The sequence below is a fragment of the Pseudoalteromonas sp. NH0006-46 genome (assembly GCF_057547735.1).
Genome location: NZ_BAAJML010000001.1, coordinates 576,505 through 634,175 on the forward strand (window position 1 = coordinate 576,505; position 57,671 = coordinate 634,175).

A 57,671-nucleotide genomic window follows, 5' to 3' on the forward strand; every position below is an offset into this window, starting at 1 on the left:
AACTTAAACAGTGGTGCCGATTTGCAATCTGTTTTGCGTTCTTACGAATTTCAATTACTCGAATTATTGGGTTACGGTGTTGATTTTAGTTTTGATACCAATGGTGAGCCAATAGATGAAGCGCTTACGTATAGTTATTTTCCTGAGCTTGGGTTTGTTATTCAAGAAGATACCCGCTCAGGCTTTAGCGGTGAACAGCTCCAAGCAATAGCAAATCATGACTTTAGTCGAAAAGATGTGTTATATATGGCAAAACAGTTAAGTCGCTATTTACTAAAACCTTTACTAGGTAATAAGCCATTAAAAAGTCGTGAATTATTTACGGCCTCTCAATAAACGTAATTTTACAGGTAAAATAATGAAAGATATTCTTTTGGGTGTAAACGTTGATCATATTGCAACGCTTCGCCAAGCACGAGGCACAACTTATCCCGACCCAGCGCATGCAGCGAGCGTTGCTGAGCACGCCGGTGCAGATGGCATTACCATTCATTTACGTGAAGACCGCCGTCACATTCAAGATCGTGACGTATATGTAATGGCAAAAACAATTCAAACGCGTATGAACCTCGAAACAGCAGTAACTGATGAAATGATTGCTATTGCTCTTGAGGTAATGCCTGAGTATGTTTGTTTGGTACCAGAAAAACGTGAGGAATTAACTACAGAAGGCGGTTTAGACGTTGCGGGTAACATAGACAAAATAAAAGCGGCAACTAAAACCCTTACCGATGCAGGCATCAAAGTCTCATTATTCATTGACGCGGATACTGCACAATTAGATGCTGCAAAAGCCTGTGGCGCACCTTATGTAGAAATACACACCGGTGCTTACGCAGATGCTACAAACGATAGTGACTTAAGCAAAGAGCTTGAGCACATTCGTCAAGGTGTACAATACGCAGCAAGTTTAGGTCTAATTGTGAACGCAGGGCATGGTTTAAACTACCATAATGTAAAACCAATAGCCGCAATGCCAGAAATTTATGAGTTAAATATAGGCCACGCTATTATTGCGCGTGCCGCCATTGACGGCTTAGATAAAGCAGTACGAGATATGAAGCGCTTGATGCTTGAAGCGCGTGTTTAATAGCAAACTTTACTTTTAAGACGAAGCTGACACTAGCTGATTTTGAGTCAGTATTCAAAAATAAAAAAGACGCGATTACGATGCGTCTTTTTTATTTTTACCATTCATTTTTGCGTCAACCAATAGGTTTTCAAGCTCATCTTGTAGCTCAAAAAGTTCAGGCTCTATATTTTCGAGCACGCACTCATTTTTAAGTGAAGTTTCAATAGTTTCAGCTAACGATTTTAATTTTGGTACACCAGTGTAGCAGCACGCACCATGGAATTTATGCACAATGCTGAGTACTTGTTCACAATCTTCATCATCAATAGCTTTAGTAAGTAAATTCAGCGTTTCTGGTACGCTTAAAAGCAGCATATTTAGCATCTCAAGCGCCAATTCGTTTTTTCCACCAGCCCGTTGTAATGCGAGCGGCCAATCTATTCGGCTACTCTCAAAAGGCGCTGGGCTTTGGGGTATTTCATTTTTGCTTTTGTCACGGTTTATTGGCGTTTGCGGGCTGTGGTCGCTAATAATTTGTTTAAGCGTATCTTCGTCAATAGGTTTGGTTAAATACCCTTTAAAGCCATCTTTCAGTAGTTGTTCTTTTTCGCTATGCAATGCATGTGCGGTTACCGCAATAATAGGCGTGTCTTCATTAAGCGACGACTCTTGAATAAGTTTACACGCGGTTATGCCGTCCATTATTGGCATTTGAATGTCCATAAAAATAACATCGTACTTATGGCTTTTACTTAAACTATAAGCCTGTGAACCATTATGAGCGGTATCAATGACCTCAACTTGCTCATCAAGCAGTGTACATATCAGTTTTAAATTAGCGTCGTTATCATCAACAACTAACACTTTGAGTGGCAATAACTTTTGTTCGCTTTGCTCTATATTATGGACAGGGTGATCGAGCCTATATGGCGCAGCAAGCACCTCGCATAGCTTACGATGATTAAGCGGCTTACTTAAACAGGCATCTGCACCGCTGCCAATAAACGCCTCACGCATATTATGTGAAACGGTATTAAGCATTAAATATAAATAATCGGTCGAGTCTCTTACTGTTTTTACATAGCCTTTTAACAATTGCATGTGATCAACCGATGCCATGTGGCCAATTAAACAAATATCAAATTTAGTTTGGGTATTTTCTATGGCTGACAAAAAGCTGGCTTCGTTAAAGCATGGCGTTACGTTTGCTTGCCACTCTGTCAACAACGACAGTACTGCATGATGCGTATGCTCGTGTGGCTCTAAGTATAAAATACGTTTACCAATGAGTGATTTACTTGGCAGATCATTGGTAAATATGTGATTAGGGAGTCTAAAAACGCTATTAAATGTAAAGCATGTTCCGTTACCAGGCGCTGAGTTTAACGATATGCGCCCATTCATCGCTTCAACAATATGTTTGGTGATAATAAGGCCGAGGCCGGTACCCCCAAATTTACGCGTAATGCTCGAATCTGCTTGGCCAAAAGGAGTAAACAATGAATCTTGTTTATCCATTGGTATACCCACACCAGTGTCTGTTACCGACACTAAAACAGAGGCACTTTCTTCATCAAGTAAGCGGTAGCTAATATCTACTTTTATAGAACCTTGTTCGGTAAATTTAATTGCGTTACTTAGTAAATTAATAAGTACTTGTTTAAAGCGAGTGGGATCCCCGGTTAAATCGTCAGGGACTTGCGGGTTTATATAAATAGAGAGCTCAAGCTGTTTTTCATGGGCGCTTGGAGCAAGCAGTGTCATGACTTCGTTTACAGCATCGCGCAATTGAAATTGAATAGACTCAAGTTCCATCGCACCAGCTTCTAGTTTAGAAAAATCTAAAATATCGCTGATAATGGTCATTAAGCTATTAGCCGACAACATGATTGTATCGAGGTAATCTTTTTGGTGCTTGTTCAGTGGTGTTTTATAAAGCTGGCGAGTAAACCCCATTACACCATTGAGTGGCGTACGTAACTCGTGACTCATTTTTGCTAAAAAGTCAGACTTAACACGGTTAGCATCCTGCGCTTCTTTTTTTGCCATTGTGAGCTGAATATTCTGCGTTTCATACTGTTCAAGCGTTTCACGGTAATCACTGGTTGCTTGGTCAATATTTTTTTGCATTTCGTCTTTTTGCATCACCATGGTATCGGCTATCGTGTTTAGCCCTTCACGAAGAATATCAAATTCACCTAACATGGTATCGGTAAGGCCTGTACTTCTTTTTCCTTCAACGAGCTTGTCGGTTGCAAGTACTAACTTATTCAAAGGGGTCATAAACATACGGCTAAGTTTAAATGCCATAATTGCCGCCAATACCAAAGATAAAATAATAACAATGCCACTAACGAGTAAGGCGCGTTGTTGACCAATCACGGCTTTATCTTTGTTTAGCTGTAAAATAACCGTGCCCAATGTTGTTTGAAAAGCAGAAGAATCCCACTGAGTGTTAGGGGAAGAGTGCCCAATAATGGGGGTATAAAACGTGATGATATCTTTTGAGGACTCTATTTTAGTGACTTTAAGTGATTCAAGAGACGTTTGATTAATTAATTCATCAAATGAGCGGTGGTAATTACTCGTCATCAACAGCTCGTTGTTAGTGTCAAATATAGCAATTGATTTAATAGACGGTGAGTGGCGATTATGTGTAAAACTGATTAAACGATTAAGTAATACTTTATTTTTATCAAGAAGTGGCTGCTCTAGGGCAATAGCTAAGGGCTCTGAAATAGTTGCACCTTGTTGATATAAAATTTCATCAAGCTCAATGTAACGATTTACTGTAAAATAACCACCAAGCAGCAATCCAATGATCACCGTAGGGATCAGGGTCAAAGTTAAAACAGAATCACGTAAGCCTAATTTGGTCATAGTGGGAGCATTATTATCATTATTAGTATGTTTTGAGTATATACGTTTCGATGCTTATTCTCAAAGCTTCCCCTAGGTGTGATTAGTAACGAGTTTTAACCTAAATAAATGTAAGGTAATGCCACATGGCACAAATTTTTAAAGCGAAAAAAAAACCTCTTCAACAAAAGTCAGTGGTGCTCGATATAACAAATATGGATCACCAAGGCCGTGGCATAGCAAAATATAACAATAAAGTATGCTTTGTTGCAGGTGCATTACCAGGTGAGCAAGTAAAAGCAACGCTTGTTGATGATAAAGCGCGTTACAGTAGTGCTGTTACACACAAAGTGATTAAAGAAAGTAAAGCAAGAGTCGCGCCTTTTTGTGAGCATTATAATCACTGTGGTGGCTGTCAATTACAGCACTTAGATGTGAATCAACAAGTAGTTGAAAAGCAAACCGCGGTTGAGCAGCTTTTCGAAAAATTTGCCAAGCAAGCAAATTTAAACTGGCAAACTCCATTATTAAGTAAACCAACACATTATAGGCGAAGTGCACGAATAGCGGTTATGTTTGATAAGGCTGCTAAAAAAATGCGTATAGGTTACAGAGCGAGCGCTTCTAAAAATGTTGTTAGTATCAATAAGTGTGCAGTTTTGACTGATGCCTATGAAGCTGTTTTTACACTTTTTGATGAATTAATTAATCACAATAAGTCATTACACAGTATAAGCCACCTGCAATTATGCCAAAGTGAAACGCATAACTTTGTGGTTATTCGTCACACTAAAGCAATTAATGATGAAGTAAAGGCAGTGGTTAAAAACGCCTGTATGCCTTACAAATACTCAGTTATTTGGCAAAGCGAAAGCGAAGTAATTGACCACGCTAATATTACTATGCCCTATTATTACTTGGATGAATTTAAACTAAAATTTGAGTTCGGTTTAGGTAATTTTATTCAAGTTAATGCGCAAGTTAATCAAGCTATGTTAAAACAATCGGTAGATTGGCTTGGTTTAAGTGGCGATGAAAATATATTAGATTTATTTTGTGGTATTGGTAACTTTTCGCTCGTGCTGGCAAAACAAGCAAAAACGGTAATTGGTATAGAAGGGGTTGCTTCTGCGGTTGCAATGGCCGCGCAAAATGCGCAAACTAACTCTATCAGTAATGCGCAGTTTCATTGTTATGATTTAACGCAAAAAATACAAAATGCGCAATGGTTTAATAAAAACCTAGATGTGTTGGTACTAGACCCTTCACGTACTGGTGCAATGGCTATATTAGAGCAATTACCTTTAAAGCAATTTAAAACAATTTTATACGTCTCTTGTGACCCTGTTACCTTAGCCCGTGACAGCGCTATTATTTTGCAAGCAGGCTTTGAGCTCAACAAAATTGGGCTAATGAATATGTTCCCTCATACTGGGCATATTGAAACTATGGCGTTATTTCAACGGAGGTAAAGCGCATTATGGTAGCGACACGTCAATCACATCAACAAGATGAAACGGGTGATCTTTTTACACGGTTAAAAGCACTCGACCTGTCTACAGAAAAGATTCAGTTGCTTAATAAGGCGCAAGCGCTTTGTGTTAAAAGTGATAACCAAGCTTGGCAAAATACAGCCATCGAAATGGTAGAAATTTTAGTCGAGCTAAACCTTGATGCCGAATCGTTAGCCACGGCCTACTTAACGCCTTATTTTTTAAATGACGTTGTGTCCCTTGAAACCGTTCAAGAGCAGCTCGGTAGTAATATATCGTTGCTGTTAACGGGCGTTTCTCAAATGGCGACTATCAGTACTTTGTCGCATCAAGGCAAAGGCACTGTTCAAGTTGATAATATTCGTAAAATGTTATTAACCATGGTTGAAGATGTGCGGGCTGTGGTAATAAAGCTTGCCGAGCAGGTTTGTCATTTACGAAACGTGAAAGACGCCGGTGAAGAGGAGCGGGTTATTGCCGCCAAAGAAACCGCGGATATTTTTGCTCCTTTAGCAAACCGACTTGGAATTGGCCAATTAAAGTGGGAGCTTGAAGATTTATCGTTTAGGTATTTACGCCCAGATACTTACAAAAAAATAGCCAAGCAACTTGATGATAAACGACTTGCCCGCGAAGCCTACATGGAAGACATGGTAGAGCAAGTTAAAAGCCGTTTAAGTGAAGCAGGTATAGAAGCTGATGTATATGGCCGGCCTAAGCATATTTACAGTATTTACAAAAAAATGGCGCAAAAAAACTACGAGTTTGATCAACTTTTTGATATTCGTGCCATGCGTATTGTGGTTGACCGCTTGCAAGATTGCTACGGTGCGCTGGGTATAGTGCATACCAACTGGCGCCATTTAAATAAAGAATTTGATGATTATGTTGCAACGCCTAAGCAAAATGGTTACCAGTCAATTCATACCGTTGTTTTTGGCCCTGAGGGTAAAACCGTAGAAATACAAATTCGTACACAAGACATGCATCAAGATGCAGAACTAGGCGTAGCTGCTCATTGGATGTACAAAGAAGGGGCCTTACCCGGACGTGGTTCGGGTTACGAGCAAAAAATTAGCTGGCTACGTAAATTACTGCAATGGCAAGAAGAAGTAGTTGATGGCGGCGATTTAGCTGAAGAGCTAAAAAACCAAGTTGTTGAAGACCGAGTGTATGTATTCACCCCGCGTGGCGATATTTTTGACCTACCATTAGGGGCCACGCCGCTCGATTTTGCGTACTACATCCATTCTAATGTGGGACACCGTTGTATTGGCGCAAAAGTATTTGGCAAAATAGTGCCGTTTACGCATCAATTAACGACGGGCGATCAGGTCGAAATTCTCACACAAAAGCAGGCTAACCCGAGTAGAGATTGGTTAAATCCGTCATTGGGCTACATTAAATCGTCTCGTGCGCGGGCCAAAATACACCATTGGTTCAAGCAACTTGATCGTGATAAAAATTTAAGTGCGGGTAAAGAAATTCTTGATAATGAGCTACAAAAGCTTGATTTAACATACAAAGATTTAGCTCCAGCAATTAAGCGATTTAACTTTAAAGAGCTTGATGACTTAATGGTTGCGATAGGGGCGGGGGATGTGCGCCTTAACCAAATGCTTAATTTTGTTACTGACCGCACAGAAGACGAACCCGTTATTCGTTTTAAAGCACCAAGCAAAGTAACGGGCGATAAAAACGGCATAGTGGTTGATGGCGTGGGCAGTTTAATGAGTCATGTAGCTAAATGTTGCCGACCAGTGCCCGGCGATGAAATTATTGGTTATATTACGCAAGGCCGTGGTATCGGCGTTCACCGTGATGATTGTGATGCATTTAATAACTTGAAAAAACAGCATCCAGAGCGTGTTGTAGAAGTTAGCTGGTCTGAAGATATAAATGGATCATACGCGCTTAGTATAAAAATTGAAGCAAGCGACAGATCTGGACTCATTCGCGATATAAGTTCTGTACTTGCTAACGAAAAAGTAAACGTAATTAATATGAACGTTAATACTGTGGGTGCTGACCAGTTAGCGGTATTTACCATGCAAATAGAAGTACACGATTTATCGGGTACAAACCGAGTGCTCTCTAAATTGCACCAAATTGAAGGTGTTCACCACGCTAAGCGAGGGCAGTAGCTTTGGCTAACCATTCAGCATTAACAGAACTTTTGAGTATTATGCAAACACTCAGAGATCCCAATGGCGGCTGCCCGTGGGATCTTAAACAAGACTTTAAATCAATTGTGCCGCATACACTTGAAGAAGCCTATGAAGTTGCCGACTGCATCGAATCGGGTAATTTAAATGAGCTTAAAAATGAGCTTGGTGACTTACTGTTTCAAATTGTGTTTTATGCCCAATTAGCGCAAGAACAAAGCTTGTTTGATTTTAACGATGTAATAGAACAATTAAATGCAAAGTTAACACGTCGTCATCCTCATGTTTTTGGCGACAAAAAAGCGCTCAATGATGAGCAATTATCACTGCAGTGGCAAGCTATTAAAGCCCAGGAGCGAAGCGAAAAAGCATTAACCAATACATCATTGTTGTGGCAAGATATTCCAGCAAATATGCCAAGTCTTAGCAAGGCTAAAAAAATTCAACAGCGAGTAGCTTCAATGGGTTTTGACTGGCCGACTTATCATGGTGCGCTTGATAAAGTAAGCGAAGAAGTACTTGAAGTTAAAGAAGCAATAACGCACGATCCTTTATCGGATCACACAGCAGAAGAACTTGGCGATTTACTATTTGCCACCGTTAATGTGGCTCGCCACGTCAAACGTGACCCAGAGCAGCTCCTCAGAAATGCAAACGATAAGTTTTCTGCCCGATTTGAAAAGGTACAAGCATATTTGCAAGCGCAAGGTAAAAGCCTAGAGACAGCAAGCCTTGAAGAAATGGATAATGCGTGGGAAGCAATTAAAAAACATAAATAAAATAGCGCACGTTTTTTAATCGCCCATTCGCTAATTTTAGCTGGATTGCTAAAGCGTGTTTTGGTACAATTTCGCCCCGTCTTGATGATATGCCCATAGCCACTTTTTTGGGTGTTATATTCCTTTTAATTCCTGATATTCTAGGGTTCGCATGAGTACAAAATTTATCTTCGTTACTGGCGGGGTTGTTTCTTCGTTGGGTAAAGGTATTGCAGCAGCATCGTTGGCGGCTATTTTAGAAGCCCGTGGCTTAAATGTTACTATTTTAAAGCTGGATCCTTACATCAACGTTGACCCAGGCACAATGAGCCCAATTCAACACGGTGAAGTATACGTTACAGAAGACGGCGCAGAGACTGATCTTGATCTAGGTCACTACGAACGTTTTATTCGCACCAAAATGACTAGCCGAAATAACTTCACGCAAGGCCGCGTATATGAAGACGTATTACGTCGCGAGCGTCGTGGTGAATACCTAGGCGCCACTATTCAGGTTATTCCTCATATCACTAACGATATTAAACAGCGTGTTTACGAAGGCGCTGAGGGGCACGATATTGCCATTGTTGAAATTGGTGGCACGGTAGGTGATATTGAATCACAACCGTTTATTGAAGCAATTCGTCAAATGGGCACAGAGATCGGTCGCGAACGCGCACTCTTTATTCACCTAACGTTAGTGCCTTTCTTAGGCCCTGCGGGCGAAGTGAAAACAAAACCAACACAGCACTCAGTTAAAGAGCTTCGTTCTGTTGGTATTCAGCCAGATATTCTTATTTGTCGCTCAGATCGTAAGTTACCTAATAACGAGCGTGCAAAAATTGCATTGTTTACTAATGTTGAAGAAAAAGCGGTAATTTCACTACCCGATGTAGACAGTATTTACAAAATTCCAGCATTGTTAAAATCACAAGAGCTAGACAATTTTGTATGTCGTCGTTTTCACTTAGACGCGCCTGAAGCTGACTTAGTTGAGTGGGAACAAGTACTATACCAAGAGTCTAACCCTACGGGCGAAGTGACCATTGGTATGGTTGGTAAATACATTGAATTACCCGATGCGTATAAGTCGGTTAACGAAGCATTAAAACATGCGGGTCTTAAAAACCGTTTAACAATCAACATCGAATATGTAGATTCACAAGACCTAGAAAGCAAAGGCGTAGAATTACTTTCTCACCTTGATGCTATTTTAGTTCCAGGCGGTTTTGGTGGTCGTGGTGTTGAAGGTAAAATTTTAGCAGCTAAATACGCTCGTGAAAATAAAGTGCCTTACTTAGGCATTTGTTTAGGTATGCAAGTAGCGCTTATTGAGTATGCACGTAATGTAGCAGGCTTAGCTGATGCAAACTCTACTGAGTTTAATGCCAAATCAGCAGCGCCGGTTGTTGGCTTAATCACCGAGTGGTTAGACGCCGAAGGCAAAGTAGAAGTTCGTGACGAAAAATCGGATCTTGGTGGCACAATGCGTTTAGGCGCACAAAAATGTTACTTAACACCAGGCTCTAAAGTGCACGAAGTTTACGGTAGCGACGAAATTGTAGAACGCCACCGCCATCGTTACGAAGTAAATAACAACTTTGTAGAGCAGCTAGAAAAAGCGGGTTTAACATTCTCTGGTTTATCTGAAGATAAAAAACTGGTAGAAATTATTGAAAACAAAGATCACCCTTGGTTTATTGCCGCGCAGTTCCACCCGGAATTCACGTCAACACCACGTGATGGTCATCCGCTATTTGAAGGGTTTGTAGCAGCAGCGCATATCCACCAAAAAGCGTCATCGTAACTTATAAAAAGCCGTGCATGTATTGTACGGCTTTTTTGTTTTTAAGACTGACTAAGCTATATCAAACATAGTAAAGTTAACAAAACTCACCATTTTGGGAATATAGAGGAAACAAGATGTCAAATATCGTAAAAGTAATTGGTCGCGAAATCATGGACTCGCGTGGTAACCCAACTGTTGAAGCAGACGTACATTTAGCTGATGGTTCTTGGGGTCGTGCGGCAGCACCTTCAGGCGCATCTACTGGTACTCGCGAAGCATTAGAGTTACGTGATGGTGACAAAGCACGTTACTTAGGTAAAGGCGTATTGAACGCGGTTGGTTACATCAATAAAGAAATTGCTGATGCGTTAGCTGGCCAAGATGCACTTAACCAAAGTGCAGTTGATAAAGTAATGCTAGATTTAGACGGCACTGAAAACAAAGAAAAATTAGGTGCAAATGCAATCTTAGCAGTATCACTAGCGACAGCTAAAGCCGCAGCTCAGTCTAAAAAAGTAGAACTATACGAGCACATTGCTGATTTAAACGGCACACCGGGTGTTTATTCTATGCCACTGCCAATGATGAACATCATCAATGGTGGTGAACACGCAGATAACTCTGTAGATATTCAAGAGTTTATGATCCAACCTGTTGGCGCTGCAAACTTCCGCGAAGGCCTACGTATGGGCGCAGAGGTTTTCCACAGCCTTGCAAAAGTACTTAAAGCAGACGGCCACTCAACAGCTGTTGGCGATGAAGGTGGCTTTGCGCCAAACCTTGCATCTAACGAAGCGGCACTTGCAGCAATTAAAGTTGCGGTAGCAAACGCAGGTTACGAGCTAGGTAAAGATATTACTTTAGCGATGGATTGTGCAGCCTCTGAGTTTTACGACAAAGAAGCAAACATTTACGACCTTAAGGGTGAAGGCAAAAAATTCACGTCTGAAGAATTTAACTTCTTCTTGCAAGAGCTTACTCAGCAATACCCAATTGTGTCTATTGAAGATGGCTTAGATGAGTCTGATTGGGATGGCTTTGCTCACCAAACTAAATTAATGGGCGATAAAATCCAATTAGTAGGTGATGATTTATTCGTAACTAACACTAAGATTTTAAAGCGTGGTATCGACAACGGTATTGCTAACTCAATCTTAATTAAGTTTAACCAAATCGGTTCACTAACTGAAACGTTAGCGGCTATTAAAATGGCGAAAGACGCTGGTTTTACTGTTGTTATCTCTCACCGTTCAGGTGAAACAGAAGATGCAACAATTGCTGATTTAGCAGTAGGTACTGCTGCGGGCCAAATTAAAACAGGTTCATTAAGTCGTTCTGACCGTGTAGCTAAGTACAACCAATTGCTTCGTATTGAAGAGCAATTAGGCGCTAAAGCACCGTACAATGGTTTAAAAGAAGTTAAAGGTCAGTAATTCTTTTTTAGAAACTGATTTTAAATTTTAAGCTATAAAATCCTCGCCAATGCGGGGATTTTTTATATTGCTTGTAGTTTTTTTTTGTTAGTATGAGCTTCAATTTACAGGGAATTGTAGTGCTAAAACGTTTCATTTTTTCTGCAGCGCTTTCCTTATCAATGCATATACAACTTAATGGCTATAATTAAAATGGATATTCATGTCAACGATTACAGTTACTTAATAGTAATATTGCCTATAGCGTTAACAATGGCTTATTTATTAAAAAAAGCGACATCAAAAACAAACATTAAGCATGATGTTATGCTTAATTTTATTTTAACGATGTTATTTTTTCCTGCAGGGTTTGTACATTTTATTTGGTGTATTTATACATCAATTAAAAAGCGGGATCGCAACGCTCAATAATTCGAATTGAGGGGGTAACTCCCCTTTTTAGGAGTTTTAAATAATGTATTTTCACTCATCTTTTTATTACATTCTCGTTTTACCATTTTTGCTTATTTTTTCAGGCTTGATTTTTTTTCTAAATAAAAATTCTAATACTAAAAGTAGTATAGGTTTGAGTTTGGTTTTGACATTTGTGAATATTCTTTTAGGTCTATTTCATTTGTTTTACGTTATTAACAAAGTGCTCAACGAAGTCCCTGATAATAAACTGCTCACAAAGTGAATTGCTGCTTTAAAATGTCACCTGTAAAACAGGTTTTTAGATAAAAGCCACGGGGCAGGGTTTTTATTATTTGCCCGTTTGGGCCAATAGCATCGGTCACAATTTTGCTATTCGCGGCTTTTGGACGAATTTGCATTGCATCGCCTAAATGGCCTGATATTTCATCAACCCTACCAAGCGCAATCAACTCCATTTGTTCTTCCCAATCTCGCTGTAGTTTTGCATCTTGCTCGGGCGTGGGTTGCCATAAAAAGCCGCTGCCTATGGTTCTATTAAACGGTGCGATATCACGCTCGCTTAAAACTGGAAGCCATAAAACATGGTTAAGCTTTTTACGAACCGCACTAGTGTGCCATGTCATGCCGGTTACATTTATTAGTGGCGTTACAGATACAAAGGTGGTTTCAAGAGGTTTGCCTTTATAAGAAATAGGCAGCGTTTTAAGTTCAATACCCAAATCTTCAAAGTCGGGGAGGGGTTTAGAACCCGCGGTTGCACCTAATACGTATTCAATTAATTGCCCCGTCCAGCCTTTTTCTCTTAATAAGTCGTCAGGGGTTTTAAAGTTATATTGTTCAGCAAGCTGCCCAAGCGTAAGGCCAGCAATACTGTTTACACGTTGAGTAAGATCATTAATTGAAAGTGGTTTAGTTGGGCGCATAATATTAATTTTAGTTGAATAAATACCACTGCCATGATAGCAAAACAGCTAAGCCGTGGATATCTTTAGGTTTGTGTGTTTTTTGTTCGCTGTTGTGGTGTGTTAATTTTGTACATAGTTAAAATTATGGATAACTCGTTAAGTTACTGACTAACTTGGTTTTTTTTAGTTTGTAAGTTTTGTTCGTATTGGTCGTTTTAAAAGTTAATGGGATAAATACAACTATATGAACATGTTTATCCACAGAATCTGTGGAGAACAACACGTTTTAGATCTTATATTGTGGATTTGTTTGCAAAATGAACGTGTTTTTTAAAAGTTATGCACAAACTGTGAGTAACTAGAGTAAAACAATAACTGCAATAGCTTTTGCACATTTTTTTAAAATTTATTGATCTCATCTGTATGTTTTATCTACTGGGTTAAAGCATAAACGTCATTCACCCGTAGGCTTGTCTATAATAGTGTTTGCCGTATTGCGACTAATGTGGAACAATCATTAAAAATCGACTTACAAATGAGGCACTAAGGTGATTGATGCCGAAGGTTTTCGTGCCAATGTCGGAATTGTAATTTGCAATAATCAGGGACAAGTATTTTGGGCCAGACGCTACGGTCAGCACTCTTGGCAATTTCCCCAAGGCGGTGTTGATGATGGTGAAACACCAGAACAAACTATGTACCGTGAATTACACGAAGAGGTCGGACTGCGACCAGAAGATGTAGAAATTGTCGCAAGTTCAAAACATTGGTTACGCTATAAATTACCCAAACGATTAATTCGTCGCGACTCAAGTCCGGTGTGTATTGGGCAAAAACAAAAATGGTTTTTACTGAAACTTCGTTGTAAAGATGAAGATGTAAACTTACTTAAAACTCATCACCCAGAGTTTGATGATTGGCGTTGGGTGAGTTACTGGTACCCTGTTAGGCAGGTTGTGTCGTTTAAACGGGATGTTTACCGACGTGTAATGAAGGAGTTTGCTCCTTTTGCTATGCCCTTTAATAAAAGAGAACACCATAAAGACCATTGGCGAAGTAAAAGGTAATAACTTTATAATAAAATAAAGGAGCAGGACATGCTGGCAACACTAAGATCTATTGCTGAGTCTGTATCGCAACAAGCGAATTTAGACACTGCTTTAGTGTGCTTTGTGCAAATGGTGAAAGACGCCATGAAAACCCAGTGCTGCTCTATTTATTTTGCCGACTACAGCCAAGACAATTTTGTATTAATGGCTACCGAAGGGTTAAACCCTGATGCGGTAGGCAAGTTTAGAATTGGCTTTACAGAAGGTTTAGTGGGGTTAGTTGCCCAACGCGAAGAACCCATTAATATAGCTTTTGCTAAATCGCATCCGCGCTTTAAGCTCTCTCCTGAGGTAAACGAAGAAGGCTATAATGCTTTTTTATCGGTACCTGTGGTTCATCAAAAAAAAGTACTGGGCGTTATTGTTGTTCAACAAAAAATGGCCCGTGTATTTAGCCAAGATGAAGAGTCGTTTTTAATAACGCTTTCTGCTCAACTTGCTTCACAATTGGCTCATGCCGAAATTAAAGAAGTACTTCGTCAAGACGAGTCATCTCATCAAACCTCTGTTTTAAAGGGTGTATCTAGTGCGCCGGGTATAGGTATAGGTACCGCATTTGTACTTTTACCAAAACTTGACTTTAAATCAATTGAGCTCCAAAAAAATAGTGATGTGACTGAGCAGCGTCGCCTGTTTACGCAAGCAGTGGCGGCTACACGTAAAGAGTTTAATACGCTTTCGATGACGTTGAGTGACTCTATTCCTCAAGAGGCATTAGCCGTATTTGATGTGTATCAACAGTTATTAGATGCTAAAAGTTTAGGTCACAATGTAGAGGTTCAGTTACTCGAGGGATGGTGTGCAAAAAGCGCACTTAAAATTGTGATTGAGCGTCTAATTTCGCAATTTAATGCGATGCAAGACCCATACATAAAAGAGCGTGCTGTTGATGTGAAAGACATTGGTTTACGCGTATTACATCACTTAGTTAACACTGAACACGCAGTAAAAGATTATCCAGCAGATACCATATTAATTGCAAATACATTAACCCCCGCGATGCTTGCTGAAGTACCAAAAGGGCATTTAGCAGGCGTTGTTAGTGTTAATGGTTCTGCCAATAGTCATGCATCTATTTTAACTCGCGCAATGGGGATCCCCGCTATTTGGGGGATAGAAGATTTACCATTACTTCAATTTGATGGTAAACCAATGATATTAGATGCGTTTGCAGGGCGTTTGTATATCTCACCCTCGCAAATGTTATTAGACGAGTACGCAGACTTACAACATCAAGATAACCTGTTAAATAATCGTTTTTTAGCAGAGCAAGAGTACGAGTCTATTACCTTAGATGGCGAACACGTCAGTTTATTGTTAAACGCAGGGCTAGAATTAAAAACAGACCAAAACAACGCACATGTGTGTGACGGCGTCGGTTTATACCGTACTGAAGCGTGGTTTATGCAAAAAGGCCAGTTTCCTTCTCAGTTAGAGCAAGAAAATTGGTATCGAGAAGTGCTCACCAGTTATTACCCAAACCCCGTCGTAATGCGTACGCTCGACATTGGCGGCGATAAAGTGCTCGACTACTTTAATATAACCGAAGAAAACCCATTTTTAGGTTGGCGTGGTATACGTATTAGCCTTGATCATCCCGAGTTATTTTTAGACCAACTCAAAGCAATGCTTAAGGCAAATATCGGTTTAGGCAATTTAAAAATAATGTTGCCGATGATCAGCGGCACAGAAGAAGTAGATGAAGCATTGGGGTTATTTGAACAAGCTTACTTTGAACTAAACGAAAACTTCCCTGAGCAGCAAATAGATCGCCCCGATATTGGTATTATGCTTGAGGTGCCTTCCAGTGTGTTTATGTTACCTGAATGGTCTAAAAAGGTAGATTTTTGTTCAGTAGGCAGTAACGATTTAACACAATATTTATTGGCGGTAGATAGAGCCAACGCGCGTGTTGCTGAGCTTTTTAATCCTTACCACCCCGGGGTGCTTAGGGTTTTAAGTAAAATAGCCGATGAGTGTGAAAATTATGAATTACCCTTCAGCTTATGTGGTGAACTAGGGGGGGACCCGGAGGGAGCCATATTGCTAATAGCCATGGGATATAGACGACTGAGTATGAACTTATCGTCTTTAAATAAAGTGAAATGGGTGCTTAGGCGTTTAAGCGTTGCCGACATGGAACAGTTATTAAGCGAGTGCTTAGCACAATCAACAGCTAAACAAGTTTTGCGTTTAACGCGTAATTTTATGCTAGAGCACAATTTAGGTGACCTATTTTATACCCCAAAGTAAAAGGTGCTTACTTAATTAATTTTAATACGCAGATGCTATTCGTTTTATAATCCTTTACCATATAAGCCTTCAAAAGGCATTTGAGATAACTATGTATGACTTAGGTTTGTTGGTCGCATGTTGCGCACTACTGGGCTGTATTGTCGGTTTTTTAGCAGGATTATTAGGTATTGGCGGTGGGTTAATAATTGTGCCTGCACTGAGCACATTGCTGATTTTATTTAATGTTACATCTGCAGAACATGTTGTGGTTATTTCGATTGCGACCTCTTTGGCCTCTATTTTATTTACTTCTACGTCTTCAGCATTGGCTCATCATAAAAATGATAATGTGCCTTGGCATGTTGCACCTTGGGTTATGACAGGTGTAGCAATAGGGGCTTTAATTAGTGGGTTTGCAGCAAGCTTAATACCAGAGCAGTTACTACGCAGTGTATTTGCAGTGAGTGTTGTATTTATTGCAGCCAGAATGGCGCTATCATCACGTAATAAACCCTCATCCACTAAGTCGCTCCCACCAGGGCCTATTTTAGGGTGTATTTCCGCTATTATGGGCGGTTTATCAGGGTTGATTGGGATTGGTGGTGGAGCGTTAATTGTACCTATGCTCAATTACTTCTCCATTGATATAAGAAAAGCCATTGGGTGTGCTGCCGTCTCGGGCATTGTAATCGCTTTATTTGGCTCTATTGGCTACATTAGTGCGGGTTGGAAGGTGACCGACTTAGCACATGGTTTTGCAGGGTTTGTATATTTACCTGCGTTATTTGGTATTGTTATTACATCGTGGTTTGTGGCGCCTTACGGGGCTAAAGCAACTCATTATTTACCTGTTAATACAATAAAGAAAGTTTTCGCGGTACTGCTTGTTGTTATCGCAATTAAAATGGTTTTTAGCTAAAGGTTTATTTTTATGGCACTTGAGTTTCCTCAAATCGATCCAATTATTTTTTCGATTGGACCACTGAGCGTACGTTGGTACGGATTGATGTATTTAATTGGTTTTGCATTTGCGATGTGGTTTGCAAATCGTCAAGCGGCAAAGCCTAATTCTGGCTGGACCAAAGAGCAGGTAAGCGATCTATTATTTTATGGCATGCTAGGGGTAATACTTGGTGGTCGTATCGGCTATGTATTGTTTTACCAATTTAGTTATTTTTTAGAAAATCCGCTGTATTTATTCCGCATCGATCAGGGCGGCATGTCGTTTCATGGTGGTACGCTGGGTGTAATTACAGCCGTTGCCATTTTTTCGTGGACACGTAAAAAGTCACTTCTACAAGTTGGCGATTTTGTAGCGCCACTAGTGCCAGTGGGATTATTAGCAGGGCGTATAGGTAACTTTATAAATGGCGAATTATGGGGGCGTGTATCAGACGTTCCTTGGGCTATGGTATTTCCAACCGGTGGGCCGCTTGCTCGCCACCCGTCGCAGTTATACGAAGCTTTTTTTGAAGGGCTTGTTTTATTTTTAATTATGCTATGGTTTATTAAAAAACCACGCCCAGCTGGCAGTGTTGGCGGCGTATTTTTACTAGGTTACGGGGTGTTTAGGTTTGGTATTGAATACTTCCGCCAACCAGACGCGCAACTAGGCTTATTTGCCGACTTTATCTCTATGGGTCAAATACTGTCACTCCCTATGATTATAGGTGGTTTAGGTTTATTAATTTGGGCATATAAAAACCCGCAGCAAGTAACAGTAGCAAAGGCATAATAGAAGCATGAAACAATATTTAAAATTATGTCAGCGTATCGTTGACGAAGGTCAATGGGTAGAAAACAAACGCACAGGCACACGTTGCTTAACCGTTATAAACGCCGATTTAGAGTACGATGTAGCAAACAATCAGTTTCCTATGATCACCACGCGTAAAAGTTACTATAAAGCGGCCATTGCAGAGTTGCTTGGCTATTTACGAGGCTACGATAGTGCAGAGCAGTTTCGTAATATTGGCTGTAAAACATGGGATGCTAATGCCAACGATAACCAAGCCTGGCTTAATAATCCAAACCGTAAAGGTGAGGATGACATGGGGCGCGTTTACGGTGTTCAAGGGCGAGGTTGGCAACGCCCTGATGGTTCAACACTCGATCAGCTAGCAAAAGTAATTAACAATTTAAAAAATGGCATTGATGATCGCGGCGAAATAATTACGTTTTATAACCCAGGTGAATTTGAACTGGGTTGTTTAAGACCTTGTATGCATACACATACGTTTTCACTATTAGGTGATACGCTTTACTTAACATCTTATCAGCGTAGTTGTGATGTCCCGCTGGGGCTAAACTTTAATCAAATTCAATGCTTTGTGTTGCTTGCTCTGGTCGCTCAAATTACCGGCCATAAACCGGGTAAGGCATATCATAAAATAGCTAATGCTCATATTTACGAAAATCAGCTCGAGTTAATGCGCGATGTACAGCTTAAACGCGAACCATTTGAATCGCCCAAGCTTACAATTAACCCAAAGATTAAGTCACTAGAAGACATAGAAACCTGGGTTACCCGAGACGACTTTGAAGTAACCGGCTATCAATGCCACGACGCAATTCAATATCCATTTTCAGTATAATAACCGATTAAGGAAAACAACATGAAAGCAGTGATCCCAGTAGCGGGCCTTGGTACACGCATGCTACCAGCCACTAAAGCAATTCCTAAAGAGATGCTTCCTGTAGTAGACCGTCCTTTAATACAATATGTAGTTAACGAAGCGGTATGTGCAGGTATAAAAGAAATTGTACTTGTAACGCACTCAAGTAAAAACTCTATCGAAAACCATTTTGATACCAGCTTTGAATTAGAGGCAACGCTTGAAAAGCGTGTTAAGCGGCAATTACTTGCCGAAGTACAAGCCATTTGCCCTAAAGACGTAACAATAATTCACGTACGCCAAGGTGAAGCAAAAGGGCTAGGCCATGCCATTAACTGTGCAGCCCCAATTATTGGTAACGAACCATTTGTGGTTATTTTACCCGATGTGATCATAGACGACGTTGAAAGCGATCTTAAAAAAGACAACCTCGCCGAGATGATCGCTCATTTTGAACAAACAAAACACAGCCAGATAATGGTAGAGCCTGTACCAATGCAGGAAGTTGATAAGTTTGGAGTAGTGGATTTAGGTGGCACCGAAATAGCGCAAGGTGAAAGCTCGCCTATTGTTAGCATGGTAGAAAAGCCACCGGTTGACGAGGCACCTTCAAACCTAGCCGTGGTTGGGCGTTATGTGTTGAGTGAAAATATTTGGCCGCTACTTGCAAAAACTCCACAGGGTGCTGGCGATGAAATTCAGCTTACCGATGCTATTGCCATGCTTATGCAAAGTGAAAAAGTAGATGCGTACGCAATGAAAGGCCGAAGCCACGATTGTGGTAGTAAAATTGGTTATTTAAAAGCAACCATTGAGTTTGCACTTCGTCGTGATGAATTTGCCGATGAGCTAAAAACATTTATTAAAACACTCATATAACCGTTTACATTAAATCAGCAAAAGGCGCCTAATTTGGCGCCTTTTTTATTGTTTTTTGCATAATTTGTTTTTTTAATGTAAAAATTAGAATAGTTTTGATTACTTTACAGACATAATGTAATTTATGTTGTAATGTTTATTTTAAGTGGCATTAAAATTGTATTGAAAAGTGTTCTCATGGAGGAGTCAAAAAAACATAAGCCTATTGAATTAAATACGTTTATGTACATAAAGGGCTAGGGTATGGCTCGAAAACTTAAAGTAAGGTTAAACGCTTTCTAAAGAGGATGTTTAACTGAAATGTAAGTGTGATTACACTGCTTTCAGGACAGCGAATAAATGTTAATAAATAATAAAAACATAACAGGATTACTTTTAAGCCTGCTAATACTGCTATTTGGTACAGCATGCTCGATTACACCTGAAATAAAATCAGTCCCCACACCTGAAAAGCAAACCAATTCGCCCGAGTATGTACCTATTACTGCATTAGAGCTTGCTCAGTTAAAAGATGCAGCATTGCAATGGCAGCAAGCCAGAGCAGGTATAGAGCGTATTTTAAAGCTAGAAAAAGAAATTACCTACCTTGTTAATCACATAGATATTATTAATAGTAAAGCAATAGCTCAGTCTAATCAGCCTACAAGCAACTCGTACAGCACGCGAACAATTCACAATCAGCAAGCTGCAAGGTCACGTAGCCAAAATGTTAACCAATACAGAAACAAAAAGCAGACAGTTAAGCTTAATACAACAAGGCATATTTTTGCTTTGCAAGTAGCATCGGTTGATTCAGAAAAAGACATAGCAAAAGCGTGGAAAGAGCTAAATACTAAAGCCGCACCTTTATTCAGAAAAAAAATACTAACCAATGTTGAAACCGCAAAAATAAATAAAAAAACGTTTTATAGGCTTAAATTAGGGTCTTACCAAAACCTAAAAAATGCCAAAGCAGACTGTGAAGTATTTAAAGTATACAAGCTCGACTGCATAGTCAGTAACTACACAGATAAACCAGTAAAGCTGTAGTTAAAATAGAAACTTGCTAAAAAATTATTTATCCATAAAATACCTCACCATAGTCAAAAGGATGGTAGGTAAAAAGTATGGTTATTAAAAAGGAATTTATTAATACATTTTTTTGTATTGGGTTTGTGTTGTACCTAACTGCGTGCAGTTCACCAAAAATAGTACAACCAAGTTTAGCGACATCAAATACCGTTCTTATTTCAAATACTGACTTACAAGCACTTAAGCAATCGGCTAAAGAGTGGAAAACAGTTGAGCCCAAAGTTAACGATTTGCTTGAACTAGAAGGCCAGCTTTCAAAGCTGACGACTCGCTTAAAAGCCATTGACGAAATCAATGTGGCCCAGGAAAACACCGCTTTAACACCCCCTGCAACAGAAAGTATTTTAAAAAGTGATCAGGCTTTTTTTGCTATTCAGGTAGCAGCATTTGATAGTGAAGCTAAATTAAATACCGAACTGGCTAATTTAAAACGTAAAATACCTGCGTTTTTTAACACTAATTTAGCGGTCAATATTGAAACTAAAGTAATAAAAACCAATACATTTTATCGCTTAAAGTTAGGCGCATATAAAACAAGTAAACAGGCAACAACCGATTGCGAAGCATTAAAACAGCAAAAAGTGAGTTGTTTTGTCACCTATTACACGCAGCAAAAACCACAAACAACCCTCTAGGCATAATAATTGCTTAGTCTCTTGTATGATCACAAGAGGATGGCAACTATGCGCCTTTTACTACCCTTATTATTAATTAACTTGGCTGGGTGCAGTTTAATTCCTGAACCCGAGCCGAGTGTGAGCACGTATGCCCCAAAAGCAGCGATGGCGCCTTTTACAGTAAGTGACTACGTGCACAACTTAACTGTGCAATTAAGTCATTTAAAGGGCCCATTAAGCATCAATACTCGCATAGGGGTTAGTAGCTTTTACTTTGCAGATGCGCTCGATTCTAAGCTAATGACGCAACAAGCGTCGGGCTTAAGCCAACAAATACAAGAAAGTATACTCACTAAAATGACGCAAATGGGTTATCACACGGTCGAATACCGCTTAGCTAATAATCTACACTTATCTCATAACGCCGATAGTGCGTTAACGCGTAATTTAGAACAGCTACGAGAACGCCAAAATATTGACCTTATAATTACAGGCACCGTCACACGCCAACAGCATGCATACATTGTCAATGCGCGCATGGTTAACATTAGCAACAAACAAGTTTTATCTGCTGGCAGTACCGAGATCCCAATCAATGTAATGTGGGGTAATGAAAAAATTCAGCAGCGCGATGGTTTACTTTATCGCAGTGAATATTAACGAGGAGCACACAATGAGAAACTTATTAATCACGCTATGTTTGCCATTAGGGTTTGGCTGTTCGCAAATAACGAACACAACTAGCACCGACTCAGCGGTTGCGCAAAGTAACCAAGCACCGCTGCTGGCTTCAAGCCAACGTAAAGTAAGTGCTCCGGTGAATCATGATAATGTGTTTCAGTCGGGGTTAGCTCAGCAAACCAACTACACTAAATCGACGCCGCCAATGCATAAAAATATAAACCATTATGTACGCGGAATAATGCAAGACATGGTCGAAAACTTACAATACGTTAATGACAAAACACCGCTAGCGGTATCAAGCTTTGTATTTTTAGACGACGATTACAGTAATGGCAGTTTATTAGGGAATCAAATTGCAGAAAGCTTTATGCACGAGCTCCATAATTTTGGTGTACCGGTCATTGATTTTAAAACCACCGATTATGTTCGTGTAACGCAAACCGGCGACTTTGTATTTAGCCGCGACTACCTAGAGCTCGACCCAGAGCAAAACTTTCAATACGTATTGGCTGGCACATTAGTAAGCCATCAAGGCGGAGTTTTAGTAAATGCACGAATTGTTGGCTTAACCAGTAAGGCTGTTGTTGGTTCGGCACAAGGGTTTTTACCCCAATCAGTGATTGATGCATTAAATGGCAACTACCGTACCGATGGCATTATGCTAAAACAAGCGAGTGAGTGAGGTGAGTATGGGCTTTACATTAAACACCAATTTACACACGCTTTTGCTAGTAGGGCTAGTCGTTGCTCTATCTGGTTGCTCGCTAACACACCACCATGTACATGATTCAAATACACACACAGCAACGCAAGCAAGTAACGACTACATGCTAAATGGTGATTACGATGCACAAACACACAAGCAAACTGTGCAGCTAGACAATGATTACGATGCGTCAAAACCTTTTAAGCCCCTAAAGCACCATAAAACGCTTGTTAATTACGTAGAGCAAATGGCATTAGACTTAGTTGACACACTCGAGTACGACGCAGAGGCCGATACACAGGTTAATATTGCTGTTAGCACATTGGTAAACCTTGACTCGTCACTCAATAAAAGTAACCAGTTGGGTAACCAAATATCAGAAACACTAATACATCAGCTACAAAAGTTTGGTTACAGTGTGGTTGATTTTAAAACCACCAATACAATAGACGTAAACAGACGTGGTGACTTTGTGTTTTCTCGAAATATTAAAAAGCTAAGTGAAGAGCACATGGCAAGCCATGTATTAGCAGGCACTTTAATTTACAGACAAAATGGCGTAGTGATAAATACACGCGTTATAAATGTTAACACCAAACAGATTGTGGCCAGCAGCCGAGAGCTTATTCCGCATTATGTGCTAAGCAAAGAAGACATATATTTATCAAGTAATTAACTCAAATTCCTATTGATTTAAACCTTGATATTGAAAATCAGATGCCGTTATAATTTAACTCTAGCACACCGCTGTGGCCTCTTAGTTAAATGGATATAACGGCCCCCTCCTAAGGGGCAGTTGCAAGTTCGATTCTTGCAGGGGCTACCAATAAAATCAATGGGTTACATTTTTTCTTTTCTTTAAGTTCTATATTGCGTTCACGTAGCACTACAAGTTTCAATCGCAATTATAATTGCCTAGGCGTCTTTAACCGATCCTTAAACGTTTGAGAATACTGCAAATTTTCAAATAAATCAGTTTATTAACATTATAATTTACGCTACATGTTTTTGTTAAACTTAATCTGTAAGTTGTTGATACTCAATATTCGAAATGTAAAAAGCACTTTTTAATACTTGTATTGCTTCATTTTGAAGAGGGTCGGAGTTGTTATTAGCAACATTTAATAACTGTTCTTTTAGTGATTGTGTAGGAGTTATTAGCCCGCTTTGTAGGCCTTGCAAAATAGTGTGACGCGTCTCTAAGTCTTGGTTTAAATTTATATATTCATATGCAAAGCTTTCACGCTCTCGAGGATTGCTAAACCTCAACCAATGACTAACTATAATATCTTGGCTTAATGAACCGTTGATCTCTAATAGTGCATTTAAGTGTGACAAAATTTGTTCTCTTTCATAGTCGTTAACTACGTAAGGTTTTATTAGATTTAGTGCGTCTAACGACACACTTGCTGATTGTGCAGTGCTTGTTGCAATGTTAACTAATGCGCTATGAATTTCAGGATTCTCCACGGTACGCTCCATATTAGACGCTAACAATAAAAATTGAGTAGTTGATTGGGCATCATCAAATTGGCTCATCTGAATTGCGTTAGTTAGTAGTGCTTTGCTGCCCATTTTTTCTGGTAGTTCGTGCAAAATAGAAATTAAATAATGAAATTCTTGAGATTCAAAATCTAGTGTATGCATGTGCTCAAGTAGTTCGTCTAATGTTGAGGGGGATCTTGAAAGCAGGCGTTTAAATTCTGTAATGGTACTATTAGTATCAGCATTGTTTGAGTTTTGTTTTTCATATGCACTTAGAACTTCATTAAACATCGTGACTAAATCATCGCTTTGGTTAACTTGGCTGCTAAAAGAAGTTTGCTGATTATTTTTTCCATGGCTTGGTGAAGTAAAACTAAGAGTTGGATTTGAGTTGATTGCTATAACGTTGTTTTTGTATGTTGTATCTGCACGTTGATGTTCAAAGTTCGTGGGACTTTTTGAGCTTAAAGGGGGGATTTCTGTGTTTGCAAAACTAATGTATGCTGTATAAAAACCACAGCCAAAAGCAATTACTATTAAGATGAGTAGGGTAATCAGCCTTTGTAATTTCATAAAGCGTCTCGTTTATTTACTTGTTGCATTCTTGCTACCTAAGCCTGTCTTTTAATTATAAAGTTAGCGCTATGGAGGCTAACTTTATAATTGTCTGTTTTATTAAAAAAACTTTAAATTTTTAGTGGCGACTTTTGCATTTCCATCTGTATTTATGTAAACACCGGTCTTAAGGTAAAGTTTTTTGTCTTTCCAGTCAGTGTTATTTCTTAAATCGATCGAGCTCCCTGTTTTTACTTCAGAAAAGTTACCGTCACCGTCTTCATCGTAAATATCTTTACGAGGTAAATTAATATAAGAATTATTAACTTTTAATCTTAGTTTTCCATTAAATAAACCGAGCCTGTAAGTTTTAAATGTTTCGTCGTAGTTCCCTACATAAATATGGGTAAAGCAATCAGTGCCAGAACAGTTCATTGTTCTGCGAAGTGATAAATAAATGCCTTCTGGTGAATTGTTATAAGCGTCTTTTTGTTCGCCTGCTGCGGCCCACTTTAACGCGGCTAGTGGACCTTTTTGCCCACTTTCATCCACGTGTACTTGCGCGAAAATAGCCTTGCCTAGGTTAGATGATTTAGACACAAATTTTGAGTTAATACGGATGTAACGGCTTTCTGATGTGTTTTCGCTTATTTTAAACTCCCTCTCTTCACGAAGCTCTGATCGGTTACTTTCACCCGATTCATAAAAGTAAATAACAGAGCCATCTGAGGTAGTATAAAAGTGGTCATTTTTTGAGTTGCTGTTTTTAATTTGACTTTGTGAGTAGCAAGTTGTTGAGCTAGGGCCAACTTGTAACTTTGCTTTTCGTACTTCTGTTCGTTGGTTGCCAGATACATAGCCAGGGGCATGAGTACCACTTGGTGCATTGCCACTATAGTTGCATGATGCTAATGCTTGGCCAGATGATGCACCAGCAAGAAGTAGAGCAATTGCTGACACTTTGGATAAAGTTGTTGTGTATTTTTGTTGCATTGTGCTTTCCAAATATTGGTAAATGTTTTTATTTATTTTGGTAAGGTTAAAAATCAAAATCTTACTATCCAACAATTTAATATTTAATTTACAAATTGGCAATATCTATTTGTGTTTATTTTAGGGTCGGTTTCGGTGGTTTTTTAGGCGTTCGTTATTTCAGAGGTTGTTTTAATGAGTAGTCGAATATAAATAAAGTTTATTTATTAGAATAAATTAAAAGCTTACAATACTTTAATATAAATAACTGAGGCAGCTAAGTCTTTAATAATAATATGGTTAGCGTGTTTGTTGTTTAAATTGCTTTAATAATAAAAAAGCGAGTAAATCTAAACTTACTCGCTTTACAATTTAATAGCTGATAATTAATAATTAACCATCACTGGTAATTTTATCAATTAATTCACTTAGTACTGTTTCAGCTTGGCTGGTTTCTACTTGGCAGGTGCCTGCATTTAAGTGTCCGCCGCCTCCGTATTTAAGGCATAACTCACCTACGTTTGTATTTGAGCTGCGGTTAGTAATTGACTTACCAATTGCATACACTACGTTTTGCTTTTTAAGCCCCCACATTTTATGAATTGAAATATTGCAGTCGGGGTACATGGCGTAAATTACAAAGCGGTTGGTGGCGTAAATGGTTTCTTCTTGGGTTAGATCTAGCACTACTAGGTTTTTATGTACTGTTGCACATTGTGTTATTTGTGCTTTTGCTTTTTCGTTGTGTTCGTTATACAGCGCTACTCGCTCGGCTACATCTTCCATTTTTAATATGTCGTCAATGCTTTGATCTTTACAGGCATCGATTAGTTTCATCATTAATTGGTAGTTTGAAATTTTAAATTCGCGGAAGCGGCCCAGGCCTGTGCGGGCATCCATTATAAAGTTCATTAACACCCAGTCGGTTGGATTGAGTATTTCGTCTTTTGAAAACTGTGCAGCATCGCCTTTGTCTACAGCGTCCATCATGTCTACTGAAATATTAGGAAATTTTTCAGCGCCGCCGTAGTAGTCGTATACTACACGCGCAGCAGAAGGCGCTTTAGGATCAATAACGTGATTTTTAATGTCGCTTGCGTTACGAACGGTTTCACTTAGGTGGTGGTCAAATGCTATGTGACAACCCGCTACATAGGGGAGGTTAGTAGTAATATCGTTAGCGGTAATGTCTATTTTTCCATCTTGCATGTCTTTTGGGTGAACAAACAAAATATCGTCAATTAGATCTAAATCTTTAAGTAGTACGGCACATACAAGGCCATCAAAATCGCTACGGGTGACTAGTCTAAATTTATTATTGGGCATAGCTATTCCATCTTTTTAATTAAATTACGTATTGAGTGTAACAGCTAAACTATTTTTTGAGATACCAGTGCTTAAAAATTATATAAATAAAAAAGCCAAAACAGACGTTTTGGCTTTTTGATAGCAAGTGTTTATTTTTTGTAAGTTATGCGCCTGGGCCACATTCCATACAGTGGTTAATGATATCTGGGCCAAACTTAAGCTTGGCGTTTAAATCGCGAAGTGCGGTGCGTAAACCCTCTTCTATAACCGGGTGGTAATAAGGCATATTAAGCATTTGTGGTACGGTCATTTTGTTTTGTACTGCCCATGCAAGTAGGTGTGCTATGTGCTCTGCTTGTGGGCCAATAAATTCTGCGCCTAAAAATAAGCCGGTGCCTTGCTCTGCGTATACACGCATGTGGCCCTTATTTTTTAGCATTACACGGCTCCTGCCTTGATTTTCAAAGCTTACTTCGCCTACTTCAAAACAGCCACATGAACCTAAACGGTCTGTTATTTGGGTAAAGCTTTCACCTACCATGGCTATTTGTGGGTCGCTGAATACTGCGGCAATTTTGGCCCTGCGTAGGCCAATACGTACATCTGGAAAACGCCCTGCATTTTGCCCTGCAATGGTTCCCTGATCAGACGCCTCGTGAAGTAGCGGGATCATGTTGCTGGCATCGCCGGCTATAAATATGTTTGATTCGCCACATTGCATTGTGTGCGGATCGGCATGCGGTACACCGCGCTCGTCAAGCTCTATGCCTGTATTTTCGAGGCCTAGCTTGTCTACATTGGGGACTCGGCCTGTTGCAGCAAGTACATAGTCAAACTGTTCAGTGTGTTTTTCACCTTGTTTGTCGGTGTAGGTAAGCTGTGCTTTGTCGCCTACTTGCATCATGTCTGATACGTTTGAGTCGGTATCAACAAAAAACTCTTTTGCAAAAACTGTATTTGCATAGTCTTTTACTATGGGGTCGGTTAGGGGGCCAATAGCACCACCAACGCCAAATAATTTTACATTAACGCCTAAGCGACTAAGTGCTTGACCTATTTCAAGGCCAATTACGCCCGGGCCAAATACGGCAACAGATTCTGGTAGGTCGTCCCAATCGAATACGTCGTCGTTAATGATTAATTTGTCACCAAAATTATTAAATACACCAGGATATGAAGGGCGAGAGCCTGTGGCTATAACAAAACGCTTGGCTGTAATAATAGTATGGTCGTCAATTTGTACACGGTTGGCATCTAAAAATTTAGCGTAACCTTTAATTTTGTCTTCGTCTGGAAGTTCATCTACGGCTTCAACTACGAATCCTGCAAAACGATCGCGTTCACTTTTAACGCGTGACATAACTGCTTTGCCGTCTATTACAGGCTTTGAGCTATGCACACCAAATGCAGGTGCCATTTCTATAGAGTGTGCAGCTTCCGCTGCCGCTATCAATAATTTACTCGGCATGCAGCCAACGCGTGCGCAGGTTGTGCCATAGGGACCTGATTCGATCATAAGTACGTTAGGGGTAAACTGTTTAGCGTTTCGGTATGCACTGAGTCCTGCGGTACCTGCGCCAATAACTACTACGTCGGTTTGCAATTGTTTCATCGTCTTTTTCCTTTAGTAAATAGGGGCGCTTGGCCCCTATTTAAAATTACTTATTAAGCAAAGTATTTTTCTAGGTCGTCTGAGCCACCAATATGTTTTCCACCAATAAATACTTGTGGAACGGTGTCGCGGCCAGAGATTGCTTTGAGGCTTGTTAATGATGCACCTGCACCCATAGTAATTTCTTCGTAGGCAAATCCTTTTTCTGTAAGAAGCTCTTTTGCTTTTTTACAGAATGGACAACCAGGTTTAGTGAAAACGCTTACTGGCTCTGGTTTAGCTTGTTTAGGGTTGATGTAATCAAGCATGGTGTCAGCGTCAGACACTTCAAACGGGTCGCCTGGTAGATCTGGTTCGATGAACATTTTTTCAATTACGCCATCTTTTACCAGCATAGAGTATCTCCAGCTGCGCTTACCAAAGCCTAAATCGTTTTTGTCTACTAACATGCCCATGCCGTCTGTAAACTCGCCGTTGCCGTCTGGTAGTAAAGTAATGTTTTGCGCTTCTTGGTGTTCAGCCCATGCATTCATTACGAATGTATCGTTTACTGATAAACACACAATTTCGTCTACGCCATTTTGTTTAAATACGCCAGCTAACTCGTTGTAGCGAGGAAGGTGAGTAGATGAACATGTTGGGGTAAATGCGCCTGGCAGTGAAAATACAGCGACTGTTCTGCCTTTAAAAATTTCGTCTGTTGTTACCGATTTCCATTCGTCGTTTTGACGTGTTGCAAATGTAACGTTAGGGATTGTTTGACCTTCAATATTCTTTAACATGGTTTAGTTCCTCTTGATTTGTTGAAGCCATTATGGCGAAAATTTAAATATAGTTCTAATCGTTTGTTTGTATTAAACTGATAGTCAAAAGCTATCAGGTTGGAGCTGAACATGAACTTAAAAGATTTTGAATACGTTAAAGCTATAGCGCAACATAAACATTTTCGTAAAGCAGCCGATGCGTGCTTTGTTAGCCAGCCAACACTGAGTGGGCAGGTTAAAAAGCTTGAGCAAACCTTGGGTGTTTCTTTATTTGACCGCTCAACTAAACAAGTTACCCTAACGGCTAAAGGAGCACGTTTACTAGCGCAAATAGAGGTTATTTTAGAGCAAACCCAAATACTCAAAGAGCTTGCTTCTACCTCTAACGACCCATTACAAGGTAAGTTAACAATTGGTATTATTCCAACTATCGCACCGTATTTATTGCCTACGTTGTTAACTTCGATGAAAGAGGCGTTTGTAGACAGCCAATTTTCGTTTATCGAAATGCAAACAGCGACCATATTAGATGCGCTTAATAATGGTGAGCTTGATTTTGCAATTTTAGCCGACGTACCAGAACTTAAGCACTACCATACTATCCCACTTTATAAAGAAGACTTTTTAGTTGCTGTTTCACAAGACAACGCGTTGGCTAAGCATAAAAAAGTAGCGCTAAGCGATCTTCAAGGATGCAGCTTATTAATGTTAAGTGATGGTCATTGTTTTAAAGATCAAGCCCAAAAGTTTTGTTTTTCAGCAGGGGTTGATGTGTCTAATCAATATAAAGGCAATAGCCTAGAAACGTTACTTGCATTAGTGGCGATGGATGATGGGGTTACTTTTGTGCCAAAGTTAGCTTGTACAAAGCGAACAGGCATTGATTATATGCCTATATTTCCCAACCAACAGCGTAATGTTGTATTTGCATGCAGAAAGCATTATCCGCATTTGGCAGGGGTTGAGCAATTAGGTGAGTGGTTGTCGGCTCACCCTAATTTAAAAACACAGCTTGATAAAAAACTTTAGAGTTCTTGGCTTATTACTTCAACTACATCGTTGATTTGTACGCCGGGCAAAGGTTGGTCGTCAATGCTAACTGCAACCGCAGTTTGTTGATATAACTGCTCTACGCGTATTTTATTAAGTGTTGTAGTGGTATGAGGCATTACATTACCTGCAGCATCAGTTAGGTAGTTATGGTGTGCAATACTTAGCATTTGTCCTTTTTTTAGGCCATGTGCTTTACCTAAGTTAATCACTATTTTGCTGTTTTCCATATGCATTATTTTACCTTGTGTTGGAAAACAGGCTAGCACAGCTTGTAAATCATAACTCAAGGTTTGATTTATATCTTGTATGCTTTGGCCGTAAGGCGATTGCCAAAATCTATCACTGTTTACATCAATAATAGCGGTTTTTTCAAACGGCCAAATACCTTGGCCTTGATAGCTATTAGTCCAAAGTTGCTCGTAGGTTGTGCCATTAAAAAGGCTAAACTCTATTTTGTAATTGCGTTGGTAGCTGTCGTCCTGCCAAAAAGCATAATCGCTATTGAGTTTATCGCTTGTTGATAGGTCTGTAATTTGGCTAAGTAACACGTACTGAGCGTTAGTACGGGATGCTATTTCTTCTAACTGTATTTTTGAATAGTCGTACTGTTGTGAAAAGTAATTATCTACATTTACAGGCATGTTGTAATAAGCAACGGGTAGGGCGCTCATTTTTGATTTTTGTAAGGTGGTGAATATTCGCTTGCTAATTGCTTTGTTTACGTCAAATATTTGACCCATTCTGGCTTGCTCTCGATGAGCTAGCTGACTTTGTGTTACGGCAACAAATTTGTTAAAGCTGCTTTGCGGGCATTGCTCTGTTTGCGCAAATATATCTAAACGCAGGGTAATGGCAAATTTATCGTCGTATTTATTTTCACTTACAAGCTCAATTTTTTGAATTTCGCCATGGCTACTAATTTTTAACTGATCTTGCATTAACACGCCGTCTACCAAGGTTTGTACAGAGCTGACACGTGCCCCAGAAAAAACCAGCGCTTGAGTGATGGCATCTTTTATAGCTGCTGATTTGGCCGTGCTTATGTCGTCGTTTTGAATAAGTGCATGCCCGGTAGATTCATACCACTGCGCATTTGTAAAAGCCGAAAACGTAAATAACGCAGTTGCGCTTAGTCCTGCAAATGCCTTTAATAAAAACGATTTCATACTTTTACTCCAAATATACGTTAGCTTTATTATCAAAGCAGCAAGGACTGTACCAATGTTGTTTATCGACGAAGATAACACTATTAATGGCATTAAATGTGCATAAATCAAAATAATTAATATATTAGGGCATAAAACTATGCGAGCAATTTCATTACTGATCACATTAGGGTGTTTAACTTTAAGTGGATGCAGCAGCGTGTTTGATAAGCACGTAGAATACAAATACGTTGAACCTAATAATTACCCCGTGTTAAAAGCGGTAGGTTACGCGCCTATTAGTTTACAAAAAGGAGCGAGTGCTTCTCAAAAACAGCTTATGGCTATCAAAGCCTCTAAGCTAGAAGCCTACCGAGAGCTCACTGAACAAGTTTATGGGCAAAAGGTGACCGCAGGTATGAGTGTTGAAAACGCAGTAGCAAAAGACGATTACTTACAAAGCAAAGTGCAAGGCGTAATTAAAGGTGCGCAAATTATTAAAACTTATGCGGTAGACGATACTTATGTTACGGAGCTTGAACTCAATATGAAGCGTGTGCACGACCTATATATTGGTGAAATAAAACCACGTGAAGTTAAAAAAGTGACTTATTACTAAGACCTGTTGATTTTTGCGGATTAAAACTTTTCAAACTAGAGGTTATTTAGCCACTGCACGAGATATGTAAGCTAGTAGGATAACTGCTCCTGCGTTATTCTACTGGCTATATCAATTAGCTTAATTAAGTCATCTATTTTAAAGCTATTAACGCGTTTTGCCCCGCAAAATGATTAAGTATTATTGAGGATTGGTATTACATCCATGTAGGCAATAAAGAGTAAATAACCTCTAGATATACCCCTTCGAGCAGCGACTGCTGACTATTAATGCTGCGTTATCGTCAATTTATTGGGAGTCCCACACTATGTGGGCTCCGCCTTACATAAAACCCAAACAAGCTGCTGAAAATTAACCCACCAGAGTACAACACGCACTAATGTAGTTGATTTACATTTGCTAAGTAATTTTGAGATTCTATATATTAAACAACAGGTAGGTAATGTTTTAAAGGCGGCGCTATTAAGCTGAATAGTTTCTGATTTAAGCTTTTAAGTTTCGCACCAGTTGGCCGTTAGTGTTAACTTCACCGCCAGACTGGTTGTATGTAGTGGATGACGGGGCTCCAATTAAAATACTTTTTAATTGTTTAACGCTTAGCTGAGCTTGATGCGCTGCATGTGCGTTTACTTCATTTTGTTTTTGGCATTTCTCTAACTTACTACGAACTTGAGAAATAAGCTCTGGGAGCTCTTCTGATTGTTCGTCGTTTTTAGCAAGTAACTTATTAAGCTCTTGGTCGAGGGTATTTAGCTTGGTTAATAAAGACATTTTTTGTTGGGTAATTTCTTTTAAACCTTCACCTCTTCTTGAGGCAATAGCTGTTAGCTCGTCGTTTAATAAAACATCGAGAGAGTCTAAACACTTATCTTGCTCGTTTAGCTTAACAATAATTAAGCTATTATGATCAGCCATATACATCAAACTCAAAGTCAGCTAGATTTTTTGCAAGCTTTTCACTGTCAATTTGATACTTACCTTCAGTGATTGCTTTTTTAAGCTCAGCAACTTTGTCACTATCAAACCCAGACGACTGTTGTGCTTTTTCTTGCAAAGTTTTTAACTGCTGTGCTTGTGGTGTTAAGCTCACAGAATCGCTGGCAGCTTTAGGTGTAGCCGATTGAGCCGCTTGTGTATTTGCATTATCTCTTTGCAAATCAACCTTTTGTTGTTTAGCGTTAGCTAAAGCGCTTGGTTGTTGATTACCTGAATTGACTTGATTAACCATAATAAAAATCCATAATTTACCCAACTAATACCAGTATATCGGCATATCTTTAGTAAACTTTAATATTATTTTTAATTAAATATTTACTTGTACAGACTCTACACCATCTACACGCGCATTTAAAACTTTACCTGTTTTTTTGTTCTCTACACGTATTTGATCGCCCAATGTACCATCTTCAAGCGCAACGCCAGTTGTTTTTATTCGTAACCCTTTGATACTTGCATAAATGTTAATTGCATCACCTTTGCACACCATGCATATCTGATTCAGCAATATTGGCATACCTTCGCGAATGTTGCGTTTACTTCTGCTTCCAATAAGTACTTTTGGTTCGTCTAGATATTGTACTCTTACAAAGTGTGTTGGTTTCATTTCAATGGTTAGATGATCGCTGGTTATTACTTCACCTCGCGCAATATTATCAGTAGTAACAACAACTGGCGCCATTTTTTGCACCTTAATATGAACGTATTGCGCCCAGCTTTGCAGATCGTCGCATTTAATTTGTATTGTAATTTGCCTGTTAAACGGGGGTTCACTCGATGAAATAATAGTAGGTGTTGTTGAACAAGCACGATCGGGTATGCGGCTGTCCAACGGTAATGCACTAAGTTGTATTTGCTTACTGTCGCGTTCTCCAATTTGTTCAGCGATGTAATTTACAGCCATTTCTTGTAGTAATGCTTTACTAAATACCTGAGCAGATACAGGGAATGCAAAACCTAGGCTAGCAACAAAATAAAAAACACTGTATCTTTTGATTTTTTTTAACAAACTCATAATGTTTCGACTATGCTTATGGTTTCAAACAGGGTATAAATATTTTGCGTCAAAATTAAGACGCACCCACGATGTTGTGTAGCTTTGTATATATAGGAAGCAATTATCGTTCCGTATTATTTGTTTTCTAAAGGAGATTTTAATGGCAGGCATTTTAGACTCAGTAAACCAGCGTACTCAGCTGGTTGGCCAGAACCGCCTAGAATTACTATTATTTAAACTCAGAGGGCGCCAGCGTTTTGGGATCAATGTATTTAAGGTAAGAGAAGTTCTTCAATGTCCTCCGCTTACTAGTATGCCAAAGTCGAACACTTACATTCGTGGTGTTGCACATATTCGTGGACAAACTATTTCGGTTATTGATTTATCAATGGCTGTAGGTGGACGCCCAATAGACAATATTCAAGACAGCTTTATTATTATCGCCGAATACAATCGCTCTGTGCAGGGCTTTTTAGTTGGTGGTGTAGAACGTATTGTTAATATGAACTGGGAAAAAATAATGCCGCCGCCATCGGGTGCGGGTCGTTATTCTTACTTGACTGCTGTTACAGAAATTGAAAACGAACTTGTTGAAATACTCGACGTTGAAAAAATCCTAAATGAAATTTGCCCTGTTAACACCGAAGTAAGCGCAGAAGTTGCTGAAAGTGGCGATATTCAGAAAGACTTGGGTGAGCGAATAGTATTTATAGCTGATGATAGTGCGGTTGCACGTAATCAGGTAAAACGTGCGCTAGAGCCGCTTGGTGTGCAAACGGAACTTGCCAAAAATGGTAAAGAAGCACTCGTAAGACTCAAAGAAATTGCCGAGCTTGATTGCCAAACCGATATTACAGAACGTGTGGCGCTGCTTATATCTGATGTTGAAATGCCTGAAATGGATGGCTATACACTAACGGCAGAAATAAAAGCAGACCCTAAACTTGCACCTTTACATGTTATTTTGCATACGTCACTCAGTGGTGTATTTAACCAAGCAATGATTGAAAAGGTAGGGGCAGACGATTTTATTGCTAAATTTAACCCAGATGAATTAGCCACTGCGGTTAAAAAATGGGTTCATTGTGAATAATCAAAACAGGTGCTACTAATTTGAATAACAAAGACTTGCAGCAAAATGAATACGATCAATTTCGTTCATTTTTAGAACAGCAATGTGGTATTGTTCTTGGTGAAAATAAGCAATACTTGGTTAAAAGCAGGCTTGCACCATTAATGGCTCGTTTTGATGTAGGGTCGTTATCTGAACTTGTTAGCAAAACACTAGGGCCACATGAAAGGCAATTACGAGCGGCTGTTGTTGATGCGATGACTACCAACGAAACTTTGTGGTTTAGAGATCAATACCCGTTTGAGCTTCTACAAAACCGCTTGTTTCCTGAGTTTAAAGAGTTAAGGCGACCGGTAAAAATTTGGTCTGCGGCCAGCTCGTCTGGGCAAGAGCCTTACTCTATTTCTATGTCGGTTGCGGAGTTTCAGGCTAAACAGCCTGGTGTATTAAAAATGGGTGCTCAAATAATTGGTACTGATATTTCTAATACCATGCTAGATATGTGCAAAAATGGCGAGTACGACGCGCTAGCTTTGGCACGAGGCTTATCGGCTGAGCGCCGTAAAAAGTTTTTTACAGACAGCGGCAATGGCATGGCAAAAGTAAACGATACATTGAAAAAGCAAGTGAGCTTTAGGCACTTAAATTTACTCGATTCGTATGCGTTGATGGGTAAATTCGATATTATTTTTTGCCGTAATGTACTTATTTATTTTTCTCCTGAAGTAAAAGCTAAAATTATTAAACAATTTGCGCAAGCACTTAACCCTAAAGGTTATTTATTTTTAGGGGCTTCGGAGTCAATGGCCGGATTAAGTGACGAATTTGATATGGTTAGATGCAACCCTGGCATTATTTACCAAAAGAAGTAAACCCTCTTTCTTTCCTTTAAAACGACACACTATGTGTCGTTTTTCATTTTAAATCATTCGATTACAAAAAATATAATCACTCAATTATAAATGGCTTATTTATTGCTTTATACAAACTATGTCAATTTTTTGGAGATGGTTATGGCTATCAGTTTTGATAAAGCTTTAGGTGTGCATCAGCATACTATGTTGATCCGTTCACAACGAGCAGAAGTGCTAGCGAGTAATATTGCTAATGCTGATACGCCGGGCTACAAAGCAAAAGATATTAATTTTGCCTCAGCATTAAAAGCGGCAAAATCACACCAGCAAAGCGGCAATACAATGGTAACTACTAATGAAAAACACATTGGTGGTGGTACCCGAAGTGTGGGTGGTGATGAATTATTTCGTACGCCAAATCAAACAGATACAGGTGATGGTAACTCAGTGGATGTGCAAGTGGAACGGAACTTGTATACACAGAATGCTATGGAGTATCAGGCCAGCTTACAATTTTTAAGCGGCAAGTTTAAAGGCCTGAATAAAGCCCTCGGTAGTCAAGGATAATAATTATGAGTTTATATAACGTTTTTGATATTGCTGGTTCTGGTATGAGCGCACAAAATGTGCGTTTGAATACCACTGCTAGTAATATTTCGAATGCCAATACAATTAGTTCTTCTCAAGACAAAACGTACCGAGCGCGACAACCTGTATTTGCTGCAGAGCTTACCAAAGCTTCTGAGTCGGCAAGTAACAATCAGGGCTCTTCTGTTGGTGTTAAAGTGCTGGGCATTGTTGAAAGCAGTGCACCATTACAAATTGAATACAACCCTAATCACCCGAGTGCGGATGAAAATGGTTATATTTACAAACCCAACGTTAATGTTGTAGAGGAGATGGCGAACATGATTTCTGCTTCTCGCTCTTATGAAACAAACGTGCAAGTTGCAGATGCAGCTAAGCAAATGTTAAGTAAAACTCTGCTGCTAGGTCAGCGTTAACCGAGGGTAGGTTATGAGTAACGATATTAGTACATCTTCATCCTATTTAGACTCTTTACGGTGGCAAGATACAACGCCCACTTCAAATGAAGAAAAGAGCGATGCGTTAACTCAAGAAGACTTCTTCTCGTTGTTAACCCAGCAATTATCGTTTCAAGATCCGAGCAAGCCTGCGGATAACGATCAAATGATTGCGCAAATGACCAACTTCACGATGGCTGAAGGTATCTCAAACCTTAATAGTAATTTTGAGTCACTTGCAGCTTCGATGACATCTAACTCCGCTTTACAAGCGTCAACATTAGTTGGAAAGCAAGCATTACTAGAGTCAGATTCTTTAGATTTAAATGCAACTGGTGAAGCCAAAGGGTCAGTGGTTGCAGAAAGCCCAGTAGAGAGTTTAACGCTTCGTATTACGGATGAATCTGGACAACTTGTAAGAAGTATTGAACTAGGATCGCAATCGGCTGGTGCAGTACGTTTTGCTTGGGATGGTAAAAACGAAGCGGGTGAACGTTTACCGGAGGGTGAATACAATATAGTGGCTGAAGGCAGCACTAACGGTGAATTTTCAAGCCTTCCTATAGCTACGTTTAAAAATATTGAAAGTGTAAATATAAATGGTGCTAATGGCATCATTATTAACACTAAAGAAGGTGCGGTTAGGCTGACTGATGTCGCAGAGATCGCGTAATAGAGTTTAATAATATTTTGCCTGTTTGCAGGCTGTATTTAATAGGTTAGAGGTCAATTATGAGCTTCAATATTGCATTAACAGGCATAGCTGCCGCACAAAAAGATTTAGACGTTACCGCAAATAATATTGCGAACGTTAATACAACCGGTTTTAAAGAGTCACGTGCTGAGTTTGCAGATGTATATGCCTCTTCAGTGTTTAGTTCTGGTAGAACTAAAAATGGTGACGGTGTTCAAACTACTATGGTTGCCCAGCAATTTCACCAAGGTTCGCTGCAATTTACTAATAACTCATTGGATTTAGCCATTACAGGTGAAGGCTACTTTGCAATGAGCCAAGACCTGGGTGCGCAAGATTTTACCTTTACAAGAGCAGGGGCTTTTAAGTTAGATAAAGATAACTTTATCGTTGATGCTAAAGGTAACTTTTTACAAGGTTTCCCTGTAGATGAGGCTACCGGCGATACGACCTCTGTTAGTTTAAGTACTTCGTCGGCACTGCAAATCCCTGATTCGTCTGGATCACCTCGTGCAACGGCAACGGTATACAGCTCATTTAATTTAGATTCACGTGCAGATGCGCCTTCGTTGCCATTTGATCCAACAGAAAGTGCTTCGTATAACTCATCAACTTCAACCACTGTTTACGATTCACTGGGTGAGGCACATGTTTTACAATATTTTTTTGTAAAAAATGATCCGACGACAAACCCTAATGAGTGGGATATACATGCAACGCTCGATGGTTTAGTTGTTGATCCAGCAACGGGCGCTGAGCAAACTACTGCGCCATATACACCTTTAACCACCCTAGGTTTTAGTTCAAGCGGTTTACCTGAAACAACAAATGGGGTTGCTAATACAAACCCAAGCAGTTTCGATGAGTTAGTTTTACCTGCGGGTGCTGGGACTGGTTTATCTTCGTTACTGACTAACGGCGCATCATTTCCTGATACGGGCGTAGAGCTTAATTGGCGAGATGAGGCTGCAACTACAAATAAGCAGCCAACTCAGTACGCAAGTCGATTTGAAGTTAAAGCGCTAGACCAAGATGGCGCTACGGTTGGTCGTTTAGCGGGTATTGATATTGGTACCGACGGAAAAATAGTGGCTTCATACAGTAATGGCGACACATCTTTCTTAGGTCAGGTAGCGATGGTTCGTTTTTCTAATTCACAGGGGTTATCGCAAGTTGGTGATACCTCTTGGAAAAAGAGCTTAACGTCAGGAGAGCCAATTGCAGGTGAACCAGGCTCGGGTACATTAGGTTCAATAAATTCATCAGCACTAGAGCAATCTAATGTGAACTTAACGAATGAGTTGGTTGACCTAATTAGTGCTCAGCGTAACTTCCAGGCTAACTCTCGTGCGCTTGAGGTTAACTCAACACTGCAACAGGCAATTTTACAGATTCGTTAATTTAATACTTAACATCATTTTTAAGGGCTGCTTTTTAAAGTGGCCCTTTTTATTTTTACTTTATTTAGTTTGTTTTATAACCATTTTACATCATTTTCTATTGTGGCATCTATTTTGCATTTCCTGTGTATAGAGATTTTTGAAACGAGTCGATGCTATGGACAAAATGGTCTACATTGCGGCCTCAGGCGCTAAACAAAGCCTACAGGGGCTGGCCCTCAAAGCCAATAATTTGGCGAATGCGAATACCACTGGATTTAAGTCAGACTTTGCACAAGCTCGCTCTATGCAGGCTTTTGGCGAAGGGTTGCCGTCGCGTGTTTTTTCTATGCAAGAGCGTCCGGGTTCTAATATGACCTCTGGCGGCATAGTCGAAACAGGCAGAGACCTAGATATTGCAATGAGCGATAACGCGTGGTTAAGCGTGCAGGATGCCTCAGGCAATGAAGCTTACACCAATGTGGGTACATTAAATATTACCGCTGAAGGTATGTTAATGACCAGCCATGGTCGTCAAGTAATTGGCGAAGGCGGGCCTGTCATTTTACCAGTACCGATCGAAAAAATTGAATTTAGTGAAGACGGCGCAATTCAAGTTCGTCCGCAGGGGGCGCCTGCTACGTTTTTAGAAGAAGTTGACCGTTTGAAGGTGGTTGAAGCTAATAGTTTTCAACTAGAAAAAGGGAACGATGGTTTATTTAGGCCTAAGGCAGGAGAGGTTGTTGATACTTCTGCCAATGTTAAAGTATTAAGCGGAACCTTAGAAATGTCTAATGTGAACCCTGTTCACGAAATGGTCGATATGATCAGCCATCAACGTCAATTTGAGTTACAAGTAAAACTGATGAAAACAGCTGAAGATCTTGATAGATCACAAGATCAGCTGATGCGCATAGTTTAACTTTAAATGAGGACACGATTATGAATCCAGCATTGTGGATCAGTAAAACGGGGCTAGACGCTCAACAAACCGATATTTCGGTTATATCAAACAATTTAGCGAATGCCAGTACGGTCGGTTATAAAAAAAGCCGCGCTATTTTTGAAGATTTACTCTATCAAAATATTAACCAGCCCGGAGGCCGCTCGTCACAAGACACTGAAATGCCATCTGGTTTAATGTTAGGTGCCGGTGCAAAAGTCGTGGCTAACCAAAAAAACTTTTCTCAAGGTAACATGCTAACTACTGAGAATTCATTGGATTGGATGATCTCAGGGCCTGGCTTTTTTGAAGTATTACAACCCGATGGCAATATTGCTTATTCTCGTAATGGGCAGTTTACTACCGATGGCGATGGTCGAATTGTAACGTCTGGGTCTGGTTATGTTGTGCAACCAGAGATGAACGTTCCCGATGATGCGCAATCAATCACTATTTCACAAGATGGTGAAGTATCTGTGCGTATTTCAGGCCAAGCCGACAACGTTGTTATTGGCCAGCTTACAATTAGTGATTTTATCAATCCATCGGGTCTTGAGCCTGTAGGGCAAAACCTTTACACCGAAACGGCTGTAAGTGGCGCGCCTGTGCAAGGTAACCCGGGTGTAGAAGGCTTAGGCACAATTATTCAGGGTTCACTTGAAACATCAAATGTAAATGTAACAGAAGAGTTGGTTAACCTGATTGAAACGCAGCGAATCTATGAAATGAACTCAAAAGTTATTTCGGCGGTTGATGAAATGATGAGTTACATTAATCAGCAATTATAAGGTGTAGGGGGAATTATGCGTCATTATATGTTATTTGCGGTAGGTACATTATTTTTAAGTGGCTGTGTCTCAACACAAAATAGTGATGTTGTTCAAGATGACCCCTATTATGCGCCAATGTATCCTGAACCAAGTATGGAGCCGGTAGTTGCAACGGGTTCGTTATTTAATACTAATGTATCAAACGACTTATACGCAGACCGAAAAGCACTGCGTACTGGCGATATTATTACTGTTAATCTACAAGAGTCTACTCAAGCAACAAAAGCTGCTAAAACAGAAACTGATAAGCAATCTGATGCTAGCCTAGACCCTGTAATAGGGCTTGGTGGTTTACCCGTTAACATTGGTGGCGATAGTATTCAGTTTGGTATTGGTAGCGATGCCTCTTTTACGGGTGATTCTAAATCAAATCAATCCAACAGCTTATTTGGCAATATTTCGGTCAATGTTATGCGTGTTCTACCTAACGGTAACTTAGTGATTCGCGGCGAAAAGTGGTTAACGTTAAACACTGGCGAAGAATTTATTCGTTTGGAAGGTTTGGTACGCCCGCAAGATGTGAGTTCTGATAATACAGTTGAGTCAAACCGAATAGCCAATGCACGTATTCAGTACTCTGGCAAAGGGCAAACACAAGAAGCGCAAAGTGCAGGTTGGTTAACACGTTTTTTCAGCAGTTCGATTTTTCCTTTTTAGAGGGCATTCATTATGAATGTATTAAAGTTAATTTGTTTAATCACGCTAATAGGTTGCCATTTTTCGGCAAATGCAGAGCGTATTAAAGATATTTCTATGGTCGAAGGGGTTAGATCGAACCAGTTGGTAGGTTATGGCTTAGTAGTCGGTTTACCGGGTACTGGTGAGCAAAGCCGGTTTACTCAACAAAGCTTTAAAGGCATGTTGAGCAATTTTGGAATTTCGCTACCTGCAAGCTTAAGTCCTAAAATTAAAAACGTTGCTGCCGTTGCTGTACATGCTGAATTACCTGCTTTTAGAAAGCCAGGTCAAACAATTGACGTCACCGTTTCATCTATCGGCAGTGCGGGTAGCTTGCGTGGCGGTACTTTGTTGCAAACGTTTTTAAAAGGGGCTGATGGCAATGTATATGCTGTAGCTCAAGGCAGTTTAATTGTTGGAGGCCTCGGCGCACAAGGTGCTGACGGCAGCCGTGTTGTTATTAATACCCCGACGGTGGGGCGCATTCCAAGTGGCGCAACAGTAGAGCGTGAAGTTAAAAGCCCGTTTATGCAAGGTGACTTTATAACTTTTAATTTAAATCGCCCTGATTTTACAACAGCAAAGCGCCTTGAAAAAACAATTAACGATTTAGTCGGGCCTAACAGTGCAAAAGCAATCGATTCAGTCTCTGTTCGTGTGATTGCTCCTAGAGATGCCTCTCAACGCGTATCTTATTTATCAACACTTGAAAACCTGGAGTTTAAACCTGCAGATATGTCTGCCAAAATTATAGTTAACTCCCGTACTGGTACTATTGTAATAGGCAAAAATGTTAAGTTGCAGCCTGCTGCAATAACGCATGGTGGGTTAACAGTTACTATTACAGAGCAGCAAAACGTGACTCAACCTAATGCGTTGGCTGAGGGGGAAACGGTAGTGACACAGCAATCAATCATTGATGTTAACCAAGATGATTCTCGTGCATTTGTTTTTAACCCGGGTGTTAGCTTAGACGATTTAGTACGCGCTATTAACGAGGTAGGCGCTGCACCAGGCGACTTAATGGCTATTTTAGAAGCCCTAAAAGAAGCTGGAGCTATTAACGGTCAACTTGTTGTTATTTAATATTTATTAAGCTTTAGCAAATGCTTTGCTAAAGCTTCCCTTTTACTCCCTCATTCACATTTCCAATCTGGCTTAAATTTTGCATTTTAATTTATATTATTCACTATTGTGTCAAAAAGCTGATGGAAACGAATCATCTAGACAAACAAAACTTTTTTGATTTAGGCAATTTAGATTCACTTCGTAAAGAAGCCTTAAGCAGTGGTGATGCATCGACTGATGCGTCTAAAGCCGCTCTAAAAAAAGCAGCTGCGCAATTTGAAGCTATTTTCACTCAAATGTTACTTAAAAGTATGCGTAAAGCTAACGAAGCGTTTGAAGATAAAGAAAGTCCGCTTAACTCAAGTAGTGTTAAGTTTTTTGAAGACATGCACGATCAACAGCTATCTACTGAGCTTTCATCAAATGGCTCTTTAGGCCTTGCTGATTTAATTGTTCAGCAGTTATCGCCAGACGGCAAAACTTTTATGCCGGGCTCTGTATTGAGAACCACCAATGACTTTTTAAGTGATATGCGTGCTGGCTCGTCGCTTCCTCATACTCAAAACGAAGAAAATGCAGCGATTAATGTGCATAACAATAAAGCCGATTCTAAAGTGCCTAAAGCATCTTCAGCGCCATTCGAAAGCACAGAAGAGTTTGTTACTACAGTGTGGGAACACGCTAAAACTGCAGCACAAAAAATTGGCTTAAACCCTGCTGTAATGGTTGCACAAGCGGCACTTGAGACTGGTTGGGGTAAGCACATTATTAATAAGAGCGACGGCAATAGTTCAAATAACTTATTTAATATCAAATCAGATAAAAGCTGGGATGGCGAAAAGGCAAGTAAAGTAACCCTAGAATTTGAAGAAGGAACACCTGTTAAAAAGCAGGCTAGTTTCAGAGCTTATGACTCGATAAAAGAGAGTGTTAACGACTTTGTTGATTTTTTAACTCAAAATCCTCGTTATCAAGAAGCATTACAAAATACTGCTAAGCCAAGCGATTTTTTAGATTCTTTACAAAGAGCTGGCTATGCAACGGATCCTAATTACGCGGACAAGATAAAAAAAGTACTTAACAGTGCTCAATTAAAAGATGTTGCAACAAGCGTAATTCGCCAAGGAGTAAAGTAAATGTCGTTTAACTTATTAAATATTGCCAGTTCAGGGGTTAGAGCTAACTCTGAACTACTGCAAACGACAAGTAAAAATATTGCGAATGTAAATACCGAAGGCTACGTGCGAGAGCGCACTGAGCATACAACTATGATCGATAACCAGGTAGGAAAAGGAGAAACCTATCGCTTGTTAAATCAGTTTGCGCAAGAGCAATTAAATAGAGATACCTCTAATAAAACGTTTTTTGATCAGTTTGTTACAGAAGCAAATCGTGTTGATAGTTTGTTTTCAGAAGACTCTAATAGTTTATCTACTAGTATAAACTCATTGTTTAATAATGTTCAAGAGTCGCTAAATCAACCCTCATCTACTGTTGCTCGCTCGCTTGTGATGACCGATGCTGAAAACTTAGTGAATCAAATGGACAGACTCTCAGGCATTGTTTTTGATCAGAAAAATATTGTCAATGAACAGCTAGACGTATTTACAGAAGAGGCGAATGGCTTAATTCAAAAAATTGGCACATTAAATCAGGATATTGCCGCTGTAAACGGCACTAATAACCAAGCAGATGCGAGCTCTACTTATAATGAACGCGATAAGGCTATCCGTGATTTATCTGAGCTAATAGACATAGAAACACTTGATGGTCCAAACGGTGAAAAACTTGTATTTATGGGCACAGGTGAAGCAGTTGTAATGCAAAATGGCTCGTTTAATTTGTTTTCTATGCGTGGCGATCCTGATCCAAATTTTAAAGAGCTTAGGCTAGATGTAAATGGTGGCAAGGCAGTGCCGCTTGAAGTTGATGTATCTAAATTAAAAGGAAAAATCGGCGGATTACTGGCATTTAGAGACGATGTGCTAGTCCCGGCTCAAAATCAAATTGGCCAAATGGGTTTAGCAATAGCTGATTCTTTTAATGAACAAAACAAGCTAGGTATGGACGCTAATGGAGAGCTTGGGGGAAACATTTTTAATATTCCTACGGTTGGTGGCTATGCTTATGCAGCGAATACGGGTAGCTCAAGTATGACTGCAACGCTTGAAGCAGGCAAAGGCGGTGAATTGCCGGCAAGTGATTTTATAGTCACTTATACCAGTGCGACAACGGTAGAGATTCAGCCCATAGATAATAAAGGTGAGCCGCTAGGCACCGCATCAACAGCAAATATAACCGCTGGCGTCATTGATTCATCTACAATCACGAGTGGCGAATCGTTTGGTTTAGAAATTAATGTTGCGGGCGCTGCAAATACAGGTGATCAGTTTCAAATAAAGCTTAACTCTGAGTCGGCGGCAAATATGTCTTTAGCAACCAACCGTGGTGAAGATCTAGCCCTTGCAGCACCAATAAGAACAGCAAACGACATTAACAACATAGGTAATGCCACAATTACGGTTGGTGAAGTAAGTGATGTTACTACAGGTAGCTTTACAACATCACCAGCAGGCCTTACAAACGGGCCTATTACTGTTGTTAAAACCGCTAATCTAAATGAATACACAATAAGCGATGGTGTGAATAGCAGTACTTTTACAGCAACTTCGCCAGCAAAAGACATGTTGCAACAGGCTGGTGGTGGCTTTGAATTATATGGTTTTGACTTTGATATTGAAGGCAGCCCTGAAACCGGCGACACATTTACGCTTGAGTTTAACGAAGGTGGTTTTGATGATAATCGTAACGGTCAAAAGTTAGCGGGGTTACAACAAGGTGAACTAGTGCGCCAAAATATTGTTACCGGTGCAAACTCAGACAACCACAAAACATTTAATCAGGCTTATGCTGGGTTGGTTAGCGATATTGGCGTGGTAACTAATCAAGCAAAAACAAATGGCGACGCGTTTGAAGCGCTTGCTCAGCAATCTGAAGCCTGGTACGAATCGCTTTCTGGTGTAAACCTAGATGAAGAGGCTGCCAATTTATTACGTTTTCAACAGTCTTACGCCGCTTCTGCGCAGGTGCTTGCAACCGCTCGTACTATTTTTGACACTATATTAAGTGCTGCGAGGTAATTATGCGCTTATCAAATAACTTGATGTACCAAAGTAGTTTAAATTCAATTTTGAACAATCAACAAAATGTTAGTAAGGCTCAAGAGCAAGTTAATACTCAAAAGCGTGTATTAACGGCGTCGGATGATCCTGCTGCAGCTTCTCGCGCACTTCAATATACCGATAGAATTCAGAGTAATGAGCAGTACAGTAAAAATATAACCATGCTTAATAGCCGTTTGAATATAGAAGAAGGTGCCCTTGAAAACATAAAAGGCGCCTTAGAGAGAGCGCATACTTTAACCATTCAATCAGGTAACGGTGCTTACAGTGCTGCTGACAGAGAAGGGCTTGCCGAAGAAATCAAAGCGCTTCAAAGTACAGTCCTTGATTTAATGAACTCTAAAACGGAAGACGGAAAATACATTTTTTCTGGTTATCAGGACAATACACAGACTTACTCGCTCGATTCATCTACTGGCTTGTATGTGTATGGTGGCGACCAAGGTCAGCATATGATTAAGATAGCCGAAGGGGTTAATATTAAATCAAGTGATAATGGGTTTGATGCATTTGAAAAAGTGGATGCGCGTTTAGATGTTGTTTCTAGCGATGGAATTGTATCGGGCGGGATTACAAGCTCTAAGGTGTATGTGACCGAGCAAGGTCAATTTGATACGTTTCATAAAACTAATTATAACCCTGATCCGGCAGCGGCAGCGGGTGCCAATACACTAAATGTGATCACAACGGCGGGAACACCCAACACGTATCAAATTGAGCAAGCAGGTACAATACTAGCAACTGGCAATATTAACGACTCTACTATTAAGTTTGCTGGTATGGAGATAAGTGTTACTCCAGTTGCAACAGGCCAAATTGATATTACGCTTGAAGCACCTAAAAAAGAAAATGTGCTCAACTCAATGAGTGAACTTATTGCAGGCCTGACTAACCCTGCGTTAACAGAAGAGGAGTTTGAGCAAGTTATTGCAGACTCGCTTGTTCAAATTATGAACGCTAAAAATAATGTGTCTCTAACACAAGCTGGGCTGGGTGGGAGAATAAATACAGCAGAAAAAGTACTGCAATCAAATACAGATTTAGATATTAATAACAAATCAGCACGATCTGACTTAGTAGATATAGATATAACAGAAGCAATAACTGAGTTAACCAAACAAGAAACTGCACTTCAGGCATCACAGGCAACCTTTGGCCGTTTAGCAAACCTTTCATTGTTTGATTACTTGTAATTAAACTCAGAGTAAGGCAATACTTTGCCTTACTCTTTAAAACTCTTCGCTTTTAATAAATACTTTATTTAAATTAACCGCTTATCTCATAAATAAAAGCACTTTATAAACATTTTTAATGGTGTTTGCATTTATCGATGAATTTAAATTTTGTATATTTTAATTTAATAAATTCAGTAAGTTAAAAAATAAGTCTGATTTTTTTAAAAAAAAGCTAAAGGATTTTTTTTCTAGACCGATAACTTAATTAACCAAGCACAGCGTTGAAATTACAACCACTGCTTAATCTAGTAAGTTTGAGAGTAAATGATAAGTTTACTTTAGGAGAGACATCATGGCTTTATATGTAAATACAAATGTTAGCGCGTTAAACGCACAAAGACAATTAAACAACTCAGGTAATGCACTTGATACATCATTCCAACGTTTATCATCTGGTATGCGTATCAATAGCGCAAAAGATGATGCGGCAGGCCTACAAATTTCTGACCGTCTTACATCACAAGTAAATGGTTTGAATCAAGGTAACCGTAACGCGAATGACGGTATTTCTCTAGCACAAACTGCTGAGGGTGCACTTGACGAAGTAACATCAATGTTCCAACGTATTCGTACACTTGCTCAGCAAGCATCAAATGGTTCAAATACTGATGAAGACCGTTTAGCTATCCAAGAGGAAATTCGCTCGTTATCATCAGAAGTAAACCGTGTTGCTGAAGATACAACATTCGGTGGTCAAAACCTTCTTGATGGTTCTTACAAAGCAAGCTTCCAAGTTGGTGCTGATGCAGTACAAACTATCGGTTTCAGCATGAAAGATGTGGGCAACACGGCAAGTGGTCCAAACTCAATTTCTGCAAACGGCGGTTTTACATTATCAGGAATTGCAGGTGTTGCTAGTAACTTAACGGGTAAAGGTTTGACAACTTTAGCCGCAGGTGTTTCTGATATTTCTGGTGCAGCCGTAGCAGGCACGGATGATTTTGATACTAAATTTAGAGCTGACACAATCAGTGTATCTACTCAAGGTAATGCACAATTTGTTTTAGCAGGTATGGATTCGTTGATTGCTGTTGTTGATAAAAAACGTGCAGAGCTTGGTGCGGTTCAAAACCGTTTCCAATCAACAATTCGTAATCAGTCAAATATTTCTGAAAACTTATCAGCTGCGCGTTCACGTATTAAAGATACAGACTTTGCAGCTGAAACGGCAAACTTAACTAAAATGCAGATTTTACAACAAGCAAGCCAAACAATTTTAGGGCAAGCTAACCAGCGTCCGCAGGCAGCACTTAGCTTACTAGGTTAATAAAGCTTTACAATTAGAGTAGTCAATTTATTGGCGAAGAAGAAAGAAAAGCGCCTTTGCTTAATGGGGTATTAACAAAGGCGCTATAGGATTTGCCAGCGGAGGCTTTAATCCAAGTTGTTCTAACATTTGTAGAACATATATGAACTAGCATAAACTATGCCATTAGTTTATTTTAGTCACCCACTCTCAAACTTATCAAATAATAAGGCCCTTAACGGGCCTTATTCATTAATTATACTCCTTCAATCTCAAACTGCCCAAACTTAAATCAAGACACACCAGACAACGTATTCTCAATCTTTAACAGTCCTTAAAATAAAGTTGGCCTAATGCTTGCTTTTGTCTTTGTAAGTTTATTATTAACTTACAAAGTGGCAGATAGTTGCCCCTAGGCAGAGTATAACGCCTATATATCTAGCTACTTTGTCAAATTCCCACTTTCTTTGAACGAGATAGTGACCTAACTTTGACAGATAAGAAGAGAGTTTATTATGGCTTTATATGTAAATACCAATGTGAGTGCGATTAATGCACAAAGGCAGCTTGAGAGAAGCGGCGGTGACTTAGATACGTCTTTCAAACGCTTATCCTCTGGCCTTCGTATTAACAGCGCAGCAGATGATGCCGCAGGTTTACAAATTTCAGATCGTTTACAGTCGCAAATATTAGGTCTTAACCAAGGTAACCGAAATGCGAATGATGGTATTTCTTTAGCGCAAACTGCGGAAGGTGCTATGGATGAAATTACCTCTACTTTTCAGCGTATTCGCACGCTTGCACAACAAGCTTCAAACGGCTCAAATACAGATGAAGACAGATTAGCTATCCAAGAAGAAATCCGTCAATTATCTGATGAAGTTAACCGTATAGCTACCGATACTACTTTTGGCGGTCAAAATCTGCTTGATGGTACTTACTCTGCAAGCTTTCAAATTGGTGCTGATGCGGTTCAAACAATCGGGTTTAGCATGCAGGATGTAGGTGGCAGTGCTAATACAATTTCTGCAAACGGTGGTTTTACAATGTCTGGTATAGCAGGGATTGCATCTGCAGTTGCAGGTAAAAGTATGTCTACTTTTGCGGCCGGAATTAGCGAAATTGGTAGTGGTAGTATTACAGCTGCAACTGCTAGCTTCACAAGTATGGTTGCTGCAGAGATCAGTGTATCTACTCAGGCTAATGCACAGCAAGTGTTTGCAGGTATGGATGCAATGATTGCTGTAGTTGATAAAAAGCGTGCTGAATTAGGTGCGGTACAGAACCGTTTCCAATCAACAATTCGAAACCAAGCTAATATTTCTGAAAATTTATCTGCTGCGAAATCGCGTATCAAAGACGCTGACTTTGCAATGGAGACGGCTAACTTAACTAAAAATCAGATATTACAACAAGCAAGTCAAACTATTTTAGGGCAGGCTAATCAGCGTCCACAGGCCGCACTTAGTCTACTTCAAGGTTAATAAAATTAAAGTAAGTAGAAATTAAATACAAATAAAGCTAAAGCTTTCGCTTTATCGGACGATAAATGATTTAGAGGACTAAAAATCCAGGACTCTAAATCACGGATAATAACAGGGTAGGGGTATCCCGTTACTATCTATCGAACTTTGAAGCGGAGGCTATCATGGCTTTATATGTAAATAGTAATGTGAGTTCTTTGAACGCACAAAGACAACTGAGCAAATCAAGTAACGCATTGGATACTTCATTCCAACGTCTATCTTCAGGTATGCGTATCAACAGTGCAAAAGACGATGCTGCAGGTATGCAGATTTCAAACCGTTTATCATCACAAGTTAATGGTTTAAATCAGGGTAACCGAAACGCAAATGATGGTATTTCACTTGCACAAACAGCTGAAGGGGCACTTGATGAAGTAACATCGATGTTCCAACGTATTCGTACACTGGCACAACAAGCATCAAATGGTTCAAACACAGATGAAGATCGCCTAGCGATTCAAGAAGAAATTCGTTCATTGTCTTCAGAAGTAAACCGTGTTGCAGAAGACACTACATTCGGTGGTCAAAATTTATTAGATGGTAGTTATGACGCCAAATTCCAAGTAGGTGCAGATGCTGTGCAAACTATTGGTTTTAGTATGCAAGATGTGGGTACTACGGCAAGTGGTCCTAACTCTATTTCTGCAAATGGTGGATTCACGTTATCAGGAATCGCAGGTGTTGCTAGTAACCTAACAGGTAAAGGTTTAACAACTTTAGCTGCTGGTGTTTCTGATGTTTCTGGCGCAGCAGTTGGTGCAACAGATGACTTTGATACTAAATTTAGAGCAGATACAATTAGTGTATCAACGCAGGGTAATGCTCAGTTTGTTTTAGCTGGTATGGACTCGATGATTGCTGTTGTTGATAAGAAGCGTGCTGAGCTTGGTGCTGTTCAAAACCGTTTTCAATCAACTATTCGAAATCAGTCAAATATCTCAGAAAACTTATCGGCTGCAAAATCACGTATTCAAGATACCGATTTTGCGCAAGAAACAGCTAACCTAACTAAGATGCAGATTTTACAACAGGCTAGCCAAACAATCTTAAGCCAAGCAAATCAACGTCCACAAGCAGCGTTATCGCTTTTAGGCTAATTGATTTGAACTATGAGCCACTTTAGACTAAGCAAATAGTTCAAATGTGGCTTATAGTCTTATTATATGTTTCGAGGGTAGCCGAGATGATTGATTTAAATTCTACACAAAAAACAATAGACGGGCTTAGTATTGTAAGTTCATCTATTAGTAAAGATGCGGTAAAAGAGGAAAAGCTTGAAAAGGGCACCTCTTTAACAGCAAGAGAAGCTGTGGATCTGAAAAATGCTCAAAATATTGAGGAACAAGAAGGCAAACAAGATAAAGATTTGTTTGTCGAGGTAAAAGATAATCTAGAGAAGTTAAATGAGTATATCCCGGTAACATCAACTAACTTAAAATTTGAGTTTGATGATGACGGAGATCTTCCTATTATCAAAGTGCTCGATAAAAGTAACGATGAAGTAATTAGAGAGATACCTACCGAAGAGTTTAGGGAAATAGCTAAAGCTTTAGATGAATTTGCCGATAAATTAACTAATAAAGGTTTACTGTTTAACAAAACAGTTTAGGCCATTTCAGCTATTTAGGATTATATTATGCCTCTTATTACATCTGCGGGTATTGGTTCAGGTCTGGATTTGGAAAGTATTATTTCGGCGTCAGTTGATGCTGAAAATGTACCTAAAATGAATGCCTTTGCAGCAAAGGATGAGGCGCTTCAGGTCGAGTTATCTGCAATTGGTGAGGTTAAATCCGCTTTATCGCAGTTACAGGATACAATTGAAAAATTAGCAGACCCAGATAACTTCAACAAACGAGTTGCTAATATAACCCAGCCAACAAGTGATGACGGAGACTTGATATCTGTTACACCTACCTCTGATATAACTCCAGGTGACTTCAAGATAGAAGTGGTTGCAATTGCTCAAGGGAGTAGAGCACTATCTGAAGACGGGTTATTTGCCAGTAACGAAGATGTTGTGAGTGCTTCAGGTGGCACATTATCGTTTTCAGCCGGCCCTGATAAAACCTTTGATTTAACCCTAGACGCCGGTGCAACTCTTTCTGACTTACGTGATGCTATAAACGACTCTGACAGTAATTTTGGTGTTACTGCAAATATTATTAACACGGGTACTGAAGCGAAGCTTGTTTTGACTTCTACTGTAACAGGAACCGGAAACGACCTTGTTATCACAAACGATAACGCTGAACTTGATAACGTATCTACTGTAGCAAATGCAGGTGGTGCAGGCGGCATTGGAATAGCAGCAGAAAACTCCGCAAAAGATGCAATTATTAAAGTAGATGGTATTACCATAACAAACGACACAAACACCTTTAAAGATGCTGTACAAGATATGACGATAACAGCAAAACGTGCAAGTGTTGATAATGAAACAGCCAAGCTTTCAGTTGATTTTGACCGAGAAAGTGCAACAACGTTAGTTGATGAATTAATCACAAATTATAACAATGTTATAGGTCAACTAGGGTTTCAGTCACGCATCGGTAAGCCTTTAAATGGTGATTCTACTATCCGCTCTCTTAGTTCGCAATTAGTGAATGCTCTATCAACTAGCTTATCAGATGCAGGTCCTTTTGAGAGTATTTTTGATATCGGGCTTGGAGTTAATAAAGAAGGTTACTTAGAAAAATCGACTCTAGTGAGAAGCTTGAATGATGCGTTAGATAATAATTTTGATGATATTGGCAAGGCTTTTGCAGGTGAAAACGGTATAGCTTCAAAGTTTGAAACGTTATTGGATAACTATGTCGATACGAACGGCATTATGAAGCAGCGAGAGGACAGTTTAAATGGACAAATTTCTGATTTAGAAGATGATGTTGAAAATCATCAATTCAGAATGGAATCTTTGGAAGCTAGACTTCGCGAACAATATGCAGGGTTAGATGTACTGCTTGCACAAATGCAGTCAACGCAAACCTACTTGAGTGCACAATTGGCAAGTCTTCCGGGCTTTACACGTTCAGATAGTTAAGCATAAGCAATTGATTTAGCAATAAAATATATAGGTGAGTTATGTACAACGCTAAAGTAAAAAATTATCAAAAAGAGGCCCTAAAAACGCGAGTTGCAGGGGCCGATAGGTATGAAATTATTCAAATGCTAATGGCGGGCGCAATTGAGAAAATGGTCTTAGCAAAAGTAGCGATTGAAAAAAAACACTTGGAAGCTAAAAGCGAACATATCTCAAGAGCATCAGCGATTATCAATGCATTGCGCGGTTGTTTAGATTTTGACGCTGGTGGTGATGTGTCAACAAATCTTTATTCACTTTATACTTACATGGATGAGCGTCTATTGGATGCGAGTATCAAAAACGACCCTGAAATAATTACTGAAGTGTCGAACCTATTAAAAGAGATAAAATCAGCGTGGGATGCAATCCCTCATGAAGTAAGAGAACAAACGTTATCTGAAAATGGTATCGATGCTCATGTTGGATAAAATTGACTCTTTGATTTCGCAGCTTGAAGCTGCGATTGATGAGCCAAACCTTGAAAAAGCACTCAATTTAGACCGCAAGTTACTTGATGAAATAAAAGCGACCGATGAAATATCCCTACATGAAAATGCTACTTATTTTCTATCAGTCGCCGCAAAGCATCAAAATATAATAAATAAAGTCGACGACTTAAAAAAACAGTCTTTTAAAAATATTACTCAGTTTAATAAAAACCAAAAGAATATTAAGAAATATCAAAATGTCTAAAAATGATCTGCAAAGTGCTCAACAGTCAATAAATGAGATTGAAGAGACCCTTAATTCAATTTCGCAAAAACAAAAAAACGAAGATGCTTTTGTAGAAAAAGCGAATACGACTTTCGACAATAATATCGTAGCGTTTAAAAAGTATTTTCCTGATATTGCCGAGAAATTTAGTTCGCATCAGCCAAGCAGTAAATTTAATTTATTTCTTAACCACAATGGTACAGCTAATTTTGTTGACTACGACACAGGGGTTCCTATTTATAGTGAAGACCCGCATAAGCAGTCTAGTGAGCAAATAAAGAATATGCTTGAAAACCCTATAATGGGTAAAGTTGACCATAGCCAATTGGAATTTTTAAAAAATGAGACGGGTTTTATCCATATTGATTTAATGGCTGAAATTGGCGCTATCTACAATGAAACGCAACAGGATCTTCCTTCGACAAAAGATGTTGCTGAATATGTACCCAGTGCAATTATTTTTGGCGTTGGCTTAGGATATCATTTAGATCATTTTTTTGACTCTTTTAATGCAGCTTATATAAGCATCTTTGAACCCAATGAAGATTATTTTTTTGCAAGTTTATTTACATTTGACTGGGCTAATTTTCTTAGCAAAGTAGATGAAGCTGGAAGTTATTTATATTTCTCGATTGGTGTGCCTGAGCAAGAAATGTATGAAGCTTTGCATTTAAGAGCTGGAGAAATTGGTGCGTTTAGTGTTGCAAGTGCACTATTTTTTCAACATTACCCTTCTGAATCTGTAAATAAATTAATTAATGAGTTTAAAGGCAATTATCATCAGTTTTTTATGGGGTGGGGTTTTTTTGATGATGCGCTCTTAAGCGTTGCTCATTCAGTCGAAAACTCTTTAAAACCTATTAATTTGCTACAGCCTGCGAAAAAGGTTTCCGAAAAGTATAATCATTATCCTATATTTATTGTTGCAAATGGACCTTCATTGGATAACGATATTGAAACAATTAAAAAGTTACAAGACAAGGTCATTGTCGTTGCATGTAACTCTGCTACAACAGCATTATTAAAGCAAGGTATTACACCTGATTTTCATGTTGCACTTGAAAGAACGAAGGCAACAGAAGATTTTTTAACAGCATTTATTCCTGAAAATACCCGCCAAAAAATAAATCTACTTGTACTAAATGTAATGTACCCAAACGTACTCGATTTGTTTGGATGGTGTGGCGTTGCACTAAAAAGTAACGAAGCAGGTACATCATTATTTCATATTTCGGAGTTTTTAAATAATGGCAGAATCACATCAACTATAGGGTTCAGTAATCCCTTGGTTGGGAACACAGCACTTAGTTTCTTTGGTAGTATGGAATTTAAAAATATTTATCTTTTCGGTGCCGATAACGGTTATAAAGATCCTAACCATCATCATTCAAAAGGTAGCTATTATTACTCAGGTGAGGGTGAAACGATACATGCGCCTTTAAAAATGGGGGGCGAGCTCATTATACCTGGCAATTTTGGCGGCGATATAATTACCGATCACTTTATGCACACAGGAAAAGTGCAAATGGAACGTTTTTTAGAGTCTAAACTTGATTCAGGGATAAATTGCTTTAATTGCAGTGATGGGGCCGCTGTTAAGGGCAGTATGCCTTTAAGGTCAGATGATATTTTACTAGAAGAATTTATTTTTTCTAAAAATGAAGTTATTGACCATATAAAAACGCAGCCATTCTCTAATGTAGATGAAAGCGTGTGTTTAACAGATTATTTGGATTTTGATGAGTTTGAGCAGCTATGTAAAACAATGGTTGAGATACTTGATGGTCCAATTTTAAATCGAGCTGAAGCGCTCAAGCAGCTACTTGAAAGTTTAAGGTATTTGTTCTCATTTAAAAATCATCCAAGATACACACATCTTTATTTGTTACTTGAAGGTGAGTCGCTTTACGTTACCTCGGTGCTTATCTCGTTACTTTATAACTTTGGTGATGAGACAACGATAGTACCTTATTATGAGAAAGCTAAAACACTTTGGCGAGATTTCATTGCGGATGCTCCACAGCAATATAGAGACCGTTGGAATGAGTTAAGTGATTACAGCTTTGATTACTCAAAACCTTCTGTGAGCTAGTAAATATGCAGATTAAGAGTAAACGATTTGTTCTTACGCTCTTAACTGAGGCCCATGCTTCAAATCGATACCTCAGCTGGTTTGAAGATAATAAAGCCAAAGAGTTTATTAGCTATACATCGTCATCTTTAAACGAATTGAAGGCTTATATTAAAACTAAAAATGAAGACCCCGCAGCTATTTTGCTGGGTATTTTTGCTGATGGTGAGCATATTGGCAATATAAAGTATGAGCCTATCGACTTAGTTAATAAAACCGCGACAATGGGGATTTTGTTGGGTGAGGCTAGATGGCGTGGTAAAGGTGTTGCAGCTGAGGTTATTTCTGCAAGTGCAGATTACTTAGCTAAAAACTTTCATATAGAAACAATTATACTGGGTGTCGATAAGGGTAATATACCTGCAATATCTGCTTATAATAAATTGGGTTTTGAAATTAGCGAGCAAACTGACCATGGTTTGTTTATGAAAAAATCACTTCTATAAAAAATATCTATTCTTCCTAAGCCTTTTCTTAAAATAGCCGATAAGTTATTAGAGCGTAAGCGAAATTTCATTATAATGGTTGATAAATAATTTAAACTTATTATTTCTAAGGAAAAAACATGTCATCAAAAAGCAATTCGGGTGCTGAGCTGTGGCAAAAAGCCAAAAAAATTATTCCAGGTGGGAATCAATTACTTTCAAAGCGTGCCGAAATGTTTTTACCCGATCAATGGCCTGCCTATTATAAAAAGTCTAAAGGCTGTGAAGTTTGGGATTTAGATGATAACCATTACTATGACTTCTCTATTATGGGAATTGGTACTAGTTCTTTAGGTTACGCTAATGATGAAATTAACGATGCGGTGATAAGTTCGATTTCTAACGGAAGTATGAGTAGTTTGAATTGCCATGAAGAAGTTGAATTAGCAGAAAAACTTATTGAAATACACCCTTGGGCGGGAGCTGTCCGCTTTACTCGTACTGGTGGGGAATCGTGTGCGTTAGCAGTGCGAATTGCTCGTGCCTATAGTAAAAAAGATGTTGTTGCCTTTTGCGGCTACCATGGTTGGCATGATTGGTACTTAGCAACAAATATAACTGACGCTGAAAATTTAGATGAGCAATTATTACCTGGTTTAAGGCCTGCTGGTGTACCTAAGCAATTACAAAATACTGTGGTGCCATTTAAAGAAGGTGATATTGATGGCTTTAAGGCAATCATAGATGCTCACGGTGATAACCTTGGCGTTGTTATGATGGAAGTTTTTCGTCATGGGTTGCCGGATGTTGCCTTTCTTCAAGCTGTGAAAGATTTAGCTGTTGAACATAACATTGTTGTAATTTTTGATGAAATATCCTCAGGGTTTAGACTTAACACAGGGGCGTCTCATCTTTTAACATCGATAGAGCCAGATATTTGTGTACTAGGAAAGGCTCTGGGTAACGGCCATCCAATAGGGGCTATAATAGGTCGTTCTGAAGTAATGGATGCAGCGCAGCAGTCCTTCATTAGTAGTTCTTATTGGACCGAACGAGTTGGCTTTACAGCTGCGTTAAAAACATTGGAAATATTTCAAAGAGATAATATTCCCAAACGCTTAAATGAAACTGGCGCAAGACTAAAATCTCGTATTGAAGAAGTCGTCACTCAAACAGGCTTTAACCTAAAAATTATAGGTATTGATAGTGTCCCTATATTTATATTTCCAGGTGATCATGCTTTGGCATTAAAAACACTATTTACCCAAGAAATG

54 protein-coding genes and 1 tRNA gene (2 of these 55 only partly in view) are annotated in these 57,671 nt (G+C 39.4%); 44 read left to right on the forward strand and 11 right to left on the reverse strand.

Annotation, left to right across the window (positions count from 1 at the left end; all coding sequences use genetic code 11):
* On the forward strand, window positions 1–336 hold the 3' end of the coding sequence (gene recO / locus AC27I2_RS02600) for a DNA repair protein RecO (RefSeq protein WP_487203433.1). The gene continues 357 nt to the left of window position 1, outside the view; only the last 336 of its 693 coding nucleotides appear in the window; its start codon lies beyond the left edge, outside the window; the stop codon is at window positions 334–336.
* Between the two features lie 22 nt (window positions 337–358).
* Complete coding sequence (gene pdxJ, locus AC27I2_RS02605; protein ID WP_138528814.1) at window positions 359–1,090, forward strand: pyridoxine 5'-phosphate synthase; 732 nt, start codon at window positions 359–361, stop codon at window positions 1,088–1,090.
* Between the two features lie 75 nt (window positions 1,091–1,165).
* Here the strand turns inward: pdxJ and barA are convergent, their stop codons facing one another.
* Entirely contained in the window at window positions 1,166–3,952 is a 2,787-nt protein-coding gene (barA, locus tag AC27I2_RS02610; protein ID WP_487203434.1) for a two-component sensor histidine kinase BarA, read from the reverse strand.
* Between the two features lie 125 nt (window positions 3,953–4,077).
* On the opposite strand from barA, the gene rlmD reads away from it, so the two are divergent.
* The 5 genes from rlmD to eno all read left to right on the forward strand — a co-directional run bounded on the left by rlmD (window position 4,078) and on the right by eno (window position 11,569).
* The gene (rlmD, locus tag AC27I2_RS02615; protein WP_487203435.1) at window positions 4,078–5,403 is read left to right on the forward strand and encodes a 23S rRNA (uracil(1939)-C(5))-methyltransferase RlmD; all 1,326 of its coding nucleotides are present in this window, start codon (window positions 4,078–4,080) and stop codon (window positions 5,401–5,403) included.
* 8 nt (window positions 5,404–5,411) lie between these two features.
* Window positions 5,412–7,568: a GTP diphosphokinase gene (gene relA, locus AC27I2_RS02620; protein ID WP_219421586.1), complete on the forward strand. Its 2,157-nt coding sequence runs from the start codon at window positions 5,412–5,414 to the stop codon at window positions 7,566–7,568.
* A 2-nt stretch (window positions 7,569–7,570) separates the two neighbouring features.
* The gene (gene mazG / locus AC27I2_RS02625; RefSeq protein ID WP_487203436.1) at window positions 7,571–8,368 is read left to right on the forward strand and encodes a nucleoside triphosphate pyrophosphohydrolase; all 798 of its coding nucleotides are present in this window, start codon (window positions 7,571–7,573) and stop codon (window positions 8,366–8,368) included.
* 151 nt (window positions 8,369–8,519) lie between these two features.
* A complete protein-coding gene (gene pyrG / locus AC27I2_RS02630) occupies window positions 8,520–10,154 on the forward strand; it encodes a CTP synthase (protein ID WP_219421589.1) in 1,635 nt (544 codons plus the stop codon).
* 116 nt (window positions 10,155–10,270) lie between these two features.
* Window positions 10,271–11,569 (forward strand): phosphopyruvate hydratase, encoded by a 1,299-nt coding sequence (gene eno / locus AC27I2_RS02635; protein ID WP_138528803.1) that lies wholly within the window; start codon window positions 10,271–10,273, stop codon window positions 11,567–11,569.
* Window positions 11,570–12,234: 665 nt separating this feature from the next.
* On the opposite strand, the gene mutH is transcribed toward eno, so the two are convergent.
* Window positions 12,235–12,906, reverse strand: a complete 672-nt coding sequence (mutH, locus tag AC27I2_RS02640) for a DNA mismatch repair endonuclease MutH (protein ID WP_058402977.1) — start codon at window positions 12,904–12,906, stop codon at window positions 12,235–12,237.
* A 530-nt stretch (window positions 12,907–13,436) separates the two neighbouring features.
* On the opposite strand from mutH, the gene rppH reads away from it, so the two are divergent.
* The 12 genes from rppH (at window position 13,437) to AC27I2_RS02700 (ending at window position 23,630) form a co-directional block, all read left to right on the forward strand.
* Window positions 13,437–13,955, forward strand: a complete 519-nt coding sequence (gene rppH / locus AC27I2_RS02645) for an RNA pyrophosphohydrolase (RefSeq protein WP_058402976.1) — start codon at window positions 13,437–13,439, stop codon at window positions 13,953–13,955.
* Between the two features lie 30 nt (window positions 13,956–13,985).
* Window positions 13,986–16,250 (forward strand): phosphoenolpyruvate--protein phosphotransferase, encoded by a 2,265-nt coding sequence (ptsP, locus tag AC27I2_RS02650; RefSeq protein WP_487203437.1) that lies wholly within the window; start codon window positions 13,986–13,988, stop codon window positions 16,248–16,250.
* Between the two features lie 91 nt (window positions 16,251–16,341).
* Window positions 16,342–17,151, forward strand: a complete 810-nt coding sequence (locus AC27I2_RS02655) for a sulfite exporter TauE/SafE family protein (RefSeq protein WP_058550923.1) — start codon at window positions 16,342–16,344, stop codon at window positions 17,149–17,151.
* A gap of 12 nt (window positions 17,152–17,163) precedes the next feature.
* Entirely contained in the window at window positions 17,164–17,967 is an 804-nt protein-coding gene (gene lgt / locus AC27I2_RS02660) for a prolipoprotein diacylglyceryl transferase (protein ID WP_219421595.1), read from the forward strand.
* 7 nt (window positions 17,968–17,974) lie between these two features.
* Window positions 17,975–18,826 (forward strand): thymidylate synthase, encoded by an 852-nt coding sequence (locus AC27I2_RS02665; RefSeq protein WP_138528794.1) that lies wholly within the window; start codon window positions 17,975–17,977, stop codon window positions 18,824–18,826.
* Between the two features lie 21 nt (window positions 18,827–18,847).
* Entirely contained in the window at window positions 18,848–19,726 is an 879-nt protein-coding gene (gene galU, locus AC27I2_RS02670) for a UTP--glucose-1-phosphate uridylyltransferase GalU (protein ID WP_487203438.1), read from the forward strand.
* 339 nt (window positions 19,727–20,065) lie between these two features.
* Window positions 20,066–20,755 (forward strand): SPOR domain-containing protein, encoded by a 690-nt coding sequence (locus tag AC27I2_RS02675; RefSeq protein WP_487203439.1) that lies wholly within the window; start codon window positions 20,066–20,068, stop codon window positions 20,753–20,755.
* Between the two features lie 77 nt (window positions 20,756–20,832).
* A complete protein-coding gene (locus tag AC27I2_RS02680) occupies window positions 20,833–21,432 on the forward strand; it encodes an SPOR domain-containing protein (RefSeq protein WP_487203440.1) in 600 nt (199 codons plus the stop codon).
* Between the two features lie 48 nt (window positions 21,433–21,480).
* Window positions 21,481–22,074: a FlgO family outer membrane protein gene (locus AC27I2_RS02685; protein ID WP_487203441.1), complete on the forward strand. Its 594-nt coding sequence runs from the start codon at window positions 21,481–21,483 to the stop codon at window positions 22,072–22,074.
* Between the two features lie 13 nt (window positions 22,075–22,087).
* Window positions 22,088–22,780 carry a FlgO family outer membrane protein gene (locus AC27I2_RS02690; RefSeq protein ID WP_487203442.1) on the forward strand — a complete coding sequence of 231 codons (693 nt, stop codon included), beginning with the start codon at window positions 22,088–22,090 and terminating at the stop codon, window positions 22,778–22,780.
* A gap of 7 nt (window positions 22,781–22,787) precedes the next feature.
* Window positions 22,788–23,480: a FlgO family outer membrane protein gene (locus tag AC27I2_RS02695; protein WP_487203443.1), complete on the forward strand. Its 693-nt coding sequence runs from the start codon at window positions 22,788–22,790 to the stop codon at window positions 23,478–23,480.
* 75 nt (window positions 23,481–23,555) lie between these two features.
* A tRNA-Arg gene (locus AC27I2_RS02700) sits at window positions 23,556–23,630 on the forward strand.
* A 191-nt stretch (window positions 23,631–23,821) separates the two neighbouring features.
* Here AC27I2_RS02700 and AC27I2_RS02705 read toward each other — a convergent pair.
* The 5 genes from AC27I2_RS02705 to AC27I2_RS02725 all read right to left on the reverse strand — a co-directional run bounded on the left by AC27I2_RS02705 (window position 23,822) and on the right by AC27I2_RS02725 (window position 29,518).
* Window positions 23,822–24,862: a hypothetical protein gene (locus tag AC27I2_RS02705; protein WP_487203444.1), complete on the reverse strand. Its 1,041-nt coding sequence runs from the start codon at window positions 24,860–24,862 to the stop codon at window positions 23,822–23,824.
* 102 nt (window positions 24,863–24,964) lie between these two features.
* Complete coding sequence (locus AC27I2_RS02710; RefSeq protein WP_487203445.1) at window positions 24,965–25,837, reverse strand: polysaccharide lyase family 7 protein; 873 nt, start codon at window positions 25,835–25,837, stop codon at window positions 24,965–24,967.
* A gap of 372 nt (window positions 25,838–26,209) precedes the next feature.
* Window positions 26,210–27,142 (reverse strand): exopolyphosphatase, encoded by a 933-nt coding sequence (locus AC27I2_RS02715; protein ID WP_487203446.1) that lies wholly within the window; start codon window positions 27,140–27,142, stop codon window positions 26,210–26,212.
* 145 nt (window positions 27,143–27,287) lie between these two features.
* Window positions 27,288–28,736, reverse strand: coding sequence for a dihydrolipoyl dehydrogenase (locus AC27I2_RS02720; RefSeq protein WP_487203447.1), 1,449 nt, complete (start codon window positions 28,734–28,736; stop codon window positions 27,288–27,290).
* A gap of 53 nt (window positions 28,737–28,789) precedes the next feature.
* The gene (locus AC27I2_RS02725) at window positions 28,790–29,518 is read right to left on the reverse strand and encodes a glutathione peroxidase (RefSeq protein ID WP_058403545.1); all 729 of its coding nucleotides are present in this window, start codon (window positions 29,516–29,518) and stop codon (window positions 28,790–28,792) included.
* A 111-nt stretch (window positions 29,519–29,629) separates the two neighbouring features.
* On the opposite strand from AC27I2_RS02725, the gene AC27I2_RS02730 reads away from it, so the two are divergent.
* Window positions 29,630–30,529 (forward strand): LysR substrate-binding domain-containing protein, encoded by a 900-nt coding sequence (locus tag AC27I2_RS02730; protein WP_138528772.1) that lies wholly within the window; start codon window positions 29,630–29,632, stop codon window positions 30,527–30,529.
* Here AC27I2_RS02730 and AC27I2_RS02735 read toward each other — a convergent pair.
* Window positions 30,526–31,719, reverse strand: coding sequence for a flagellar assembly protein FlgT (locus tag AC27I2_RS02735; RefSeq protein WP_058403543.1), 1,194 nt, complete (start codon window positions 31,717–31,719; stop codon window positions 30,526–30,528). The genes AC27I2_RS02730 and AC27I2_RS02735 overlap by 4 nt on opposite strands.
* Window positions 31,720–31,858: 139 nt before the next feature.
* Between AC27I2_RS02735 and AC27I2_RS02740 the strand changes: the two genes are divergently transcribed.
* Complete coding sequence (locus AC27I2_RS02740) at window positions 31,859–32,317, forward strand: LPP20 family lipoprotein (RefSeq protein WP_058550958.1); 459 nt, start codon at window positions 31,859–31,861, stop codon at window positions 32,315–32,317.
* Window positions 32,318–32,800: 483 nt separating this feature from the next.
* On the opposite strand, the gene flgN is transcribed toward AC27I2_RS02740, so the two are convergent.
* From flgN to flgA, 3 genes are all read right to left on the reverse strand, one after another.
* Window positions 32,801–33,232 carry a flagellar protein FlgN gene (gene flgN, locus AC27I2_RS02745; RefSeq protein WP_058403566.1) on the reverse strand — a complete coding sequence of 144 codons (432 nt, stop codon included), beginning with the start codon at window positions 33,230–33,232 and terminating at the stop codon, window positions 32,801–32,803.
* Window positions 33,225–33,545, reverse strand: a complete 321-nt coding sequence (gene flgM / locus AC27I2_RS02750) for a flagellar biosynthesis anti-sigma factor FlgM (RefSeq protein ID WP_058403541.1) — start codon at window positions 33,543–33,545, stop codon at window positions 33,225–33,227. Before flgM ends, flgN begins: the two co-directional genes overlap by 8 nt.
* Window positions 33,546–33,620: 75 nt before the next feature.
* On the reverse strand, window positions 33,621–34,328 hold the full coding sequence (gene flgA / locus AC27I2_RS02755) for a flagellar basal body P-ring formation chaperone FlgA (RefSeq protein WP_138528770.1): 708 nt from the start codon (window positions 34,326–34,328) through the stop codon (window positions 33,621–33,623).
* A 142-nt stretch (window positions 34,329–34,470) separates the two neighbouring features.
* Between flgA and AC27I2_RS02760 the strand changes: the two genes are divergently transcribed.
* The 23 genes from AC27I2_RS02760 to AC27I2_RS02870 all read left to right on the forward strand — a co-directional run.
* Window positions 34,471–35,403, forward strand: a complete 933-nt coding sequence (locus tag AC27I2_RS02760; RefSeq protein WP_058403539.1) for a chemotaxis protein CheV — start codon at window positions 34,471–34,473, stop codon at window positions 35,401–35,403.
* A gap of 20 nt (window positions 35,404–35,423) precedes the next feature.
* Window positions 35,424–36,254: a CheR family methyltransferase gene (locus tag AC27I2_RS02765; protein ID WP_058403538.1), complete on the forward strand. Its 831-nt coding sequence runs from the start codon at window positions 35,424–35,426 to the stop codon at window positions 36,252–36,254.
* Window positions 36,255–36,395: 141 nt separating this feature from the next.
* Window positions 36,396–36,803, forward strand: a complete 408-nt coding sequence (gene flgB / locus AC27I2_RS02770) for a flagellar basal body rod protein FlgB (RefSeq protein ID WP_006792698.1) — start codon at window positions 36,396–36,398, stop codon at window positions 36,801–36,803.
* Window positions 36,804–36,808: 5 nt separating this feature from the next.
* Entirely contained in the window at window positions 36,809–37,240 is a 432-nt protein-coding gene (gene flgC, locus AC27I2_RS02775; protein ID WP_058403537.1) for a flagellar basal body rod protein FlgC, read from the forward strand.
* A 13-nt stretch (window positions 37,241–37,253) separates the two neighbouring features.
* Window positions 37,254–37,934: a flagellar hook assembly protein FlgD gene (locus tag AC27I2_RS02780; RefSeq protein ID WP_219421643.1), complete on the forward strand. Its 681-nt coding sequence runs from the start codon at window positions 37,254–37,256 to the stop codon at window positions 37,932–37,934.
* Between the two features lie 59 nt (window positions 37,935–37,993).
* The gene (flgE, locus tag AC27I2_RS02785; protein ID WP_219421645.1) at window positions 37,994–39,355 is read left to right on the forward strand and encodes a flagellar hook protein FlgE; all 1,362 of its coding nucleotides are present in this window, start codon (window positions 37,994–37,996) and stop codon (window positions 39,353–39,355) included.
* Between the two features lie 157 nt (window positions 39,356–39,512).
* Window positions 39,513–40,256, forward strand: coding sequence for a flagellar basal body rod protein FlgF (locus AC27I2_RS02790; protein WP_487203448.1), 744 nt, complete (start codon window positions 39,513–39,515; stop codon window positions 40,254–40,256).
* Window positions 40,257–40,276: 20 nt separating this feature from the next.
* The gene (flgG, locus tag AC27I2_RS02795; RefSeq protein ID WP_006792703.1) at window positions 40,277–41,065 is read left to right on the forward strand and encodes a flagellar basal-body rod protein FlgG; all 789 of its coding nucleotides are present in this window, start codon (window positions 40,277–40,279) and stop codon (window positions 41,063–41,065) included.
* Window positions 41,066–41,080: 15 nt separating this feature from the next.
* Window positions 41,081–41,764: a flagellar basal body L-ring protein FlgH gene (gene flgH, locus AC27I2_RS02800; RefSeq protein ID WP_006792704.1), complete on the forward strand. Its 684-nt coding sequence runs from the start codon at window positions 41,081–41,083 to the stop codon at window positions 41,762–41,764.
* Between the two features lie 12 nt (window positions 41,765–41,776).
* Window positions 41,777–42,871, forward strand: coding sequence for a flagellar basal body P-ring protein FlgI (locus AC27I2_RS02805; protein ID WP_058403533.1), 1,095 nt, complete (start codon window positions 41,777–41,779; stop codon window positions 42,869–42,871).
* A gap of 122 nt (window positions 42,872–42,993) precedes the next feature.
* Window positions 42,994–43,989 carry a flagellar assembly peptidoglycan hydrolase FlgJ gene (flgJ, locus tag AC27I2_RS02810; RefSeq protein WP_058403532.1) on the forward strand — a complete coding sequence of 332 codons (996 nt, stop codon included), beginning with the start codon at window positions 42,994–42,996 and terminating at the stop codon, window positions 43,987–43,989.
* Entirely contained in the window at window positions 43,990–45,993 is a 2,004-nt protein-coding gene (gene flgK, locus AC27I2_RS02815) for a flagellar hook-associated protein FlgK (protein ID WP_138528766.1), read from the forward strand.
* Between the two features lie 2 nt (window positions 45,994–45,995).
* Entirely contained in the window at window positions 45,996–47,228 is a 1,233-nt protein-coding gene (gene flgL / locus AC27I2_RS02820; RefSeq protein WP_219421650.1) for a flagellar hook-associated protein FlgL, read from the forward strand.
* Window positions 47,229–47,562: 334 nt separating this feature from the next.
* A complete protein-coding gene (locus AC27I2_RS02825; protein ID WP_487203449.1) occupies window positions 47,563–48,537 on the forward strand; it encodes a flagellin N-terminal helical domain-containing protein in 975 nt (324 codons plus the stop codon).
* A 494-nt stretch (window positions 48,538–49,031) separates the two neighbouring features.
* Entirely contained in the window at window positions 49,032–50,000 is a 969-nt protein-coding gene (locus AC27I2_RS02830; RefSeq protein WP_010555890.1) for a flagellin N-terminal helical domain-containing protein, read from the forward strand.
* A 164-nt stretch (window positions 50,001–50,164) separates the two neighbouring features.
* Complete coding sequence (locus AC27I2_RS02835; protein WP_058403528.1) at window positions 50,165–51,139, forward strand: flagellin N-terminal helical domain-containing protein; 975 nt, start codon at window positions 50,165–50,167, stop codon at window positions 51,137–51,139.
* Window positions 51,140–51,225: 86 nt separating this feature from the next.
* The gene (locus AC27I2_RS02840) at window positions 51,226–51,651 is read left to right on the forward strand and encodes a flagellar protein FlaG (protein ID WP_487203450.1); all 426 of its coding nucleotides are present in this window, start codon (window positions 51,226–51,228) and stop codon (window positions 51,649–51,651) included.
* Window positions 51,652–51,678: 27 nt separating this feature from the next.
* A complete protein-coding gene (gene fliD / locus AC27I2_RS02845) occupies window positions 51,679–53,085 on the forward strand; it encodes a flagellar filament capping protein FliD (RefSeq protein WP_487203451.1) in 1,407 nt (468 codons plus the stop codon).
* A gap of 41 nt (window positions 53,086–53,126) precedes the next feature.
* Complete coding sequence (gene fliS, locus AC27I2_RS02850) at window positions 53,127–53,555, forward strand: flagellar export chaperone FliS (RefSeq protein ID WP_058403525.1); 429 nt, start codon at window positions 53,127–53,129, stop codon at window positions 53,553–53,555.
* Window positions 53,545–53,820 (forward strand): hypothetical protein, encoded by a 276-nt coding sequence (locus AC27I2_RS02855; protein ID WP_058403524.1) that lies wholly within the window; start codon window positions 53,545–53,547, stop codon window positions 53,818–53,820. Before fliS ends, AC27I2_RS02855 begins: the two co-directional genes overlap by 11 nt.
* Window positions 53,813–55,933, forward strand: a complete 2,121-nt coding sequence (locus tag AC27I2_RS02860; protein WP_487203452.1) for a motility associated factor glycosyltransferase family protein — start codon at window positions 53,813–53,815, stop codon at window positions 55,931–55,933. The genes AC27I2_RS02855 and AC27I2_RS02860 overlap by 8 nt, the downstream gene beginning before the upstream one ends.
* A gap of 5 nt (window positions 55,934–55,938) precedes the next feature.
* Entirely contained in the window at window positions 55,939–56,418 is a 480-nt protein-coding gene (locus AC27I2_RS02865; RefSeq protein WP_058403522.1) for a GNAT family N-acetyltransferase, read from the forward strand.
* A gap of 119 nt (window positions 56,419–56,537) precedes the next feature.
* Window positions 56,538–57,671 carry the 5' portion of an aminotransferase class III-fold pyridoxal phosphate-dependent enzyme gene (locus AC27I2_RS02870; protein ID WP_487203453.1) on the forward strand. 192 nt of this gene lie beyond the right edge of the window, so only the first 1,134 of its 1,326 coding nucleotides appear in the window; the start codon lies at window positions 56,538–56,540; its stop codon lies off the right edge, out of view.

Coding starts and splice junctions, on each gene's coding strand:
- pdxJ (WP_138528814.1), top strand. CDS start 359: ATGAAAGATATTCTTTTGGGTGTAAACGTTGATCATATTGCAACGCTT.
- barA (WP_487203434.1), bottom strand. CDS start 3,952: ATGACCAAATTAGGCTTACGTGATTCTGTTTTAACTTTGACCCTGATC.
- rlmD (WP_487203435.1), top strand. CDS start 4,078: ATGGCACAAATTTTTAAAGCGAAAAAAAAACCTCTTCAACAAAAGTCA.
- relA (WP_219421586.1), top strand. CDS start 5,412: ATGGTAGCGACACGTCAATCACATCAACAAGATGAAACGGGTGATCTT.
- pyrG (WP_219421589.1), top strand. CDS start 8,520: ATGAGTACAAAATTTATCTTCGTTACTGGCGGGGTTGTTTCTTCGTTG.
- eno (WP_138528803.1), top strand. CDS start 10,271: ATGTCAAATATCGTAAAAGTAATTGGTCGCGAAATCATGGACTCGCGT.
- mutH (WP_058402977.1), bottom strand. CDS start 12,906: ATGCGCCCAACTAAACCACTTTCAATTAATGATCTTACTCAACGTGTA.
- ptsP (WP_487203437.1), top strand. CDS start 13,986: ATGCTGGCAACACTAAGATCTATTGCTGAGTCTGTATCGCAACAAGCG.
- AC27I2_RS02655 (WP_058550923.1), top strand. CDS start 16,342: ATGTATGACTTAGGTTTGTTGGTCGCATGTTGCGCACTACTGGGCTGT.
- lgt (WP_219421595.1), top strand. CDS start 17,164: ATGGCACTTGAGTTTCCTCAAATCGATCCAATTATTTTTTCGATTGGA.
- AC27I2_RS02665 (WP_138528794.1), top strand. CDS start 17,975: ATGAAACAATATTTAAAATTATGTCAGCGTATCGTTGACGAAGGTCAA.
- galU (WP_487203438.1), top strand. CDS start 18,848: ATGAAAGCAGTGATCCCAGTAGCGGGCCTTGGTACACGCATGCTACCA.
- AC27I2_RS02675 (WP_487203439.1), top strand. CDS start 20,066: ATGTTAATAAATAATAAAAACATAACAGGATTACTTTTAAGCCTGCTA.
- AC27I2_RS02680 (WP_487203440.1), top strand. CDS start 20,833: ATGGTTATTAAAAAGGAATTTATTAATACATTTTTTTGTATTGGGTTT.
- AC27I2_RS02685 (WP_487203441.1), top strand. CDS start 21,481: ATGCGCCTTTTACTACCCTTATTATTAATTAACTTGGCTGGGTGCAGT.
- AC27I2_RS02690 (WP_487203442.1), top strand. CDS start 22,088: ATGAGAAACTTATTAATCACGCTATGTTTGCCATTAGGGTTTGGCTGT.
- AC27I2_RS02695 (WP_487203443.1), top strand. CDS start 22,788: ATGGGCTTTACATTAAACACCAATTTACACACGCTTTTGCTAGTAGGG.
- AC27I2_RS02705 (WP_487203444.1), bottom strand. CDS start 24,862: ATGAAATTACAAAGGCTGATTACCCTACTCATCTTAATAGTAATTGCT.
- AC27I2_RS02710 (WP_487203445.1), bottom strand. CDS start 25,837: ATGCAACAAAAATACACAACAACTTTATCCAAAGTGTCAGCAATTGCT.
- AC27I2_RS02715 (WP_487203446.1), bottom strand. CDS start 27,142: ATGCCCAATAATAAATTTAGACTAGTCACCCGTAGCGATTTTGATGGC.
- AC27I2_RS02720 (WP_487203447.1), bottom strand. CDS start 28,736: ATGAAACAATTGCAAACCGACGTAGTAGTTATTGGCGCAGGTACCGCA.
- AC27I2_RS02725 (WP_058403545.1), bottom strand. CDS start 29,518: ATGTTAAAGAATATTGAAGGTCAAACAATCCCTAACGTTACATTTGCA.
- AC27I2_RS02730 (WP_138528772.1), top strand. CDS start 29,630: ATGAACTTAAAAGATTTTGAATACGTTAAAGCTATAGCGCAACATAAA.
- AC27I2_RS02735 (WP_058403543.1), bottom strand. CDS start 31,719: ATGAAATCGTTTTTATTAAAGGCATTTGCAGGACTAAGCGCAACTGCG.
- AC27I2_RS02740 (WP_058550958.1), top strand. CDS start 31,859: ATGCGAGCAATTTCATTACTGATCACATTAGGGTGTTTAACTTTAAGT.
- flgN (WP_058403566.1), bottom strand. CDS start 33,232: ATGGCTGATCATAATAGCTTAATTATTGTTAAGCTAAACGAGCAAGAT.
- flgM (WP_058403541.1), bottom strand. CDS start 33,545: ATGGTTAATCAAGTCAATTCAGGTAATCAACAACCAAGCGCTTTAGCT.
- flgA (WP_138528770.1), bottom strand. CDS start 34,328: ATGAGTTTGTTAAAAAAAATCAAAAGATACAGTGTTTTTTATTTTGTT.
- AC27I2_RS02760 (WP_058403539.1), top strand. CDS start 34,471: ATGGCAGGCATTTTAGACTCAGTAAACCAGCGTACTCAGCTGGTTGGC.
- flgB (WP_006792698.1), top strand. CDS start 36,396: ATGGCTATCAGTTTTGATAAAGCTTTAGGTGTGCATCAGCATACTATG.
- flgC (WP_058403537.1), top strand. CDS start 36,809: ATGAGTTTATATAACGTTTTTGATATTGCTGGTTCTGGTATGAGCGCA.
- AC27I2_RS02780 (WP_219421643.1), top strand. CDS start 37,254: ATGAGTAACGATATTAGTACATCTTCATCCTATTTAGACTCTTTACGG.
- flgE (WP_219421645.1), top strand. CDS start 37,994: ATGAGCTTCAATATTGCATTAACAGGCATAGCTGCCGCACAAAAAGAT.
- AC27I2_RS02790 (WP_487203448.1), top strand. CDS start 39,513: ATGGACAAAATGGTCTACATTGCGGCCTCAGGCGCTAAACAAAGCCTA.
- flgG (WP_006792703.1), top strand. CDS start 40,277: ATGAATCCAGCATTGTGGATCAGTAAAACGGGGCTAGACGCTCAACAA.
- flgH (WP_006792704.1), top strand. CDS start 41,081: ATGCGTCATTATATGTTATTTGCGGTAGGTACATTATTTTTAAGTGGC.
- AC27I2_RS02805 (WP_058403533.1), top strand. CDS start 41,777: ATGAATGTATTAAAGTTAATTTGTTTAATCACGCTAATAGGTTGCCAT.
- flgJ (WP_058403532.1), top strand. CDS start 42,994: ATGGAAACGAATCATCTAGACAAACAAAACTTTTTTGATTTAGGCAAT.
- flgK (WP_138528766.1), top strand. CDS start 43,990: ATGTCGTTTAACTTATTAAATATTGCCAGTTCAGGGGTTAGAGCTAAC.
- flgL (WP_219421650.1), top strand. CDS start 45,996: ATGCGCTTATCAAATAACTTGATGTACCAAAGTAGTTTAAATTCAATT.
- AC27I2_RS02825 (WP_487203449.1), top strand. CDS start 47,563: ATGGCTTTATATGTAAATACAAATGTTAGCGCGTTAAACGCACAAAGA.
- AC27I2_RS02830 (WP_010555890.1), top strand. CDS start 49,032: ATGGCTTTATATGTAAATACCAATGTGAGTGCGATTAATGCACAAAGG.
- AC27I2_RS02835 (WP_058403528.1), top strand. CDS start 50,165: ATGGCTTTATATGTAAATAGTAATGTGAGTTCTTTGAACGCACAAAGA.
- AC27I2_RS02840 (WP_487203450.1), top strand. CDS start 51,226: ATGATTGATTTAAATTCTACACAAAAAACAATAGACGGGCTTAGTATT.
- fliD (WP_487203451.1), top strand. CDS start 51,679: ATGCCTCTTATTACATCTGCGGGTATTGGTTCAGGTCTGGATTTGGAA.
- fliS (WP_058403525.1), top strand. CDS start 53,127: ATGTACAACGCTAAAGTAAAAAATTATCAAAAAGAGGCCCTAAAAACG.
- AC27I2_RS02855 (WP_058403524.1), top strand. CDS start 53,545: ATGTTGGATAAAATTGACTCTTTGATTTCGCAGCTTGAAGCTGCGATT.
- AC27I2_RS02860 (WP_487203452.1), top strand. CDS start 53,813: ATGTCTAAAAATGATCTGCAAAGTGCTCAACAGTCAATAAATGAGATT.
- AC27I2_RS02865 (WP_058403522.1), top strand. CDS start 55,939: ATGCAGATTAAGAGTAAACGATTTGTTCTTACGCTCTTAACTGAGGCC.